A 51,393-nucleotide genomic window follows, 5' to 3' on the forward strand; every position below is an offset into this window, starting at 1 on the left:
CCCAATTGCCGTTGCACAATCGGCTGAAAAAGCAGCTGGAATCGTCATCAGGGCGGCTCAGGTCGGATCTTTTCAGCATCGATTTTTTTCCAGGCGGCCGGAAACCGAAGGTGAAGGCGGAATTTTCAACACCCTGTTAGGGAGGATCAGTTCTCGCTGCATCCGCATTTGTGCCCGTTCGAGCTAGTCGGATGTGGGGGTTGCACTCCGTGACAATTGTCATGTGGCGATAAAGCGACCGTGGGAATCCGCGACGATCGTACTTCCAACCAAATTGCACACACGCGATGAAAATCTCGGGGGCTGGATGCGAAATGCCAAATGCGCTCCATAGCAGCATTCGTCGGGCGGCTGGAATCAGCAGAGCGTGCGGAGTTGGAAGCCGAATCGAAAGGCGACGGAGCGGGTTTCGGAAATCGAAGACACGAAAGGAGGGTCCCTTTTTCGACGAGTTAGCGCGACGTTGCCGTTCGAAGATCGCTGGGATCACGACCGCCTATGGATTTCGTGTGCGTGAAACCGCTCCTTCTTCCGCATTCGACGAATCATTGTCTCGGCCACAAATACCGTTCGAGTCCCGCCCTTCAACTTCGCTCAGGACAGTTTGTTGTCGCCACTGCCACCGCCCTTCGACAGGCTCAGGGCGAACGGCTACTCGGGCGATCGGATGTTCCGTCCAACGGCCATTCGGCCGGCCGAACGGTATTCAGGTCGAACGGCTGTTTTGGACGAATGCTTGTTCAGCGCGAACCGTCGTATTCGTTTGCCGAATTCAATAACCGTTGCAATCCACCACTCAGCAGCGCAAATACGTCCCGCACGTCTCCCGCACCGACCCCGTCGATTCCCACCCCGCCATTTCGGCGCAATCGAAATCGTCGTTTTCCACCGGGCGCCGGCCGAACGGTACACGCAGCAGGAACAGCACCGCGATGACGATCTCGGCGAGGGCGAACAGCAGCACGGCGGTGATGCCGGTCTCGGCGTAGGTTGCGAGGTGCGAGATCGCGATCAGCAGCAGCACGACCGACAGCAGCGCGGCGAACGTCGATTTGAGGGATTGCGACAGGCGCGAGCGTTTGATTGGGGGCATCGGGGTATCTCCTTCCGTCGTTCTTGTGGCGGGCGTCGTTCGAGCGAATTTGGTTGCTCGAACGGGCGCGGCTTCGACCGGTGGTGTTGGCGACGCGGAACGTTTCGTGGAGCTGTAACGAATTGCGTGGCAACGGACTTCATGTTGCGTCCGCCGTACGTCGGCGGCATCGGCTGATGCGCCTAATGGGGCTGATCGGGTTCGACTGGTGCGACCCGTGACAATTGTCACGCCTCGCGTCGTGTCGGCCGGAGCGCGGCGGCGTCGATCGCGGCGATCAACTCGGCGCCGGGAGCGGTCTTTGAAACGAAACCCGCCGCGCCGAGCCGCAGCGCGCGGAGACGCACGCGCGGGTCGGTCGCGCAGGTGAACACGACGATTGCGGCGTCGCAGAAGGTGCGGAGCGCGGAAATCAGGTCGAGGCCGTCGTCGTCCCCGAGTTGGGCGTCGAGGACGATGACGTTCGGGCGGGCGGTGCGCGCAATCACGAGCGCATCCGAGCTGCAGCGGGCCTGGCCGACGACGTGCATGCGGGGCGCTTCGCTGCCGACGAGCGCGGCGACGCCGGAGAGGATCGCGCGATGGTCGTCGACGAGCAGGATCCCGATCGGTGAAACCGAAACGCTCGACAAGTCACGTGCTCCCAATGCGGCGCCGGCCGCGATGAGCCAAAGATACCGGGGTCCCATTAGCCTGCCCATGGGAGAACATGCCCGAAGCGGACGTGACAACCCGACCGGTGAGGCGGCGCCGACGGCGTGTCGGCAGGTTCAGAACGTGGATGCGATCATTGCGCACACGCGACGCCGCCGCCCGTGGCACGCCGCTTCGAGGTCGGTAAAACGGAACCCGGAAATCCCGGTCGGGGGGAGGCGATTCGTCGGCGGGGCAGCGTGAGCCCGGAGAAGACGCCCGCTGCGGCTATGACAATTCGACCACGGGGCAGTCGGGAATGGAGGGGCTTTTCGCCCGGATTCGAGGAGATGGGCGCTAATTGGTCGTTCGTGCCGGGTGCGGGAGAGGAATTCGGCCGCTCCGGTCCCATGACCATTGTCACGTGCCGCCGCGCGGTTTTGACCATGGTCCGCGCCGCGCGGCGGCGGTACGTTCGCGTCTGTCATTGTCTACGCGCCTGAAATATGCGGGCGCGTTTCCCGCATACAGGCACGGAGAACAATAAATGAAACGGGTTTTCGCCCTTCTGATCCCGGCGGCGCTGACCGTCGGCTGCGCGTCGCCGGTCCCGGTCGCAGAGAATTTCGCGCTTTCTCACCAGAAGGTCGCGCGTACCGCGCATCACTGGGATGTCGTCGCGGATGACGTGGTCGAGCAGACGATGAACGCGATCGAGGACAACGAGAGCCTCCAGAAGAGGCCGCTTTATGTTTCGGCACCCGAGCGGCATTCGGCTTTTAATCGGGCCTTCCGTGAATTTCTCATCACCCGGTTTGTTGCCAGTGGAGCAGACGTCGACGTCTGCAAGGCTGAGCCGCCGAAGAAAGCGGGCTTTGCTGCAGACGGAGCACAGATCCAAGTCACGTACGACACCCAGGTGGTGAACCACGGGTTGGACTTTCCGGACTACGAGCCGCGCCGATTCACTTGGCTCGCCGCCGGCGTCATCGTCTTGCGCCGTCTTTCGGAGGTCCATCTTGACACCGCTCAGTCCGGCGCTGCGGCGCTGGGAGCCGGTGCATTTGCCGACTGGTGGCTGGGACGTGAATCACAACCGACGCGGACAGAAATCCTTGTTACGACGACTATTGCCGAGAACAACCGGTTCGTCATGCGTCGAAGCGACATCTATTACGTGCCCGATGCCGATGCGGACCTCTTCGTGCGCTGGGGTGGAAAGCGGAAATCGGAATGTTCCGAGCAGTCGCAGAGCGCATCTTCCGGTCGAGCGTCACTCGCGCCGCCTGACGAGGCGGAAGTCGAGAACAGCCGCAGAGAACTGGTTGCGCGGGGAATGCGGCGTATCAACCCGGACTGGCGGAAGTCGTCCTTCTCTTACTGAGTGTTCGTTTCGACTGGGAAGGCGGGCGTTTGCGTCGCAGGCGGAATGCCTTGCGAGGGAAGGGCGCTTTCCCCTTGTGAATCGAACAATCGGCGTTGCTGTCGCCGGAGCGCGGGATGGAACGCCAGCCGGACGAAACGATGGAGCTTCACGGCTTGAAAGTGGACGATTACGGCCGCGAGCGCGCGCCTGCCCTTTGATGGACTCGCCCCCGGAGCACGTGGGCTGAAATCAAACTTGTGCGGCTTGCGTAGGCTGCCCTTCGGAATGCACGTCCGTCAGGACTTCGCCGGCCCGATCCCGTGTTCCTTCGCGTACACGTACAGTTCGAGCCGGCCGCGCAGTTCGAGCTTGTGGTAGATCACCGTGAGGTGGTTGCGCAGCGTGTGTTCGCTGATGCCGAGGCTCTCGGCGAGGACCAGACTCTTCGCGCCCTTGTGGCGGACCACCGACGCGATGACTTCGAGTTCCTTCGGCGTCAGGCTCGAGATCTTCGCGGTGTGCTCGTCCACGGGCGGATGCCCGCCCTTGAGCATGTCCATGATGTCGCCGATCAGCGCGCGGTTCACCCAGACGTCGCCCTCGTGGACTTTTTCGATCGCGCGCAGCAGCACGTCGACGGCCTCTTCCTTCTTGACGACGCCGCGCGCGCCGGCGAGTACCGCGCGACGGTGCGCGTCGGCGTCGCGGGCGCCGGTGAGCACGAGGATGCGGGCGCGCAGTGTCCGCTGCAGGGTCGCGAGCGACGTGCTCGAATCGGTGCCGCCGAGGTCGAGGTCGAGCACGAGGACGTCGGCGTCGCGGCTGTCGGGGGACTCGAGCAGTTCCTCGATGCTGGTGGCGCTGCCGAGCAGCTGCATGCGGTCGCCGGCGCTTTCGATCAGCCGCTCGATGCCCCACAGCATCGTGCGGTGGTCATCGACAAGAAACACTCTGATCGGGCTTTCGGTCGTTATTATCATGGTCCGATTCTCTCGGCGTCCTGGGGATGGCGATCATTAGATCAGTGACCCCCGGGGTGCACAGGTCGACTACCGCACACCCGCCTATCGATTCCGCGCGCTCGACGATCGAGCGGGGGACGAAGGGCGCGGGCGGCGCCAACGGGTCGTGGCTGTTCGTGAAGTGGAGCACGTATTGCGCGCCGCATTCGCCGACGCAGATGTCGGCATGCGTCGCGGCGGTGTGGCGACGGATGTTGGTCAGCGCCTCACTTACCATCGGGTAGATTTCCGCCGCGAGCCGCCGGCCGACGTGCAGTTCGTCGTCGCAATGCACCGTGACGTCGAGGCCGAAAAGTTCACCAAAGCGCCGTGCCTGGCGACGCAGCGCGGGAACGAGTGCGTTGTCGGCGCCGCCGCCGTCGCAGCGCATCCCGCTGACGAGTTCGCGCAGTTGGTGCAGTTCGGCGACCGCGACCGCCTGCAGCGCGTGAATGTCACGATATAGGGGATTGTCCGGCGCGGCCTTGCGGGCGAGCGCTTCGATGCCGTATTTCAACCCCAGGTAGGGCTGGACCGCGCTGTCGTGGAGATCGCGGCCGATCCGTGCGCGCTCGGTCGCGACGGCTTCGTCGGCGAGGCGTTCGAGGAGCGCCGCGTTCTCGATCACCGGGCCGAGCTGCTCCATGACGCCTGCGAGCACTTCGGCGCTGCGCGGGCCGAAGCGCCGCCGGCCGGATTCGAACACGAGCCGGCACGGATGCGGCGAGCGGCGGCATAGCGGCACCGCGACGAGCGAGCGTGCGTCGAAGGCCTCCGCGAGCTCCTGCATGGCCTGCCGGCCGGCGTTCGTCGGCTGCTGTTTGCGGACATCGAAGCCGCTCCGATAGCGGACGGGAAAGCGGCCGAAGAGGTGCGCGACGTGGTGCACGCTCGCGGTGTCCGGCGGCAGGTTCGCGAGCGCGTCGCGGAGCGTCGTGCCGAGTGCTCCCGACAGCTCGCGCACGCGCCCCGCGGCGTCGCAGCGGAATACGCGAGGTTCGCCATCCGCAAGCCAGACGAGGAGCACCCCGAGTTCGGCGTCGTGATGCCGGGCCAGCGACTGCAGCAGGATCTCGGCGATGCGCCTGACGCCGAGCCGCGGGTCGGCCTGCTCGAGAAGTCGTTCGACGATTGCGTGCTGCTCGCCGCGCCGCGTGCCCGCGCGTGCTAGCCCCGCGACCAGCGGGCCGATCAGCAGGAGGGCCAGCGGATGCAGGATCGCGGGGTGGGACAGGGCGTCGAACGGCTCGCCGCGAATCAGCGCGAGCCCGCCCGCGGCGAGGGACGCGACGATCGAAACCTTGACGCCGGCGACGAAGCCGTACATCAGCGCGGCGAGCAGCACCGGGAAGAACAGCAGCAGCACGAAGAGGTTCGCCTGCGGTCCGGCGAGGGCGGCGAGGATCAGGATTGCCGCGACGTCGCCCCAGATCGGCATCCGGCCGCGTGCGACGGGACGGTTCGCGAGCTCCATCGCCCACAGGCCCACCGCGTACGTGGCGTATAAGAGCGCTGCGCCGATGACCAGCGGAACGGAAGAAAGCGGGCGGGACGCGGCTTCGGCCAGCGCGAGGAGGGCGACGAGAACGCGGAAGTTCGCGAGAACGCGACGCAGGTCTCCGCTGCCGTCGATCGGGGTGCGCGCGCGCTCCGGTCGAGACATGTAACGCGCGTCGACGTTTCGATTCATCTCCGTGAATTCCTCCCTGATGGGCGCGAGTTTGCTGCTCGTAGACCGCGTGTTGGCCACGTACTCGCTGCGGATGCCGGCTTTTTTAAACCGATCGTGCTATGTGGTCTTCATCTTAGCCTCAATGCTGCATTGGCACAAAGTTACATTTCGCACAATCCGGTTACTAATGCGCATGCCGGGAATCCTGCCGGAAACGCGCCGTCAAACGCGTCGTGTCCGGACCGAGGAGATGGCGATGAGCGCGACGCGTACCGAAACCGATTCGATGGGCCCGGTCGAGGTCGCCGCCGACCGTTACTGGGGCGCGCAGACCGAACGATCCGTCGCGAACTTCCCGATCGGCGTCGAGCGGTTCCGCTGGGGGCGGCCGATGATCCGTGCCCTCGGCATCCTGAAGAAGGCGGCCGCGCAGGCGAATGCCGAGCTGGGAGAGCTGCCGGTCGAAATCGCCGAGTTGATCGAGCGCGCAGCGGACGAAGTGATCGACGGCAGTCTCGACGCGCATTTCCCGCTCGTCGTGTTCCAGACCGGCTCGGGCACGCAGTCGAACATGAACGCGAACGAGGTGATCGCGAACCGCGCAATCGAGCTCGCGGGCGGCGAGCTCGGGTCGAAGCGGCCGGTGCATCCGAACGATCACGTCAATCGCGGCCAGTCGTCGAACGACACCTTCCCGACCGCGATGCACATCGCCGTCGTCGGCGAGTTGCAGCGCCGGCTGTTGCCCGCGGTCGGGCGACTGCGCGGCACGCTCGCGGACAAGGCGAAGGCGTTCGCCGACGTCGTCAAGACCGGCCGTACCCATCTGCAGGACGCGACGCCGGTGACGCTCGGTCAGGAGATCGGCGCCTGGGTCGCGCAGATCGACTTCGGCGTCGCGGCGGTCGAGGCGAGCCTGCCCGGGCTATTCGATCTCGCGATCGGCGGCACCGCCGTCGGCACCGGGCTGAATGCGCACGCGCGTTTCGGCGACCGCGCGGCGGAACGGATCTCCGCGCTCACCGGACAGCCTTTCCGCAGCGCGCCCGACCGCTTCTTCGCGCTCGCCGCGCACGACGCGCTGGTGCAGGCTTCCGCCGCGATGCGCACACTGGCGGGCGGGTTGATGAAGATGGCGAACGACGTGCGCTGGCTCGCGAGCGGCCCGCGCTGCGGTATCGGCGAACTGACGATCCCCGAGAACGAGCCGGGCTCGTCGATCATGCCCGGCAAGGTGAACCCCACGCAGTGCGAGGCGCTGACGATGGTCTGCGTGCAGGTGTTCGGCAACGACACCGCGGTCGCATTCGCCGGTACGCAGGGCAACTTCCAGCTGAACGTGTACAAACCCGTGATGGCGCACAACGTGCTGGAGAGCATCGCGCTCCTCGCCGATGCCTGCGACGCATTCGAGGCCCATTGCGCGCGCGGACTCCTGCCGAACCTGCCGCGCATCCGCGAGAACCTCGAGAAGAACCTCATGCTGGTGACTGCGCTGAACCGCCACATCGGCTACGACCACGCGGCCGAGATCGCGAAGAAGGCGCACAAGGAAGGCCTGTCGCTGCGCGAAGCCGCGCTGGCGTCCGGCTATGTCAGCGCCGACGAGTTCGAGCTGTGGGTGAACCCGGAGGCGATGACGCGGCCGGGAACGTAAGGTGGATGTGAAGCGGGCGATGCGGGACAGCGCTTCGATCAGTCCGAATTACGCGAGCGGTGCCGGTCTGTGGTAGGTCGGTCGGAGCCACAGGCGACGGCCGAGGCGAAACGTTTCGGAAGCCGTGGAACGTCGGACATCGCTTTGCTCGTCCGGCCTACCGGAGCTCGATCGGTTTTTCTGAACGAGGGTGAGGGCAGCCGAAAACCGATGCGGCGCGACGGGCCCGCGAGAATGCGGTTTCAGGCGGTCCTGCTCTTCGCCTTTGCGATTCTTGCCAACGCGGCGCGTCCACTGTTGATGTGCGCCCGCATCAGGAGTTCGGCGCGTTCCTCGTCGCGCGCGGCGAGGGCGGCGAGGAGTTCGCGGTGTTCGGCGAGCGACTGCTCGAGGCGGCCTTCACTGAACAGCGAGTGCTGACGGGACAGCTTGATCACCTTGCGCAGGTCCTCGATCACCTGTAGCAGCCAGCGATTGTCGGCGATCTCCTGGAGCACGTAGTGAAACGCCTGGTTGGCTTCGAAAAAGCCGTTCATGTCGTCGTCGGCCGCCGCCTTCTCGAGTTTCCCGTGAACCTCGCGCAGCCGCTGGAGGTCGGCGTCGGTGGCCTTGCGGGCGCTCAGCTTCGCGCACTGGCCTTCGAGCAGCGCCATGACGTTGAAGATTTCGTCGAGGTCGCGCTCGGAAATCTCGGTGACGTAGCAGCCACGCCGCGGCTTCAGCGTGACGAGTCCTTCGGCGGCGAGGACTTTCAGCGCTTCGCGCAGCGGGGTCCGCGAGATGCCGTAGTCGTCGGCGAGGGCCTGCTCGTCCACCCAGCTTCCGGGGGGAAGTTCGTGCGAGAAGATGCGCTCGCGCAACCTCTCTGCGACCTCCTGGTAGAGGGCGAGCGGGGCGATACGGGTGGGTGTCATGGGCGGTTTCGAGTTGAACGGAGCCGCTCGTCCGACGCGACTGTCGCTCGGAGTTGCGTCCATAATTATGGATAAAGTATTATTCCCTCGCTGCAACAAGTCAACTTCCGGTGCGCGGTGCGGAAGGGAGGTCGCGGGTCCGGGAAGCATTCGGGCCGGCGACGGTGGAGAGGGCGCCGCGTCGTGCGTCGGAGCGCCGGCGGCCGTCCGTGGCGATTGCTACGGGCGGCCTCGTCGTCGCAGAGAGTGTTTTTCGAACAGGTTTCAACCATCGTTCCGGGGCAGCGGCGGCTACGGCTCCGGGTGCGACCGAACATCGTTTTGCCGCTGCTGCGGCTCATGGATCAGAGAGGGTTTGTCATGTCGAACGCCAAGATGCCGGCGTACCCCCAGCCGGATTTGGACGCCTGGAAGAAGGCCGCGGCGAAGCACGCGCCCGGAGGCGATGTCGAGAAGCTGAACTGGAACACCCCGGAAGGGATCGCGGTGAAGCCGCTGTATACGAAGGCGGACGTCGCGGATCTGCAGCACGCCGACACGCTGCCCGGCTTCGAGCCCTTCCTGCGCGGCCCGCAGCCGACGATGTACGCGGTCAAGCCGTGGACGATTCGCCAGTACGCCGGCTTCTCGACCGCCGAGGCGTCGAACGCGTTCTACCGCAAGGCGCTCGCGGCCGGCGGCCAGGGCGTGTCGGTCGCGTTCGATCTCGCGACCCACCGCGGCTACGACTCCGACCACCCGCGCGTGACGGGCGATGTCGGCAAGGCGGGCGTCGCGATCGACTCCGTCGAGGACATGAAGATCCTCTTCGACAGCATCCCCCTGGACAAGGTGTCGGTGTCGATGACGATGAACGGCGCGGTGCTGCCGATCCTCGCCGGCTACATCGTCGCGGCCGAGGAGCAGGGCGTCAGCCAGGACAAGCTGTCCGGGACCATCCAGAACGACATCCTCAAGGAGTTCATGGTCCGCAACACCTACATCTATCCGCCGACGCCGTCGATGAAGATCATCGCGGACATCTTCCAGTACACGTCGGCGCACATGCCGAAGTTCAACAGCATCTCGATCTCCGGCTACCACATCCAGGAAGCCGGCGCGAACCAGGCGATCGAGCTCGCGTTCACGCTCGCCGACGGCATGGAATACGTGCGCACCGGCATCGCGTCGGGGATGGACGTCGATACCTTCGCCGGGCGGCTGTCGTTCTTCTGGGCGGTCGGGATGAACTTCTATCTCGAGATCGCGAAGATGCGCGCCGCGCGTCTGCTGTGGTGGCGGATCATGAAGCAGTTCGAGCCGAAGAGCGCGAAGTCGATGATGCTGCGCACGCACTCGCAGACGTCGGGCTGGTCGCTGACCGAGCAGGACCCGTACAACAACGTCGTGCGCACGACGATCGAGGCGATGGCCGCGGTGTTCGGCGGCACGCAGTCGCTGCACACCAACGCGCTCGACGAGGCGATCGCGCTGCCGACCGAGTTCTCGGCCCGCATCGCGCGCAACACGCAGATCATCATCCAGGAAGAGACGCACATCTGTAACGTCGTCGATCCGTGGGCGGGCTCCTACATGATGGAGAAGCTCACGCAGGACATGGCCGACCAGGCATGGGCGCTGATCGAGGAAATCGAGGCGATGGGCGGCATGACCAAGGCCGTCGAGTCGGGCTGGGCGAAGATGAAGGTCGAGGAATGCGCGGCCGAGAAGCAGGCGCGTATCGACTCGGGCAAGGACGTCATCGTCGGCGTGAACAAGTACAAGCTCGCGAAGGAAGACCCGATCGAGATCCTCGACATCGACAACCACGCGGTGCGGGAAGCCCAGATCGCGCGGTTGAACAAGATCCGTTCGACGCGTGACGCGGCCGCGGTGCAGGCGGCGCTCGACGCGCTGACGAAGTGCGCCGAGACGGGCGAAGGCAATCTGCTCGACCTGTCGGTGCAGGCGGTGCGCCTGCGCGCGACGGTCGGCGAAGTGTCGGATGCGCTCGAGAAGGTGTTCGGCCGCTTCCGCGCGAACCCGCAGGCGGTGTCGGGGGTGTACGGCGCCGTCGTCGAGAACGACGCGGACTGGAAGGCGCTGAAGGCCGACATCGACGCCTTCGTCGCCGAAGAAGGCCGCCGTCCGCGCGTAATGGTCGCGAAGCTCGGCCAGGACGGCCACGACCGCGGCGCCAAAGTCGTCGCGTCGGCGTTCGCCGACCTCGGCTTCGACATCGACATCGGCCCGCTCTTCCAGACGCCGGAAGAGGCGGCGCGCCACGCGGTCGAGAACGACGTCCACGCGATCGGTTGCTCGAGCCTCGCCGCCGGCCACAAGACACTCGTGCCGCAAATCATCGACGGCCTGAAGAAGCTCGGGGCCGACGACATCGTCGTTTTCGTCGGTGGCGTGATCCCGGCGCAGGACTACGATGCGCTATATGCGGCCGGCGCGAAGGGCATTTTCGGACCGGGGACGCCGATCCAGAACGCGGCGCGCGAAGTGCTCAAGCAGATCCGCGCGGCGAAGGCGGCGTAAGGAGCGACGACGAACAGGTCCGGACCCGCTGTCGATTGACGCAGGGCGGAAAACGAGGCCGCCAGAGGGTGGCCGATGTTTCGGCGTAGCCAAAAGGCTGCCTTCCGCCGACGGCTGCGATCGTTACGGATGCATGAACATGCGGCGGATTGCGCCTTTGGCTTATCCGTCCTACGAATTTCTTTGCGAGCCACGCAATCGACGTTTCGATGCCGATGAATCGACCTGAACGCCAGCGGGAATCCGCGCCCGAACTCGACGCCGTCGACCGCGCCCTCGTCGACGGCGTGCTCGCCGGCCAATTGCGGCCGCTCGCGAAGACGATCACGCTGATCGAATCAACGCGCGATGACCACCAGGTGCGCGCGCAGCACGTCATCCAGGCGCTGCTGCCGGCGACCGGCAATGCGATGCGGGTCGGCATTTCGGGCGTGCCCGGCGTCGGAAAATCGACCTTCATCGAGGCGCTCGGCCTGTACCTGATCGAACAGGGACACCGCGTCGCGGTGCTCGCGGTCGATCCGTCGTCGACGGTGACGGGCGGCTCGATCCTCGGCGACAAGACGCGGATGGAGATGCTGTCGCAGAACACCGCGGCCTTCATCCGTCCGAGCCCGTCGGCGGGATCGCTCGGCGGGGTCGCCGCGAAGACGCGTGAGACGATGCTCGTCTGCGAGGCCGCGGGCTTCGACGTCGTCATCGTCGAGACCGTCGGCGTCGGCCAGTCCGAGACCGCGGTGGCCGGCATGACCGACATCTTCTGCCTGCTGCAACTGCCGAACGCCGGCGACGATCTGCAGGCGATCAAGAAGGGGATCATGGAGATCGCCGATCTGATCGTCATCAACAAGGCCGACATCGATGCGCGCGCGGCGCAGCGGGCGCAGTCGCAGATGAAGAGCGCGCTGATGATGTTCCATCACGCGTCGCCGCACTGGACGCCGCCGGTGATGACCTTGTCGGCGCTGCAGAAGCAGGGCATTGCGGACTTCTGGGCCGAGGTGAAGCGTTATCGCGACGTGCTGAAGCCGACCGGCGAATTCGACGCGAAACGCCGTCATCAGGCGTTGGCGTGGATGTGGGAGATGATCGACAGCGGGCTGCGCAGCCGTTTCCGCGACAACCCCCGGGTGCGCGCCGAGCTCGCGCCGCTGCAGGCCGCGGTCGAGCAGGGCGTGACGACGCCGGCCGCCGCCGCCGCCCGCTTGCTCGCCCATTTGAACTGAACTCGATTCAACCGTGCCGGGACGCGCAGCGGTGCGCCCCGGCCATTTCGACTAGCCGGACCCATTTCCACTGCCGGGATGCTTCGCACGCGCGGCGGGATCAACAAGGAGGTTTTTCAATGCACAACATCATCCGCCAGCTGGACGAAAAGCGCGCGAAGGCCCGTCTCGGCGGCGGCCAGCGCCGCATCGACGCCCAGCATGCGAAGGGCAAGCTCACGGCGCGCGAGCGCATCGAACTGTTGCTCGACGAGGGCTCCTTCGAAGAGTGGGACATGTACAAGGAGCACCGCTGCACCGACTTCGGCATGGGCGCGGAAACCGTTCCGGGCGACGGCGTCGTCACCGGCTACGGCACGGTCAATGGTCGGCTGGTGTTCGTGTTCTCGCAGGACTTCACGGTGTTCGGCGGCTCGCTGTCGGAGACGCACGCGCAGAAGATCTGCAAGGTGATGGACCATGCGCTGAAGGTCGGCGCGCCGGTGATCGGCCTGAATGACTCGGGCGGCGCGCGCATCCAGGAAGGTGTCGATTCGCTCGGTGGCTACGCCGACGTCTTCCAGCGCAACGTCATCGCGTCGGGCGTCGTTCCGCAGATCTCGATGATCATGGGCCCGTGCGCGGGCGGCGCGGTGTACTCGCCGTCGATGACCGACTTCATCTTCATGGTGAAGGATTCGTCCTACATGTTCGTGACCGGCCCGGAAGTCGTGAAGACCGTCACGCACGAGGAAGTGACCGCCGAGGAGCTCGGCGGCGCAATCACGCACACGACGAAGTCCGGCGTCGCCGACCTCGCGTTCGAGGACGACGTCGAAGCGCTCGCGATGTTGCGCCACTTCATCGACTTCCTGCCGCTGTCGAACCGCGAGAAGCCGCCGGTCAAGCCGACGCTCGATCCCGCGGACCGGCTCGACGAGTCGCTCGACACGCTGGTGCCGGCGAACGCGAACCAGCCGTACGACATGAAGGAGCTGATCACGAAGGTCGTCGATGAGGGCGATTTCTTCGAGCTGCAGCCCGACTACGCGAAGAACATCCTGATCGGCTTCGGCCGCATGGAAGGCCAGACGGTGGGCATCGTCGCCAACCAGCCGCTGGTGCTCGCCGGCTGCCTCGACATCAAGAGCTCGATCAAGGCGGCGCGCTTCGTGCGCTTCTGCGACGCGTTCAATATCCCGGTCGTGACCTTCGTCGACGTGCCGGGTTTCATGCCGGGCACCAGCCAGGAATACGGCGGCATCATCAAGCACGGCGCGAAGCTGCTCTACGCGTACGCCGAATGCACCGTGCCGAAAGTCACCGTGATCACCCGCAAGGCCTACGGCGGCGCCTACGACGTCATGTCGTCCAAGCACCTGCGCGGCGACGTGAACCTCGCGTGGCCCTCGGCCGAAATCGCGGTGATGGGCCCGAAGGGCGCGGTCGAGATCATCTTCCGCGACGAGAAGAACGACCCCGAGAAGATCGCCGCGCGCGAAGCCGAATACAAGGAGAAGTTCGCGAACCCCTTCGTTGCCGCCCACCGCGGCTTCATCGACGACGTGATCATGCCGCACAACACGCGCAAGCGGATCTGCCGCTCGCTGGCGATGCTGCGCGACAAGCAACTCGACAATCCGTGGCGCAAGCACGGGAACATCCCGCTCTGATCGCATGCGACCGATCCTCGACTCGGTCCTTACGTGCCCGCGCTGCGGTCATCGCAAGTCCGAGCGGATGCCGACCGATGCGTGCCAGTACTTCTACGAGTGCGAGGGGTGCGGCACCTTGCTGAAGCCGCTGCCCGGCGACTGCTGCGTGTTCTGTTCATACGGCAGCGTGCCGTGTCCGCCGATTCAGCTTCGGCGGCCGTGCGGTTGCTGAAGCCAAATTAGGAATTTGTTCATGTTCAAAAAGATACTGATCGCAAACCGCGGTGAAATCGCCTGCCGGGTGATCAAGACCGCCCGCCAGATGGGCATTCAGACCGTCGCCGTGTATTCCGAAGCCGACAAGGAAGCGCGGCACGTCGACCTCGCCGACGAGGCCGTCTGCATCGGGCCGGCGGCGTCGAAGGAATCGTACCTGGTGATGGACAAGATCATCGCCGCATGCAAGCAGACCGGCGCCGAAGCCGTGCATCCGGGCTACGGCTTCCTGTCGGAGAACGCCGAGTTCTCGCGTCGCCTCGAAGAAGAAGGCATCAAGTTCATCGGGCCGAAGCACTATTCGGTCGCGAAGATGGGCGACAAGATCGAGTCGAAGAAGCTCGCGATCGAAGCCGGGGTGAACACCATTCCCGGCTACAACGACGCGATCGCGGGGCCGGAAGAGGCGGTCGAGATCGCGAAGAAGATCGGCTATCCGGTGATGATCAAGGCCTCGGCCGGCGGTGGCGGCAAGGGGCTGCGCGTCGCGTACAACGACCAGGAAGCGTTCGAAGGCTTCTCGTCGTGCGTCAACGAGGCACGCAACTCCTTCGGCGACGATCGCGTCTTCATCGAGAAGTACGTGCTCGAACCGCGCCACATCGAAATTCAGGTGCTGGGCGATTCGCACGGCAACTACGTGTACTTGAACGAGCGCGAGTGCTCGATCCAGCGGCGTCACCAGAAGGTCATCGAGGAGGCGCCGAGCCCCTTCCTCGACGCGGCAACGCGCAAGGCGATGGGCGAACAGGCGGTCGCACTCGCCCGTGCGGTGAACTACGAGTCGGCCGGCACGGTCGAGTTCGTCGTCAGCGGCGCGACGAAGGAGTTCTACTTCCTCGAGATGAACACCCGCCTGCAGGTCGAGCACCCCGTTACCGAACTCATCACCGGGCTCGACCTCGTCGAGCAGATGATCCGCATCGCGTACGGGGAGAAGCTGCCGATCGCGCAGGCCGACGTCAAGATCAACGGTTGGTCGATGGAGTGCCGCATCAACGCCGAAGACCCGTTCCGCGGCTTCCTGCCGTCGACCGGCCGGCTCGTGAAGTTCCAGCCGCCCGCCGAAGTGCCGGGGCAGGTGCGTGTCGACACCGGCGTCTATGAAGGCGGCGAGATCTCGATGTATTACGACTCGATGATCGCGAAGCTGATCACGCACGGCGCGACTCGCGACCAGGCGATCGAGCGGATGCGCGAGGCGCTCAACGCGTTCGTGATCCGCGGCATCAACTCGAACATCCCGTTCCAAGCCGCGCTGATGCAGCATCCGCGCTTCGCCTCCGGCAACTTCAACACCGGCTTCATCGCCGACGAGTACCCGAAGGGTTTCGACGCGTCGATGGTGCCGCACGACGACCCGGCGCTCTTCATCGCGGTCGCCGCGGCGCTGCACCGCAGCTTCGAAGACCGCGACTCGCAGATCTCCGGCCAGATGCCGGGGCACGAGCGTATCGTCGATGACGACTACACGGTGATCCGTGGCGACGAGCGCAGCCTCGTCGAGGTGCTGCCGGCCAACGGCGGCTATGACGTGAAGCTCGCCGGCGAAACCTTCGCGCTTCGCACCGACTGGCAGTTCGGCGAGGCGCTGATGAACGGCAGCCTGAACGGCAAGCCGTTCACGGTCCAGGTTGCGCGCGTCGGTCTGCGCTATCGCCTGTCGCACAACGGTACGCAGGCGGCGTTGCTGGTGATGAGCGCACGCTGGGCGGAGCTGCAGTCGCTGATGCCGACGAAGCTGCCGCCGGATCTGTCGCGCTTCCTGCTGTCGCCGATGCCTGGCCTGCTGCGCGAGATCGCGGTCACCGTGGGCCAGGAAGTGAAAGCGGGCGAAAAGCTCGCCGTCATCGAGGCGATGAAGATGGAAAACGTCCTGAAGGCCGAACAGGACGGCACGGTCAAGAAGATCGTGGCGACCGCCGGCGCGAGCCTCGCGGTCGACGAGGTGATCGTCGAGTTCGAGTAAGGCCGGCAGCCGGTAAGGCCGGCAGCCGGTCGGACGGGCGTGCAATGCGCCCGTTCCGACGCAAGGGGCTCGCGAAAGCGGGCCTTTTTTCTGCGCACGGGGCAGCGATGGGGCCCACGCGTGGGAGCGGCTCTTGCGGTCCCGTTATCAGCCCGAAATTAGCTACGTCCGTTCGTCCCGAACTTGGCCAAGGGCCGCGCCAGGCGCAAACGCGTGTTGGAGCTCGTTACGACCCGCAGCCGCAGCGGTTATCGACCTGTCCCGCGCGTGCCGGTCGCCGGACGGATCTCGCCGAATACGCCGCCCGCGTGATGCGACACGCGCAGCATTTTGCGCAGATACATTTGCGCCAATAGACTTCGTAAGATAATATACGGCCTCCAAACGGCCAACCGTCATGACGCACGGTTGGTCTCCTGACTGGCAGCACGTCGCATTTGTTTCCATCGCGACATCCGAATCGCTGTCACCGACCCGAAGTTCGAGCGGAACCCGTGATGGGCGTCCATTGCCCCGGACCGCGCTCGCCGCTCGGACGACAATTCAGGAGAATACGATGAACGCCAAAGTCCATCCGCTGACCCGCCCGCTCATCCTCGATGCGGCCTCCCGCTTCGTGCCGAAGCCTTTCAAGGTCTACACGCAGCGCGACCTCGACCAGATCGCGCCGCTCGCGAAGCTCTCCGACGAGCAACGCTTTGAGATGAAAGTCGTCTCGTCGGTGCTGCCGTTTCGCGTCAACCAGTATGTGATCGACCAACTGATCGATTGGAGCCGCGTGCCGGACGATCCGATCTTCCAGCTGACCTTCCCGCAGCGCGGCATGCTGTTGCCGGAGCACTACGAACGTGTCGCCGCGCTGCTCGCCGATGGTGCCGACAAGGCCGCGGTCGACGCGGCCATCGCCGACGTCCGCCTCGAACTGAACCCGCACCCGGCCGACCAGATGGAAATGAACATGCCGCGCGACGAGCACGGCAACCGTCTCGAAGGCATGCAGCACAAGTACCGCGAGACCGTGCTGTTCTTCCCGAGCCAGGGCCAGACCTGCCACAGCTATTGCAGCTTCTGCTTCCGCTGGGCGCAGTTCGTCGGCGACAAGGAGCTGAAGATCGCGTCGTCCGAGGCCGGCACGCTGCACGCATACCTGCGCGCGCACACGGAAGTCACCGACGTGCTATTCACCGGCGGCGACCCGATGGTGATGAAGACGCGGCACCTGCGCGAATATCTCGAGCCGCTGCTCACCCCCGAGTTCGAACATGTCCGCACCATCCGCATCGGCACGAAGGCGCTGAGCTTCTGGCCGTTCCGCTTCCTCGGGGCCGAGGATGCCGAGGAACTGATGATGCTGCTCGAGCGCCTCGTCGCCGCGGGCAAGCACGTCGCGCTGATGGCGCACTACAACCACTGGAAGGAGCTCGAAACCGGCCCGGCGCAGGCGGCCATCAAGCGGGTGCGCGCGACGGGCGTCGTCATCCGTGGTCAGGGCCCGCTGATCGCGCACATCAATGACGACCCGGAGGTCTGGGCGCGGCTGTGGCAGACGCAGGTGCGGCTGGGCATCGTGCCGTATTACATGTTCGTTGAGCGCGACACCGGCGCGCGCAACTATTTCGAAGTCCCGCTCGTGCGCGCGTGGGAGATCTACCGCGAGGCGATGCAGCGGGTGTCGGGGCTCGGACGGACCGCGCGCGGGCCGAGCATGAGCGCGAGTCCGGGCAAGGTCGAGATCCAGGGCGTCACCGAAGTCGCCGGCGAGAAGGTGATCGCGCTGCGCTTCATCCAGGGGCGCAACCCCGACTGGGTACAGCGGCCGTTCTTCGCGAAGTACGACGAGCAGGCGACGTGGCTCAACCATCTGAAGCCGGCTTTCGGCGACGAAAAGTGGTTCTGGGAGGACGAGTACGCTGCGATGCGCGACGGCTGAGATCGTGGCGTAGCGCAGGCGCCGGGATCCGCACGCATTGGCGCACTCGCAGCCGGGCCGGAGCGGAACTTGCAACGGATGGCTCGTCGCGCGTCGTCCGTCCCGGTGAACGCGCGAGGAGCGCGAAACTCAGGTTCACGACCTGGGTCGCTTTCGTTTAGGCTCCCGGCTGGAATGACGGCCGCCAACGGGAAGCTTTCGGGAGAGCGACATGCGATTCGATAATCACCGCGAAAGCGAGAACGTCGAGGATCGGCGCGGCGAGGCCGGACCTCGCTTCAGGCTTGGCGGACGCGGCGGGAAGATCGGCATCGGCACGATCGTGCTCGCGCTCGTCGCGATGTATTTCGGCATCGACCCCAGCGTCGTGCTCGACACCGCCAGCGTCGTCCAGTCACCTGCGCCCGAATCGTCCGCGCCGCGCTCGGCGGCCGAAAACGAGCTCGCCCGCTTCGCATCGATGGTGCTCGCCGACACCGAGGATACCTGGGGCCCGATCTTCGAATCCGCGGGCGGGCAATACCGGGAGCCGGGGATGGTGCTGTTCACCGGTGCGACGCGCAGCGCCTGTGGCGTCGGCCAGGCCGAAATGGGGCCGTTCTACTGTCCGGCCGACCAGAAGGTGTATCTCGACCTCTCCTTCTTCGACGAGTTGCATAACCGCTTCTCGGCGCCCGGCGACTTCGCGCAGGCGTACGTGATCGCGCACGAAGTCGGCCACCACGTGCAGAACCTGCTCGGCATTTCGGACCGGATGCAGCAGGCGCGCGGCCGAATGTCCGAACGCGACGCGAACGCGCTATCGGTCCGGGTCGAACTGCAGGCCGACTGTTTCGCGGGCGTCTGGGGCCATCACGCGGACCGCACGCGACAGATCCTCGAAGCAGGCGACGTCGAGGAGGCGCTGGGCGCCGCGTCCGCGATCGGCGACGACCGGCTGCAGAAAGAGGTGCAGGGCCGAGTCGTCCCCGACAGCTTCACGCACGGCAGCTCGGCGCAGCGTACCCGCTGGTTCCGCACGGGGCTCGAGCGCGGTGATCTGCGCGCCTGCGACACGTTCGCCGCCGATGCGCTGTGAACGAGGCGTGAAATGTAGGCGTCGGCTCCGCGAAAGATCACGAGAGCGTCATCACCGTCTTTGGCTTCCTTGCAAACAGGATTCGCGCGAGCGACGTGCGCGAGCAATTGCCCGCGCTCGCCGGCGGCCGGGTTCAATTCGAACGGCAAATGATTCGCGTCGAGCCCGCACGGGCCGTTCAGCACCAGAATACCGAGCGGGTAACCGGCGATGAGCGCGTGAAGCTCTTCGATGCGCGTTTCGTCAAAGTGAGGCGGCGGGTACATACGATGGTCCGTTACGCATTCCCGGCATTCCCGTAATCCCGCTCGCGTCCTGTCACCGGCTCGCAGTCCGGTGTGCAATACGTGCCGGCGGCCGGACCTTCCGCGGCCGGTCGCCGGTAGTCCGGGAAGCGCAGTCCTCTGCCGCTCGTTCGCTGCGGACCGATCAGCCAGCCAGGCGCGCGAATGCGTCGACGACTTCCGGCGGCGCCTGGACCAGTTCGATGAGCACGCCTTCGCCGCCGATCGGGAACTGGTCGTTGCCCTTCGGATGCAGGAAGGTGATGTCGAAGCCGGCCGCGCCGCGGCGGATGCCCCCGGGAGCGAAGCGGACGCCCTGCGCGCTGAGCCACTCCACGGCGACCGGCAGGTTGTCGACCCAAAGCCCGACGTGGTTCAGCGGCGTCGCGTGCACCGCGGGCTTCTTGTCCGCGTCGAGCGGTTGCATCAGGTCGACCTCGACCTTGAACGGCCCGGTGCCCATCGCGCAGATGTCCTCGTCGACGTTCTCGCGCTCGCTGACAAAATTGCCGGTGACTTCCAGCCCGAGCATGTCGACCCACAAAGTCTTGAGCTTTTCCTTGCTCGGACCCCCGATCGCGATCTGCTGGATGCCGAGGATTTTGAACGGGCGCTGCATCGCCATGGGTCTCTCCGTTGTTAAGAATTCATAATTATGGCGGGCGAGGGGGATGGCGTCGAGAGCCGCCTAGAGCGGTCCCGTGCATGCGTGCGGGCTAAATCCGGCGGTTCGCGTAGAGATCAACACAGGGAACGGCCACAGATGACTCCGGAATTTCCGGATTTAGCGCATTGATTCGTTCGTCCGACCTGCGGTTCGTGTTTCCGCCGAGAGGATTCACGCACCTCGCCGTGAGCACGCGATGGTCGACGCGGAGGGCTCCGCAAGTCGGGGGCGCGGATATCGCTGCGCTGGGTTCGGCCCTCGCCGGGAAGTCGCCGCGGTTACCGCTGTGATACCGGTCCAGCGAAAGCAGCCCGCCCGTCTCACTCCCAGCTCACCTGCGCCGAGAACAGGTAGCCTGCGCCGTACACCGTCTTGATCAGCTTCGGACTGTGCGGATCGTCGTCGAGCTTGCGGCGCAGGCGCGAGATGCGCACGTCGATGCTGCGGTCGAACGGATCGACGTCCCGTTCGCCGAGCAGCTGCTCGCGGCTCAGGATCTTGTTCGGCCGGCGCAGCAGCGCGAGCAGCAGCACCGCTTCGGCGGCCGACAGGCCGACTTCGCCGCCGTCGGGGCCGATCAGCGTGTGGCGCGCGCTGTCGAAGCGCCAGGTGCCGAAGACGGCGACGTTGCGCTCCGGGGCTTCGGCTTCGGGTGCGGCCGCGCGCAGGTAGCGGCGCAGGATCGAGCGCACGCGCGCGACGAGCTCGCGCGGCTCGAAGGGTTTGACGATGTAGTCGTCGGCGCCGAGTTCGAGCCCCAGCACGCGGTCGGTGACGTCGTTGCGTCCGGTCAGGATCAGCACCGCGCACGGGCTGCCGTCCTGCAATTCGCGCACGACCTGCATCCCGTCCATGTCGGGCAGGCCGAGGTCGACGATCACGAGGTCCGGCGGCGACTGGCGCGCGCGGGCGAGCAGCTCGCGGCCGGTCGCGACGTGCTCGGCGTGGAAGCCGTAGCCGGCGAGGGCGCTGCAGATGAGTTTCGCGATGTCCGGCTCGTCCTCGAGCACGAGGATCTGCGGCGGCGGGAGCAGGGTGTCGGTCATCGGTCGGTCGGTGTTCCGGTTGTTGGCGGTGAATCGAGAATTTCCGCGAGCTGGGCGGCGAGCGCGTCCTGTTCGAACGGTTTGCGCAGGATCGGCACGTCGAGTTCGGCGCTGCCGGCGAGCGCATTGTCGCTCGCGTAGCCGGTGATCATCAGGATCGGCATGTCCGGCCGCAAGGCGCGCGCGCGGGCGACGAGCTCCCGCCCGCCGATGTCGCCCGGCATCACCGTGTCGGTGACGAGGATGGCGATGTCCGGAACCGCTTCGAGCAGCGTCCAGGCTTCGTCGCCGTCGCCCGCTTCGAGAACCGGATAGCCGAGGGCGGTGAGCTGCAGCCGGATGATGCGCCGCACTTCGGGTTCGTCCTCCACGAGCAGCACCGGTCCGGCTGGCGCAGGCGCTTTGCCGACGGCGGTCTTCGTGCTGCTCTCCGCCGCAGCCGCAGGAGGCGCCGCACGCGGCAGCACGAAGGTCACCGTCGTGCCGACGCCCTTCGCGCTGCGGATGCGGATATTGCCGCCCGACTGACGGACGAAGCCGTACACCATCGCGAGCCCGAGCCCGCTGCCATGGCCGAACGGCTTCGTCGTGAAGAACGGTTCGAACAGGCGCGACAGCAGTTCGGGGTCGATGCCGCCGCCGGTGTCCGCGACGTCGATCTGCACGTAGTCGGCAACCGGCAGTTCGGTGGCTGCGGACTGCGCGGCGGAAATACGGCGCTCGCGGATCGCGATCGTCAGTTCGCCGCCGTTCGGCATCGCGTCGCGTGCGTTCAGCGCGAGGTTCAGCAGCGCGTTCTCGAGCTGGTGCGGGTCGACGAAGGCGTACAGCGGCGACGGGGGCAGTTGCGTCGCGAGGCGGATGTTCCCGGTCAGCGACCGCGACAGCAGCTGCGCCATGTTCAGCACCAGTGCGCCGACTTCGACCGCGACCGGCTCCAGCCCCTGGCCGCGCGAGAACGTCAGCAGGCGCTTGATGAGGTCGGCGCCGCGGCGCGCGGCGTGCAGCGCCGGGTCGAGGTGTTCGGCGGTGCCGGCGTCGGGTGGCAGCTTTTGCTGCAGCGCCGACAGGTTGCCGATGATGATCGTCAGCAGGTTGTTGAAATCGTGCGCGAGCCCGCCGGTGAGCTGGCCGACCGCTTCCATCTTCTGCGCCTGCACCAGCGCGGCCTCGCTCGCCTTCTGTTCGGTGATGTCCGTCGACAGCACGAAGTAGCCGACGACCGCGCCCTGCTCGGACACTTCCGGCACGATCACGCTGCGCGCATGGACGCGGCGGCCGCTGTCGAGCTTGCGCGAGTATTCGTAGCTGACGCGTTCGCCGGTCACCGCGACCTTGAGCTGCTCGACGACGAGCGGATACAGTTCGGTACCGAACACTTCGACGATGCTGCGCCCGACGATTGTCTCCTTCGTCAGGCCGAACCATTCCGCGTAGCCGCGGTTTGCGAACTGGTAGATCTCGTCGCGGCCGACGTAAGCGATCAGCGCCGGAATCGAATCGATGATCAGCTTCAGCCGTTCCTCGCTTCGCCGCAGCGCGCCGGCGATCGCGTCGATTTCCGCGTTCGCGCTTTCGAGTTCGGCGGTGCGAGCGAGCACGCGTGCTTCGAGCTCGGCGTTCTGCTGCTGGATGACCGCCTCGTTGCGGCGCTGCTCGGTGATGTCGGTCCACAGCGACACGAAGCCGAGGTTCGGTATCGGCACGCCGCGGATCGCGAGGATCTTGCCGTTCGGGCGCTCGCGCTCGACGTAATGCGGCATGAACGCGCGCGCCGCTGCCATGCGCTCGGCGACGAGCTTCTCGACGTCGCCGTCGCCGTATTCGCCGCGCTCCGCGTTGAAGCGCGCGAAGTCCTCGAACGGCGTGCCGACGCGCACCATCTTCTCGGGGAAATCCAGCAGCCGCAGCATCGCCTTGTTCCACGTGACGAGCTTCGGCGTCGCGTCGAACACCGCGATCGCCTGGTCGAGCAGGTCCAGCCCGGCGAGCAGCAGGTCGTAACGGCGAAGCTCGTGGGACGACGGCTTCGGTGACGGCGGCGCAGATTTCGAAGGGGGCGGCGTCGGGGGGTTGCGCAGCATCGGGCGTGCGTTCTCCGGGGTTCAGCGCGGTCGTGGCGCCCGGCCATTCTAGCCACCTGCGCGGGCGCAGTTGCGCCGACTACCTCACGCGGCGGGAGGATGCCGGTGCGGGCGTCGGGACGGGGAAGTCCGCAGTGCCGACCTGGTTCAGCAACTGCTTCCGGAATCGCTCCGGCGACAGCCCGGTCCAGGCGACGACCGCGCGGTAGAACGCGGACGTGTCCGCATAGCCGAGTTCGACGCCGATCTGCGCGACCGGCTGCGCGGTCTTGGTCAGCCGCGCGAGCGCGATGTCGCGGCGCAGCGCGTCCTTGATCGTGCGAAAGCTCGAGCCTTCCTCCTCGAGCCGCCGGTGCAGCGTGCGCGGCGACAGGTGCAGGCGGAGGGAGACGGTCTCGAGCGACAGGTTGTCGGGCAGGGCGTCGCGCAACAGGTCGCGCACGCGATACACCATGTCGCGGTCGCGCCGGTACAGCATCGTGATCTTGCCTGGCGCACCGTCGAGGAACGCGGTGAGCGCGGCCTCGTCGCGGCGGACCGGCAGGTCGAGCAGGTTGTCGCGCAGCCTCGCGACGAGCGTGCCGGCATCGAAGAACGAATGCTCCGTATACACCAGCGCGTAATCGTCGGCGTGCGGCGGGCGCGGGTAGGGGAAATGCACCGAGTCGAGCGCAAGCTCGCGGCTGACGAGCCAGCACGACACCGAGTGGATCAGGCGCAGCAGCCACTCGAACGCGAACACGCGCGCCGGGTCGCCGCGCCGGTCCGCGAGGCGGCGCGTCTCGGTGATGCGCAGCTCCGCGCGCTCGTCGCCGCGACGTACGCCGACCGCGAGATCGGGCAGCACGATGCGCAGGAAGCGCGCGGCGCGATCGAGCGCCTCGCCGAGCGTCGCCGCGCCGAGCATGCCGCGGCACAGGAACTCGAAGCTGCCCGAGCGCATCGGCTGCGAGAACAGGCCGAAGCCCTCGTCGTCCATCTCATGCCCGATCCGGTTGTACAGCGCCGCGTAGCGGTCGATCGGAACGCGGCTGGCAGCGTCTGCAAGGTGGATCCCCGTTGCCGCGAGCAAGGGCCCCGGGTCGCGCCCCTGGCGAACCATCCCCGACAGCATGCCGGTGACGAAGCCCATCGCGACAGTCGCACGGCGGCTGGGGGCGGCGCGGGGCGCGGGGGCGGCGAACGCGTCATCGGGGGAAGAAAGGGGCATCCGCGTGCTCGGGCAGAAGAGGGCGTGCGTTCGATCGGAAGGTTGGCGGATTTTGCACGATCGGCGTCCGGCCGGACAGTGGCCCTCGCCGGGTCAGCCTCCTAAGATGCAGGACATCAGCGATCATCACGTGGGAAACGACATGACCAACCTCAGCGAAGCCAAGAAGCTCGTCAACTACAAGCCGAAGAACAAGGTCCGCTTCGTGACGGCCGCGGCGCTCTTCGACGGTCACGATGCGTCGATCAACATCATGCGCCGCATCCTCCAGTCGACCGGCTCCGAAGTCATCCACCTCGGGCACAACCGTTCGGTCGGCGAGATCGTCAACGCGGCGCTGCAGGAAGACGTGCAGGGCATCGCGATCACGTCCTACCAGGGCGGACACGTCGAGTTCTTCAAGTACATGATCGACCTGCTGAAGGCCAACGGCGGCGAGAACATCAAGGTGTTCGGCGGCGGCGGCGGCGTGATCGTTCCGTCCGAGATCCGCGAACTGCACGACTACGGCGTCACGCGCGTGTATTCGCCGGAAGACGGCGCGATGCTCGGCCTGCAGGGGATGATCAACGACGTCGTCGAGAAATCCGATTTCGACCTCACCGCGGTCGCACCGCAGTCGGCCGACGAGGTCGTCAAGCAGTTGACGACCGGCGAGCGCGCCGCGCGCCAGCGTGCGCTGTCGCGCATCATCACCGCGCTCGAGAACGGCGCCTACGGCGACGACGTCAAGAAGGCGCTCGTCGAGGCCGCGGCGAAGCTCAAGACGCCCGCGCTCGGCATCACCGGCACCGGCGGCGCGGGCAAGAGCTCGCTGACCGACGAGCTCGTGCGCCGCTTCCGGCTCGACCAGAACGACAAGCTCAAGCTCGCGATCGTGTCGATCGACCCGTCGAGGAAGCGCACCGGCGGTGCGCTGCTCGGCGACCGCATTCGCATGAACGCGATCGAGCACGAGAACATCTTCATGCGCTCGCTGGCCACGCGCGAGACCGGCTCCGAGATCTCCGCGGCGCTCCCCGAAGTCATCGCCGCGACGAAGCTCGTCGGCTTCGACCTCGTCATCGTCGAGACCTCCGGCATCGGCCAGGGCAACGCCGCGATCGTGCCCTTCGTCGATCTGTCGCTGTACGTGATGACGCCCGAATTCGGCGCGGCGAGCCAGCTCGAGAAGATCGACATGCTCGACTTCGCCGATTTCGTCGCGATCAACAAGTTCGACCGCAAGGGCGCGGACGACGCGCTGCGCGACGTGAGGAAGCAGTACCAGCGCAACCGCGAACTCTTCAGCCAGCCGACCGACGCGATGCCGGTGTTCGGCACGATGGCCGCGCGCTTCAACGATGACGGCGTCACCGCGCTGTACCAGGCGATGTTCCCGAAGCTCGTCGAGAAGGGCCTGAAGGCGAAGCTGGGCGCGCTGCCGGTCGTGACGACGAAGGCGTCCTCGCACGGCCGCGCGATCGTGCCGGCCGAGCGCACGCGCTACCTCGCGGAAATCGCCGACACCGTCCGCGATTACCACAAGCACATCGAGCAGCAGGCGAAAGTCGCGCGCGAGCGCCAGTCGCTGAAGATCGCGAAGGGGCTGTTCGAGCAGTGCGGCAAGGACGCGGGCTCTTTTGCCGAGCTGATCGACTGGAAGGACGGCGAGCTGACCCCGGCGGCGAAGAAGCTGCTCGAGATGTGGCCGCGTACCAAGGAGCTCTACGCGGCCGACGAGTACGTCGTGAAGATCCGCGACAAGGAGATCCGCACCAAGCTGACCACCGAATCGCTGTCGGGCAGCAAGATCCGCAAGGTCGCGCTGCCGAACTTCGACGACGACGGCGAGTCGCTGCGCTTCCTGATGAAGGAGAACGTCCCGGGTTCGTTCCCCTACACCGCCGGCGTGTTCGCGTTCAAGCGCGAAGGCGAGGATCCGACGCGGATGTTCGCCGGTGAAGGCGACGCGTTCCGCACCAACCGCCGCTTCAAGAAAGTCTCCGAAGGCATGCCGGCGCACCGCCTGTCGACCGCGTTCGACTCGGTGACGCTGTACGGCTGCGACCCGGACGTGCGCCCGGACATCTACGGCAAGATCGGCAACTCCGGCGTGTCGATCGCGACGCTCGACGACATGAAGGTGTTGTACGACGGCTTCGACCTGTGCGCGCCCTCGACCTCGGTGTCGATGACGATCAACGGCCCGGCCCCGATCATCCTCGCGTTCTTCTTCAACACCGCGATGGATCAGCAGGTCGCGAAGTTCCGCGCCGACAACGGCCGCGAGCCGACCGAGACCGAGTTCCAGAAGATCAAGGAATGGACGCTGTCCTCGGTGCGCGGCACCGTGCAGGCCGACATCCTGAAGGAAGACCAGGGCCAGAACACCTGCATCTTCTCGACCGAGTTCGCGCTGAAGATGATGGGCGACATCCAGGAATACTTCGTCCATCACAAGGTGCAGAACTTCTACTCGGTGTCGATCTCCGGCTACCACATCGCCGAAGCCGGCGCGAACCCGATCTCGCAGCTCGCCTTCACGCTGTCGAACGGCTTCACCTACGTCGAGTCGTATCTCGCGCGCGGCATGCACATCGACGACTTCGCGCCGAACCTGTCGTTCTTCTTCTCGAACGGCATGGATCCGGAATACTCGGTGATCGGCCGCGTCGCCCGTCGCATCTGGGCGGTCGCGATGAAGAACAAGTACGGCGCGAACGAGCGCAGCCAGAAGCTGAAGTACCACGTGCAGACCTCGGGCCGCTCGCTGCATGCGCAGGAGATGGACTTCAACGACATCCGCACGACGCTGCAGGCGTTGATCGCGATCTACGACAACTGCAACTCGCTGCACACCAACGCGTACGACGAGGCGATCACGACACCGACCGAGGAATCGGTGCGCCGCGCGATGGCGATCCAGCTGATCATCAACCGCGAATGGGGCCTCGCGAAGAACGAGAACCCGAACCAGGGCGCGTTCATCATCGACGAGCTGACCGATCTCGTCGAAGAAGCGGTGCTCAAGGAGTTCGAGGCGATCGCCTCGCGCGGCGGCGTGCTCGGCGCGATGGAAACCGGCTTCCAGCGCGGCAAGATCCAGGAGGAGTCGCTGTACTACGAGCACAAGAAGCACGACGGCTCGTACCCGATCATCGGCGTGAATACCTTCCTGAACCCGAAGGGCAGCGCGCAGCAGGAGATCGAGCTTGCGCGCTCGACCGACGAGGAGAAGCAGGGCCAGCTGAAGCGCCTCGCCGACTTCCAGGCTCGCCACGCCGCGGAAGCGCCGAAGTGGCTCGCGAAGCTGCGCCAGACGGTCATCGAGAACGGCAACGTGTTCGACGTGCTCGTCGATGCGGTGCGCTACTGCTCGCTCGGCCAGATCACCTCGACGCTGTACCAGGTCGGCGGCCAGTACCGGCGCAGCATGTAAGCCGGCCGGAGGAGGCTCGGCAATGAAAACGGCGCCCGCGGGCGCCGTTTTTCGTGGTCGAATGGTTCGATCAGGTCGCGACGGTCGTCGCGTCCGCGGGCGGCACGTCCCTGTGCCACGGCGAGTGGGCTTCCCAGTCGACGAACTGGTCGACCGGGATCGGGCGGCCGACGAAATGTCCCTGTGCGGTGTCGCAGCCGAGGGCGCGCAGGCCGTCCCAAAGTGCCTCGCTTTCGACGCCCTCGGCGATGACGCCGAGGCCGAGGTTGTGGCCGAGTTCGACCGTCGAGCGCACGATGACTGCCGAACCGGCGTTCGTCAGCATGGTTCCGACGAAGGACTGGTCAATCTTCAGCGCGTCGACGGGCAGTTTCTGCAGGTAGCTGAGACTCGAATAACCGGTGCCGTAATCGTCGATCGAGAGCTCGACGCCGAGCTCCTTGAGCCGGACGAGCGTTTCGAGTGCGCCGGCCGGGTCTTCCATCAACGCGCTCTCGGTCAGTTCGAACTGCACCATCTCCGGCGGCATCGCCCAGGTCGCGAACAGGCTCGCGATGCGATCGACGAGGCGCGGGTCGCGCAGATCCTGCGCCGACAGGTTGACCGACAGCGGCTGCCGGACGCCGCTTTCGTACCAGGTATGACTCTGCCGGAACGCCGTCTCGAGCACCCAGCGCGTCAGCGGCATGATCAGGCCGGCGTGCTCGGCGAGCGCGATGAATTCCCCGGTCGCAACCATTCCATGCTGCGGATGCCGCCAGCGCACGAGCGCTTCGGCGCCGCAGACCTTCCCGGTGGCGATGGAGACCTTGGGCTGGCAATAGAGCGACAGCTCGTGCTTGTCGATCGCAGTGCGCAAGTCGCTCATCAGCGAGAGGCGCCGCGTGCATTCCTGGTCGACCGTTCCCTTGTAGAGCGCGATCTTCCCGATCGTGTTGCGCGCCTGTCCGGCTGCGATCTTCGCGCGCCGCAGGATCGCGTCCGGCGTACTGCCGTGCCCCGGATACATCGCGATGCCGATGAAGGCGTGCGGATCGACGGTCAGGCTGCCGACCGGCACCGGGTCGCAGACCTCGCGCATCATCTTTTGCGCGAGACGGAGGGCAACCTCCGCGCTCGTGTCCGGCAGCACCAGCGCGAACTCATCGTCGCCGCCGCGCGCGATGGTCCGGCCGTCGCCGGCGAGCTGCGACAGCCGCTTCGACATCTCGAGCACGAGGAGGTCGGCTTCCTGATAGCCGAGCGTGTCGCCGATTTCCTGGAAGCGGCCGATCTTGATGATCATCATCGCCAGCGGGTTGTGCGCCGCCTGGACCGCTTCGATCGAATCGGCCAGTTCCTGCTGCAGCGACGTGCGGTTCGGCAGGCCGGTCGGCGTGTCGAAGTAGGCCATGCGGCGGATCGTCTCTTCGGCTGCGCGGTGCCTCGCGCGAACCCTCAGCGTGTCGATGCCGAACGCGAGATCGTCGGCCATTTCGGCGAGCAGCCTGACTTCGCGCTCGCCGAAAGCGTCGCGCTCGCGCGCGAAGATCGTCAGATTGCCGGCGACCTCGCCACGGACGATCAGCGGAAACGCTGCAACCGACCCGTAACCGCGCTCGATCGCCTCCGTCAGCGGCATCGGCAGATGCGGCGCGCTGACCGCGCTGACGTCCTGCGCGATGGAGTGCTTTCCGGTTCTGACCGCTTCCGCAGTCGGACCGCCTTCTTCGTCGGTCCAGTTGTATTTGCCGACTTCGAGAAAACCGGATTCGAACCCGTGGTGGGCGACGGGACGGATCGTCTTCTGCTCGTCATGCTCGGCACAGCCGACCCACGCCATGCGGTAGCCGCCGACTTCGACGATGACGCGACACATCTCGTGCAACAGGCTCTGTTCGTCCTCTGCCCGTAGCAGCGTGCGATTTCCCGCGCTCAGCGTGCGCAAGGCACGTTCCGCGTAATCCATCGTTCCCCCTGCTCCTCGTGCGTGGCCGGTTCGAGCCGGCTTCGCCGCGTCTGCTCGTGCCCCTACGGCACGATGTCTCGTTATCGTTCGCGTCGCCGGGTGAAAACCGTTGAAGAAAGGGGGACAGCGCGAACGGCGCCCTCCTTGAAGTCATCGTAGAGCCCCGGTGGAGGGGGCGCAACGAGGTGCCGCCGGGCGCTGCGGCCTGCTTCTCGCCTCAAGCGGTTGACCGCGATTTCCATGCTCCGATCCCGACCGGCACCAGGGACAGCACGATGATCCCGACGATGACGGCGGTGAGGTTCTGCTTGATCCACGGCATGTTGCCGAACCAGTAGCCCGCGAATGTCAGCGACACGACCCACGCGAGCGCGCCGACGACGTTGAACAGCGTGAAGCGCGTGTAGGTCATGCTGCCGATCCCGGCCACGAACGGCGCGAAGGTGCGGAACAGCGGCAGAAAGCGCGAGATGACGAGCGTCTTGCCGCCGTGTTTCTCGTAGAACGCGTGCGTTTTTTCGAGCGCCGAGCGGTTGAAGAAGCGCGAGTCCTTCCATTGGAAGACGCGCGGCCCGAAATAGCGGCCGACCGAATAGTTGACGGTGTTGCCGAGGACCGCCGCGATCGTCAGGACCGCGATCAGCGTCGCGATGTCCATGCGCCCGATCGCCGCCAGCGCGCCGGCGACGAACAGCAGCGAATCGCCCGGCAGGAACGGCGTCACGACAAACCCCGTCTCGCTGAAGATCACCATGAACAGGATCGCGTAGATCCAGATGCCGTACGACTGCACCAGCAATTCCAGATGCTTGTCGAGGTGCAGGACGATGTCGAGGAGGAGATTGATGAGTTCCATGGGCGAATGGCAGCGGGCGACGTCGGCAGGGAGCGCGATTTTACCCGACGCCGCCACGCGCCGGCTGCCGCGGCTGCGGCTGTCGCAACACTGTTACGAAGCGGCGTCCGGCGAGCGGGCCCGCGCAGCGTTCGAGCGGTGGGGAAGGTGGGGCGTTCGAGGACTCGCGTACGCGCCGGCCGCCGGCTGCGATGACGAACGGATCGAATCCGCGCGTGTTCCGCCGTCGCGCCGTGGCCGGAAGTGCGAATGCAACAATTGAGTACATTTCCCAAACAGTTGCGCAAACATGGGTTGCGACACTGCGTCCCGACAACAGCGCGGAACGGCCCACGGGCCGACCGACGCGGGGCGCCACGATGCGCCCGCTCCCGGCACCCGATAACGACTACACAAGGGCCGGGCCGAGACGACGGAATTGGACCAAAGGAGGAGGTGGGTATGTCCGACAGCTGGCAAACCTCGCAGGCGGCCGCGCTCGACACGTTTCCGCGGCTGCTGATGCACCACGCCGCGGTTCGCTCGACGCGCCCGGCGATGCGCGAGAAGGAATACGGCATCTGGCAGACGTACACCTGGGCCGAGGTCGCGCAGAACGTGCGCGCGATCGCCTGCGGCCTCGCGGAACTTGGCTTCAAGCGCGGCGACCGCCTCGCGATCATCGGCGACAACCGGCCGCGGCTGTACTGGTCGGTCGCCGCCTGCCAGTGTCTCGGCGGCATTCCGGTGATGCTGTACCAGGACGCGGTCGCGCAGGAAATGACCTACGTGCTGCAGGACGCCGAGATCCAGTTCGCGATCGTCGAGGACCAGGAGCAGGTCGACAAGCTGCTCGAAGTCCGGGCGGACGTGCCCTTCCTGCGCCACGTGATCTACGACGACGCGCGCGGCCTCCGCCATTACACGCAGACGTTGCTGATGGCGCTCGACGCGCTGCAGGAGATGGGGCGCATCCACGATCGCAACCACCCGGACTTTCTCGACGCCGAGATCGACAAGGGTGCGCCCGACGACGTGTCGGTGATGCTGTACACGTCGGGCACCACCGGCAAGCCGAAAGGCGTATGCCAGACGCACGGCGCGTTCATCGCCGCGGCGACCGGCGCGATGCAGGTCGACGGACTCACCGACCGCGAGGACATCCTGTCCTACCTGCCGATGGCTTGGGTCGGCGACCACCTGTTCTCGTTCGCGCAGGCGATGGTCGCGGGTTTCGCGATCAACTGCCCGGAGTCGGGCGAGACGGTGATGACGGACCTGCGCGAGATCGGCCCGACCTACTACTTCGCGCCGCCGCGCGTGTTCGAGAACCTGCTGACGCAGGTGATGATCCGCATGGAGGACGCCGGCGCCATCAAGCGCGCGCTGTTCCGCTATTTCATGGAGGTCGCGCGCCGCTGTGGCGCCGACCTCCTCGACGGCAAGCCTGTTTCGGCAGCGGACCGGCTGCTGTACCGGCTCGGCGACCTTTTCGTCTACGGTCCGCTGAAGAACGTGCTCGGCATGAGCCGCATCCGCGTCGCCTACACCGCGGGCGCTGCGATCGGGCCGGATCTCTTCCGCTTCTACCGCTCGATCGGTGTGAATCTCAAGCAGTTCTACGGCCAGACCGAGACCTGCGCGTACGTGTGCCTGCAGCCCGACGGCCAGATCAAGCTCGACTCGGTGGGCAAGCCGGCGCCCTTCGTCGAAGTGAAGCTCGCAGACAACGGCGAGATCCTCGTCAAGGGGCCGATGCTGCTGAAGGCGTACTACAAGCGGCCGGATGCGACCGCCGAGTCGATCGACGCCGACGGCTACTTCATGACCGGCGACGCCGGCTTCTTCGACGCCGACGGGCATCTGAAGATCATCGATCGCGCGAAGGACGTCGGCCGGCTCGAGGACGGCTCGATGTTCGCGCCGAACTACATCGAGAACAAGCTGAAGTTCTTCCAGCACATCAAGGAGGCGGTGACCTTCGGCAACGGGCGCGACTTCGTCACCGCGTTCATCAACATCGACCTCGAGGCCGTCGGCAACTGGGCCGAGCGCAGAGGCATGGCGTACTCGGGCTACACCGATCTCGCCGCGCAGCCGGCGGTGTACGAGCTGATCCGCGAATGCGTCGAAAAGGTCAATGCGGACCTCGCGACCGACCCGAGGATGAGCGGCTCGCAGATCCGGCGCTTCCTGATCCTGCACAAGGAACTCGACGCCGACGACGGCGAGCTCACGCGCACGAGGAAGGTGCGGCGCACCTTCATCGCCGAGCGCTACGTGGTGTTGATCGACGCGCTGTTCTCGGAGCGCACGAGCCAGCATATCGAGACGGTCGTGAAGTACGAGGACGGCCGCGAAGGCCGCGTCAGCGCCGACCTGCGCATCGAGGACGCAAAGACCTTCGCGCCGCAGGCCGCGAAGCGGGCGGCTTGAGGAGAGGAGCATGATGATGAACGACCTGGCCCCCGTGGCCCACCTCCAGCCAGCGCCGCCCGCCGCCGACCGCCGCATCGGCGACGTGATCCTCGACCTGCAGAACATCTCGCTGTCGTTCGGCGGCGTGAAGGCGCTGACGAACATCAGCTTCGACATCCGCGAGCACGAGATCCGCTCGATCATCGGCCCGAACGGCGCCGGCAAGAGCTCGATGCTCAACGTCATCAACGGTGTCTACCACCCGCAGGAAGGCCGCATCCTGTTCCGCGGCGAGCCGCGGCACAAGATGGAGCCGCACGTCGCCGCCGCACAGGGCATCGCGCGCACCTTCCAGAACATCGCGCTCTTCAAGGGCATGACCGTCATCGACAACATCATGACCGGGCGCAACCTGAAGATGAAATGCAACCTCTTCGAGCACGCGCTGTTCTGGGGGCGCGCGCAGCGCGAGGAGATCGAGCACCGGCGCAAGGTCGAGGAGGTCATCGACTTCCTCGAGATCCAGAGCATCCGCAAGACGCCGGTCGGGCGCCTGCCGTACGGCCTGCAGAAGCGCGTCGAGCTCGGCCGCGCGCTCGCCGCCGAACCGAGCCTGCTGCTGCTCGACGAGCCGATGGCCGGCATGAACGTCGAGGAGAAACAGGACATGTGCCGCTTCATCCTCGACGTGAACGACCAGTTCGGCACGACGATCGTGCTGATCGAGCACGACATGGGCGTCGTCATGGACATCTCCGACCGCGTCGTCGTGCTCGACTACGGCAAGAAGATCGGCGACGGCGCGCCGGACGACGTGAAGAACAACCCCGAAGTCATCGCTGCCTATCTGGGCACGTCGCACTAAACGACGCACGAATGACAGGGACGAGGAGACAAGGATGACGTTTTTCTTCGAAGTGCTGATTGGCGGCCTGCTGTCGGGCGTGCTGTATGCGCTGGTCGCGCTCGGCTTCGTGCTGATCTACAAGGCATCCGGTGTGTTCAATTTCGCGCAGGGCGCGATGGTGTTCTTCGCCGCGCTGACCTTCGTCGGCTTCCGCGAAGTGCTGCCGGGCTGGACCGGCATGGAGGCCGACGGCGCGGGCGTGTTCTGGATGGCGTTCGTGCTCGCGCTCGCGGCGATGATCGTGCTCGGCATCCTGACCGAGAAGGTCGTGCTGCGTCCGCTCGTGAACCAGCCGCCGATCACGCTCTTCATGGCGACGATCGGCCTGACTTTCCTCATCGAAGGCCTCGCGCAGGCGATGTGGGGCGCGAATGTGCGTGGGCTGTCGCTCGGTATTGCCGACGAGCCTGTCGAATGGATCATGGAGAGCGCCGACATCCTCGTGTCGAAATTCGACCTCTTCGCCGCGGCGCTCGCCGGTGCGTTGGTCGCGTCGCTCGCGCTGCTTTTCCAATACACGAAAGTCGGCCGCGCGCTGCGCGCGGTCGCCGACGACCACCAGGCGGCACTGTCGATCGGCATTCCGCTGCAGCACATCTGGGCCATCGTCTGGGCGGTCGCGGGCTTCGTCGCGCTCGTCGCCGGCCTGATCTGGGGCGCCCGCAGCGGCGTGCAGTTTGCGCTGACCTTCACCGCGCTGAAGGCCTTGCCGGTACTGATCCTCGGCGGCTTCACGTCGGTGCCCGGCGCGATCGTCGGCGGGTTGATCATCGGCGCATCCGAGAAGCTCGCCGAAGTCTATGTTGGGCCGATGGTCGGCGGCGGCATCGAAGGCTGGTTCCCGTACGTGCTCGCGCTCGGCTTCCTGCTGATCCGCCCCGAGGGGCTGTTCGGCGAGCGTCATATCGATCGGGTCTGACGCGCTTCGCGACCGCGACGGTACGTCGCGACTGAACCGGCAACTGAACACAAGCGTCCGCGCCAAGCCCGCCGAAGGGCCGGGACGTGGCTGCGACAAGCTAGGCCCGAACGGTCTTTGGTCGCCGCGTTAATCAAGAGAAAGACGGAGACAACGCATGCTTTACCGTGAAGCCGGCCAGTTCAAGGCCAGTTACCAGGCGGATCAGCAGATCTTCCCGATCCGCCAGGACAGACTCGGATTCCTCGCGATCCTCGGCGTCTTCTTCCTCGCCGTGCCGGCGCTCGCGAACGAGTACTGGCTGCAGGCGATCCTGATTCCGGTGCTGATTTTCTCGCTCGCCGCGATCGGGCTGAACATCCTGACCGGCTACGCCGGGCAGCTGTCGCTCGGCTCGGCAGCGTTCATGGCGGTCGGGGCGTTCGGCGCGTACAACTTCATGCTGCGCCTCGACGGCATTCCGTTCGTCGTCGCGTTGATGGGAGGCGGGCTGTGCGCGGCGGCGGTCGGCGTCGCGTTCGGCTTGCCGAGCCTGCGCATCAAGGGCTTCTATCTCGCGGTCGCGACGCTCGCGGCGCAGTTCTTCATCGTCTGGGCGCTGGTGAAGTTCCCGTGGTTCTCGAACCATTCGTCGTCGGGCGTCATCACTGCGCAGCAGGTCGAGATCCTCGGCTTCGTGTTCGACACGCCGGTGTCGAAGTACCTGCTGACGCTGTCGATCGTCGCGGTGCTCGCGCTCGTCGCGAAGAACCTCGTGCGCAGCACGACCGGGCGCAAATGGATGGCGGTGCGCGACATGGACGTCGCGGCCGAAGTCATCGGCATCCGCCCGATGCGCGCGAAGCTGTCGGCGTTCGCGGTGTCGTCGTTCTACTGCGGCGTCGCCGGCGCGCTGTACGCCTACACCTATCTCGGCACCGTCGAGCCGGAAGGCTTCAACCTCGACCTGTCGTTCCGCATCCTCTTCATGATCATCATCGGCGGCGTCGGCTCGATCATGGGGTCCTTCCTCGGCGCGGCCTTCATCGTGCTGCTGCCGATCTTCCTGAACGTCACGATGCACGCGCTGTTCGCCGGCTCGATGCCGGCCGGCCTCGCATCCAACCTCGAACTCATCATCTTCGGCGGACTGATCATCTTCTTCCTGATCGTCGAGCCGCACGGCCTCGCGCGGCTGTGGCAGATCGGCAAGGAGAAGCTGCGGCTGTGGCCGTTCCCGCACTGAGCACCAAACGCCGCGGTGTCCGCCGCGCGGCGGACACCGCGGAAGAACGCAGCACCATTAAATAAAAGAGGAGGCACCATGAAACTGAAGCGGACCGCACTCATCGGCACCACGATCGCCGGCTTGCTCGCGAGCGGCTACGCGCTCGCGCAGGAACAATTCATCGGCCTGCCGAGCTACCGCGTCGGCCCGTTCGGCTCGAATGGCGCGTCGCTGTACGGCGGCTGGATCGACTACATGTCGATGATCAACGCGCGCGACGGCGGCGTGAACGGCGTCAAGCTGACGTGGGAGGAGTGCGAGACCGAGTACAACAACGCGCGCGGCGTCGAGTGCTACGAGCGGCTGAAGGGCAAGGGGCCGACCGGCAACACGACCTTCCAGCCGTTGTCGACCGGCATCACGTATTCGGTGCTCGAGAAGGTCGCGCAGGACAAGATCCCGATGGTGACGATCGGCTACGGCCGCACCGACGCCGCGGACGGCCGCGTGTTCCCGTGGGTCTTCCCGATGATCTCGACGTACTGGACGCAGGCGTCCGCGATCATCAACTATCTCGGCCAGAAAGAGGGCGGGATGGACAAGCTCAAGGGCAAGAAGATCGGCCTGCTGTACCACGACTCGGCCTACGGCAAGGAGTCGCACGCGATCCTCGACAAGCTCGCGGCGAAGCACGGCTTCACGATCGAGAAGATCGCCGTCGCGAACCCGGGCAACGAGCAGCAGGCGCAGTGGCTGCAGATCCGCCAGATGAAGCCCGACTACGTGATCCTGTGGGGCTGGGGCGTGATGAACGCGACCGCGCTGCGCACCGCGCAGAAGACCGGCTATTCGCGCGACAAGATCGTCGGCGTGTGGTGGTCGGGGTCGGAGGAGGACACGATTCCGGCCGGCGACGCCGCGAAGGGCTACACGGCCGCAGGCTTCAACGTCGCCGGCGCGAACTACCCGGTCGTGCAGGACATCCAGAAGCACGTCTACGCGAAGGGCGCCGGCAACATGGCCGAGAAGGATCGCGTCGGCTCGGTGCTCTACAACCGCGGCGTCGTGCACGGAATCATCACCGTCGAGGCGATCCGCAAGGCGCAGGAAAAGTACGGCAAGGGCAAGCCGATGACCGGCGAGCAGATGCGCTGGGGCTTCGAGAACCTCAACATCGACAACGCGCGCCTCTCGCAACTCGGCGCCGCCGGCTTCATGCCCGACTTGAAGATCACCTGCGCCGACCACGAAGGCGCCGGCAAGGTGAAGTTCCAGCAGTGGGACGGCACGAAGTGGAAGGTCGTCACCGACTGGATCAGTGGCGACCAGTCGGTGGTGCGGCCGATGATCGAGGAGTCGGCCGCCGCGTACGCGAAGGAAAAGGGCATCACGCCGCGCGACTGTTTGAAGGAGAGCTGATCGCGAGCGGCGGAGCGCCCGCGTTCCGGTGCCGCTTCCCGCAAAAGGCCCGGCCGACCCATGCCGGCGGGGCCCTTCAGGGACAGCGCTGAAGGGCACCAGCACGACTTCGACGGGTGCGTCCTGAGCGAAGTCGAAGGGCTCGGCGCGAACGGATTCAGTGGCCGGGTTGAGAAGCCCGCGCGCCGAGAGGCGAAAACCAAGGCGAACACACAGCATGCAGACGAACACCGCGACCGCTGCCGCCACGTCGGCGGCCCAGCCTTACCTAAGTATCAACAATGTCGAGGTCATCTACGACCACGTGATCCTCGTGCTCAAGGGCGTGTCGCTCGACGTGCCAAAGGGCAAGATCGTCGCGCTGCTCGGCGCGAACGGCGCCGGGAAGTCGACGACGCTGAAATCGATCTCGAACCTGCTGCGCGCCGAGCGCGGCGACGTGACGAAAGGCAGCATCGAGTTCAAGGGCGCGCGCGTCGACCAGATGACGCCGAACGACCTCGTCAAGCGCGGCGTCATCCAGGTCATGGAAGGCCGCCATTGCTTCGGCCACCTGACGATCGAGGAAAACCTGCTGACGGGCGCCTACACGCGCTCGATCTCGCGCGGCGAGCTGAGGGACAACCTCGAGAAGGTCTATCACTACTTCCCGCGGCTGAAGACGCGCCGCACGTCGCAGGCGGGCTACACGTCGGGCGGCGAGCAGCAGATGTGCGCGATCGGCCGCGCGCTGATGGCCAAGCCGGAGATGATCCTGCTCGACGAGCCGTCGATGGGCCTCGCGCCGCAGATCGTCGAGGAGATCTTCGAGATCGTGAAGGACCTCAACGCGAAGGAGCAGGTCAGCTTCCTCCTCGCCGAGCAGAACACGATGGTCGCGCTGCGCTACGCCGACTACGGCTACATCATGGAAAACGGCCGCATCGTGATGGAAGGCGAAGCGAAGGGCCTCGCCGCGAACGAGGACGTCAAGGAGTTCTACCTCGGCCTGTCGGGCGAGGGGCGGAAGAGCTTCCGCGACGTGAAGCACTACCGCCGCCGCAAGCGCTGGCTCTCGTGACGACGGGAGATCGCGGCGCGATGCGGCGTTGCTCGCGAACTTGCGTGCAGCAGCACGCGGCGTCCGCTCGCGCCTTGCCTCGCACCGCGCTTTCCCGTCGTCGGTTGCCTTCGATGGGCGGGAGATAGTTGAGAAGCCAGCGTAGGTCGGCGTGAGCGAAGCGAAGGCCGACGCGGGGGGATGAAAGCGTGAATGTTGGACATCGCTTCGGCCAGACCTGCGGCGGCTCGTATCGCGCTGTCCCGTCGCCCGGTGCCTTCGATCGACGGGAGACCGCTCGGGCGCAGGCTGACGCCACGGCCGAAATGCATGTGTTTGCCACGGAACCCGATTCGGGCTCCCGTCCGCGCATCAAGGACTATTGAAATGGACTACTACGACGTCCGAGAAACCCGTGACCCGGTCGAGCGCGAGTGCGAGTTGATCGCGCGGCTGCCGACGCAGATCGCGTATGCGAAGGCGAATGCGCCCGCGTTCGCGAGCCTGTTCGCAGACGTCGATCCGGCGACGGTGACGAGCCGCGACGCGCTTGCGCGATTGCCGGTGACGCGCAAGTCCGAACTCCTCGAATACCAGAAGGCCGCGCGGCCGTTCGGCGGCTTCGCCGCGGCGCGATGGGGCGCCGGGGTGCGCCGCGTGTTCGCGTCGCCGGGGCCGCTCTACGAGCCTGAAGGCGCGCGGCCGGACTACTACCGTCTTGCCCGTGCACTGTTCGCCGCGGGTTTCCGCGAAGGCGACCTCGTCCATAACGCGTTCTCGTACCACATGACCCCCGCCGGATCGATGATGGAAACGGCGGCGCACGCGCTCGGCTGCACGGTGTTCCCCGCCGGCGTCGGGCAGACCGAGCAGCAGCTCGCGGCGATCGCGGACTTGCGGCCGAACGCGTACGTCGGCACGCCGTCGTTCCTGCGCATCCTGCTCGACAAGGCGGGGGAGGCCGGTGCCGGGACGAGCTTCACGAAAGCCTTCGTCTCCGGCGAAGCCTTCCCGCCGAGCCTGCGTGACGCGTTCGCCGCGGGTGGGATCGATGCCTTCCAGGCTTACGCGACGGCCGACATCGGCCTGATCGCGTACGAGACGCCCGCGCGCGACGGGCTCGTCGTCGACGAGGACCTCATCGTCGAGATCGTCCGCCCCGGCACCGGCGACCTCGTCGCCGAAGGCGAAGTCGGCGAAGTCGTCGTCACGACGTTCAACCCCGACTATCCGCTGATCCGCTTCGGCACCGGCGACCTCTCGGCGGTGATGCCGGGTCGGTCTGGCTGCGGCAGGACGAACGCCCGCGTCCGCGGCTGGATGGGGCGCGCGGACCAGACGACCAAGGTCAAGGGCATGTTCGTGCATCCCGGGCAGATCGCGGACGTCCTGCGGCGGCACCCCGAGGTGAAGCGCGCGCGCCTCGTCGTCGACAACCCGGATCACGTCGATCGCATGACGCTGCACTGCGAGTTGGGCGAGGGCGTTGGCGTGGGCGAAGGCGCAAGCGCGCTCGACGCGGCGATCGCGACCAGCATTCGCGAACTGACGAAGCTGCGCGGCGAAGTGATCCTTTGCGCGCCGGGGAGCCTCGCGAACGACGGCAAGGTCATCGACGACGTGCGCAAGTACGACTGACGGCGGCGCGTCAGCCCGGACGCGTCGCCTAGAATGTCGGCCCCGACACCGACGAAGCCAACAGCATGAGACAGAAACCCCTGCACGGCCTGCGCGTCCTCGACCTCACGCGTTTGCTGCCTGGGCCGCTCGCGACACAGCATCTCGCCGACTACGGCGCCGAGGTCATCAAGGTCGAAGACACCGGCGCCGGCGACTATGCGCGCACGATGGGCGCGATGAACGGCGACACGAGCTTTTTCTACCAGATCGTCAACCGCGGCAAGCAGAGCCTGCGCCTGGACCTCAAGCAGGACGCGGGCCGCGACCTCTTCCTGCGGCTCGTCGAGACGGCCGACGTCGTCGTCGAAGGCTTTCGTCCGGGCGTGATGGACAAGCTCGGCATCGGCTACGACGTGCTGCGCGCGAGGAATGCGAGGATCGTCCTGTGCAGCATTTCCGGTTACGGGCAGACCGGACCGTACGCGCAGCGTGCCGGGCACGACATCAATTACATCGGCTATGCGGGCGTCCTCGACCAGATCGGCGCGGCGGGCGGCGCGCCGGCGATCCCGAACTTGCAGATCGGCGATCTGCTCGGCGGCAGCATGTCGGCGCTGCTCGGCCTGCTCGTCGCGGTGATCGACGCCAAGGCCACTGGAAACGGCCGCCACGTCGACGTCGCGATGACCGATGCCGCGCTCGCCCACGCGATCTTCCCGCTCGCCGAAGTGCTCGCGCACGGGCGGGTGCGTCCGCGCGGCGAAGACCTGCTGACCGGTGGCGTGCCGTGCTACGGCGTATATGAGACCGCCGACGGGCGGCACATGGCGGTCGGCGCGCTCGAGGAGAAATTCTGGACCCTGATGTGCGACACGCTCGAGCGGCCCGACCTCAAGCCCGCGCATCTCGCGACCGGCGCCGATGGGGCGCAGGCCCGCGCCGAAGTCGCCGCGATCTTCCGCCGCCGCACGCAGGCCGAATGGGTGGCGATCTTCGACCGCGTCGATTGCTGCGTGACGCCGGTGCTGCGTCTCGAAGAAAGCCTCGACGACGCGCAGATCGCGGCGCGCGGGATGGTGCTCGACGTCGATGGTGTGCGGCAGTTCGCGCCCCCGGTGCGCCTGTCCGAGTTCGAACTCGGAGACGTCGCGCCGGCGCCTGCCGCGGGCGCCGATAGTGACGCGATCCTCTCCGGACTCGGGCTCGATGCCGCGGAAATCGCGCGCCTGCGCGCGGCCGGGGTCATCTGACGGCTCGCCGCCGCCGCGCGTGAAGCTGGTGCTGCTCGCTGACGACGGGTCCGCTTTTTGCCCTCGTCGCCCTGGTGAGGCAGCGGCCGCCGGCGCTTCACGTCGGGCGCTGCAGGGGGTGACACTTGCCACCGACGGTCGTTCTCGTGGTCCGCGGGCAACGAACCGGCGTTCGCGCCACGAGAACAGCCGCGATCGGAGCCATCGGTCGTTGCGGCGTCGTGCGCGGAAACCGGGCCCCCAGCGCATTCCGGTCGATCCGCAGTACTCCGAATCGCGGCGCGAGCGGGCGATCGGCTAAGCTCGCGGCATGCAAAGCCTGCTCCTCCTCCTCCCCGATTTTTCGCTGATTGTCCTCGGTGCGCTGCTGCGCCGCCAACTCGTCACCGACGCCGCGTTCTGGACCGGTGTCGAGAAGCTCGTCTATTTCATCCTGTTCCCCGCGCTGCTGTTCGCCGCGATGGCGACGGCGGAAGTCGACGCCGGCGGGGCGCTGCCGCTGTTCGTCGCCGGCCTGTCCGTGATGGCGTCCGGCTTCATCCTCGGATGGATCGGCCGGCCGCTGACGGGGCTGGATGCGATGGCGTTCGCGTCGCGCCTGCAGTGTGCCTATCGCTTCAACACCTATATCGGCATCGCGGTGGCCGGCAAGCTGCACGGGGCGGCGGGCGTCGCGCTGATGGGCGGGCTGTGCGGCGCGATGGTGCCGTTCGCGAACATCATGGCGGTCGGGATGATGGCGCGGCACGGCCAGGGCGGGATCGTGCGCGAGCTCGTGCGCAACCCGCTCGTCATCGCGACGATCGCGGGAATGGCGTTCAACATGTCGGGGCTCGATCTCGCGGCGCCGGTGCAGTTCTTCCTGAAGCGCCTCGGCGACGCCGCGGTTGCGCTCGGCCTGCTCGCGGTCGGCGCGGCGCTGCGCTGGGGCAAGGTCGGCGGACGCTGGGCGGGCTCGGCCTGGTTCGTCTCGGTGAAGCTGCTGCTGCTGCCGGCGATCGCGTGGATCGCGGGGCGGGCGCTCGGCCTCGAAGGCATCGCGTTCGACACGATCGTGCTGTTCGCGGCGCTGCCGTCGGCGAGCTCCGCGTACATCCTGGCGATGCGGATGGGGGGCGACGGTCCGGGCGTCGCGTGGCTGATTTCAGCGACGACCTTGCTTGCGGTGCTGTCGCTGACGTTCTGGCTGCAGTTGCTCTAACGGACGGCGGCCGCCGTTACTTCTTCTCGGCCGCCGGTTTGCTCGCCGGGCGAGCGGGCTTGGCCTCCGCCTTGGCTTCGGGCTTCTCCGGCGGCACTTCCGTGCCGTGCGGCGTGGCCATCAGGTTCCACGGCCACATCGCAGCGGCGGCGAAGAGATTCGTGTCGACTTGCGCGTCCGCCGCACCCGACTCGCGCGCATGCTGGCTCATCGCCTGCACCGCGGCGAGCGCGACGCGCTGCATTTCGAGTCCCTGCGTCGTCATCTGCAGCATGTTCAGGTTCATCTTGAGCCAGTTCTCGACTGCCTTCAGGTCCGCGATCCGTTTATCGAGCTCGTTGACGTCGAGGGTCGGCGTCACCATGCCGGGCAGCGAAAAACCCATGTTGTTCCACATGCCCCGCACGAACTCGAGCGGGTCGGCGGCTGGCGTCTCTTTCGACATGAAGTGCTCCCGGCGCTAAGTGGACAGGCGGCGATCTTACCCCACGCCGTCGAGCGCAGTCATGCCGCGTTAACCCCGCGTGGCCGCGGTTCGCGCGGATCAGTCCTTGCTCGGCAAGCGGTTCAGCAGCGCGCGCAGGCGTGCGGGCCGGACGGGCTTGTGCAGCAGCGGCAGGCCTTCTCGCTGCGCGAGGCCGAGGGTTTCGGGACCGGTGTCGCCGCTGATCAGCACTGCGGGCAGCTCGGCACCGAAACGGTCGCGCAGCGTGCGGATCACGTCGATGCCGGCCGCGCTGCCTTCGAGCCGATAGTCACTGATGATGAGCTGCGGAGCCGGCCGAGCGCCGCTTTCGAGCAGTTCGACGATCCCCTTCACGTCGTCCGCGGCGGTGACCTGGCAGCCCCAGGATTCGAGCAGACTGGTCATGCCCGCCTGCGCGAGCGGATCGTCGTCGATCAGCGCGACGTGGAACCCCCCGAGATTGCCGGGCGAGCGGCGCACATCACTGCCGCCGCGGTACTCGACGGGTGCGGCGATCGGCACTTCGATCGCGAACACCGAGCCCTTTCGCGGCTGCGAGCGGACCGACAGCCGGTGGCCGAGCAGGTCGGTGAGGCGGCGGACGATCGCGAGCCCGAGGCCGAGCCCCTTGTCGCGCGAACGCGCCGGGTTGTCGAGCTGCACGAACTCCTGAAAGATGATCGACTGCGCGTCGGCGGCGATGCCGACGCCGCTGTCGCGCACTTCGATGCGCAGCCGGTTGCCGCGCCGTCGGCACGCGACGAGAACGTGACCGTTGCGCGTATAGCGGACCGAGTTGCTGACGAGGTTGCTGAGGATGCGCTCGAACAACACCGGATCGCTTTCGATCCAGTACGTGGTCGGCCGGACTTTCAGCAGCAGCTCATGCATGACCGCGCGCGGCCGCTGTTCGAGGACGATACGCTCCAGCAGCGGCTGCAGCGCGAACGGGCAGACGTTCGGTTCGAGCACGCCGGCGTCGAGCTTGGAAATGTCGAGGAGACTGTCGAGCAGGTTCTCCATCGCCTCGGCCGAAGCCGCGATGCGCTCGACGAGACGCCGCGACTCGGGCGCGTGCGGCTGCTGCGACAGCTCGGCGATGAAGAGGCCGAGCGCGTGCATCGGCTGGCGCAGGTCGTGGCTCGCCGCGGCCAGGAAGCGTGATTTCGACAGCGTCGCCTGCTCCGCGTCTTCCTTGCGGGCGCGCAATTCCGCCGTTGCCTCGGCGATCTGCCGGTTCAGGTCGTCGTGCGCGCTCGCCAGTTTTTCCGCCATCTGATTCACGCCGATGGCGAGGGTCCGCAACGTGCCGCCTCCGATCTCCGGGAGGCGGATGAAGAAATCCCCGCGCCCGATCCGGTCGACCGCGGACGCGACGAGGCGGATCGGACCGCTGACGCCGCGGCTCATGTAGTTCGCGAGCGCCAGGCCGCCGATCAGCACGATGATGATCGCGCCGCTGCCGGTCAGGAGCAGCCGGTTCTGGCGCGCGTTGAGTTCGGCACGCGAGAAGTCGACGATCACCGTCGCCAGCGCGCGGGGCTCGGTGACGGACTTCCCCGCGCCGACCGCGGCCGGCGTGAAGGCGTCGTCGAGTTCGAGCCGGCTCGGCAGCACCGGCTGGATGACGCGCAAGGTGGCGCGGGCGTTGATGAGGTCCGCCGCGGGCCCGCGAGCGCTTACCGGCAGCGCGAGGTCGGGGTCGGGATGGCCGCTATAGGCGAGCGGCAGTCCGCTGCTGTCGATGATCATCACGCCGACGACGTCGCCTTCGGCGAGCATCGCGCTCGCCAGACGGTGCAGCGATTCCCGGTTTCCGGAGAACACCGCGTACTCGCTTGCCACCGCGAGTTGCCGGGCGAAGGCCTGGCTGCGTGCGAGGTGAGCTTCCTCCTGATCGGCGACGCGGGAGCCGGTGTAGAACGCCGTGAGGACGACCGCGAGCACGAGTGTCGGCAGAACCGCGACCAGCATCACGCGCGAGCGTACGCCCCACTTCGAGATCATGGCTTCGTTTCGCGGCGGATGATCCGCGCCGCGATCTCGGCAGCGGGTTCGAGGTGGATGCCGAGCGAGTGGGCGACGTTCTGGTTGATGCCGATCTCGAAGCGGCGCGATGCCTGCGGCGGCGGCAGACCGCCGCCGGCCAGCACCATGCGCACCGCCTCGGCGGCCTGGTCGCCGATCTGCGTGGGTGTCGAATACAGCCCGAGCAGCGCGCCGGCGCGGACGTAGGCGGGCGAAAACCCGATCAGCGGCGAGCGGTGGCGATAGCTCGTCAGCAGCACGTTCTGGATCGTGTAGCTGTTGAACACGGTGCTGTCGGGCAGCGCCAGCAGCACCGCGCGGTCGGCGAGCAGGCGCTGCAGCGCCGGATAGATGTCCCGCTCGCTCGAAATGTTCTCGATGTTCACGGTCAGTTGCTGTTCCTGCGCGGCTGCGGCGAGCTTGGTCGCCAGCGGCTGGCTGCGCGGACCGGCGAGCAGCGCGAGCCGGCGCCAGTCGGGCAGCGCCTCGGTGATCAGCGCGATTTGCCGCTGGACCGGCTGGTCGAGAAAAATCGCCGAGCTGCGGCCCGGTCCCGTCGCCGGTGGCAGGCGCTCGTAGGCGTCGCGCGGCAGCAGCGTGTGCAGGACCGGCTGGCGCGGCGACTGGCTCGTGACGACTTGGGCGGCTTCGGTGCCTATCGTGACGATGATGCGGCTGCCCGCGAGCGCACCGTTCTCGACTTGCGAAGGCTCGAGGATGCCGATCTCGGACGTGGGGATGCCCGGCACGAGCGCCGAGCGGATCGCGGTCAAGGTCTCCTCGTGGGCGCCGCTGCGCTCGCTCGTGACGAGCAGCACGCGTGCGGCCGCCGCATCGCCCGAGAACAAGCCGGTAGCGAGGACGAGCAGGAGCAGCAGTGCGGCGGGCAGTCCGCGCAGCGTCGGGCTCATGCTCCGGCGCATCGGCTCTGCATCGGTTCGACGACGGGTCGTGACGTCGGTGCCGTCAGGGGTTTCGGCGTCGGCGACGGTACGTGAGCGGGAAGGTCCGGCTCGTGCCGTGCACCCGGGCGGCGGCGCGCGTCGCTCGCCGGAGGGCGCGACGAGCGGACAGCACGGAGGGATTCGCGGTGAGCGTTCATGTCAGGGCAAAGCCGGATTCGGACCGAGTTACCCGCTGAAGTTCCATTCGACGGGTGACGGCATTCTATTCGCTCGGACCGAAGATGACAGCCGGGCGACAGCCGCTCGAGTCGCTCGAGCCGAAAATCGACCGGCCATTGAAGCGCCGCTTCGCGCGGCCCGCTATCCGCACTTTCCGAGTGGGCGCGGTAATGTCGGGGTGGCGGGAAGCCGGGATGGTCAAATGCCTTCTCCGCTGTTGGTCCAGGCTTCGCGCGTGTGGCCGGGATTTTCGCCCGATTCGGGGCTGCGCAGGCAGGCGATGCGAACGGAATCGGTGGGGGTGCGTGATATGCTCCACGCGTTTGTGCCCCGGAGCAAGCCGTGACCAGAATACTGATCGTCGAAGACCATGCGCTCGTGCGCGAAGCGATGGCCCAGACCCTCGCACGCCTCGAGGACGGGGTCGAATGCGTCGAAGCCAAGGGGTCCGAGGAGGCGCTGAAGAAGCTCGAGGAGAGCGCCGACTGGGACCTCGCCGTCATCGACCTGATGTTGCCGGACCTGAACGGCTTTTCGCTGCTTGCGGTACTCGCGCGGCGCTTCCCCGACGTTCCCGCGATCGTCGTCTCGGCTCTCGACGACTCGGCGACGATCCGGCGCGCGATGAAGGGCGGCGCGTCGGGCTTCGTGTCGAAGTCGAGTTCCGGAGAAGTGCTGCGCAGTGCCGTGCGTTGCGTGCTCGACGGCGGAATCTACGCACCCGACGTCGAGCCCGAGAACCCGGCCAAGCGCTCCGGGGCGCCGGTCAGCGAGCGATTCGGGCTGACCGCCGGGCAGACGCGCGTCATGGAACTGCTCGCGCAGGGCAAGACGAATCGCGAAATCGCGGACCTTCTCGGCTTGTCGGAAGGGACGGTCAAGGTGCATATGTCGGCGATTTTCCGCGCGCTCAACGTGACGAGCCGCGCGCAGGCCTTGATCGTCATCGCGCGCCACGGCCCGCGGCTGTAGGGTTCAATCCTCACCCTCGATCGGGCGCAGTGCCGACGGCTTGCACACGCGCGAGGTCCGTCCAGTCGAGTAAGCGGCGCCCCTGTTCCTTCCGAAGCTCCACGCGACGGCCGGGTCGTCAGTGCGAGCTGCGGGCGAAGCTCGAGCGCATCGGCATGTCTGCCGCCGACAGGCGCCCTCCGACGTGGTCGTCCTCGTCGCACGCGTCGATCACGTCGTCCTGCTGACCGATTTCCATGACCTGAAGCACCTGGCGTGCAAGCGCGCGGCAGGCGTTCGCGACCGGCGTCGGCAGCTGTTCGGGCATCTTCTTCTGCAGCAGCAGCTTCGACGCCGACAGCGCGGCGACGGGATGGAGGATGCGCTCGCGGTGAACCCCCATCAACTGCGCGACCGCGCGGTCCGCGGCGTCCCGCTGCCAGGCGTTCGTCGGCCACTGCGTCGGCACCGCGTAACCGCGCGGGAACAGGTCGAGGTCGCGCAGGACGGTCCGGATGTCCTCATGCGACTCGCGGAACGGCATCAGGACGAGATCCGACATCGCGTACAGCTTGCGGTCCATCTCGGTGCGGTTGCCGCTGCCGTCGATGACGCCGATCCAGTCGGGAAGCGTGCGCAGCTTGTCGACGACCTTCGTCAGCGCATCGCGCGTGCGCGCGTCCGCGGTGATGTAGCGGCGCCCGTCGGGGCTAAGGGGTTCGCGGGTCGTATCCGTCAGCACGCACGCCGCTCGCTGCCCAAGCAGGCCGAGGCCCTGGGCGAGCATGTGCGAAAGGGTGGTCTTGCCGGTTCCCCCCTTGTTGCCGATGACGCAAATGATTTCAGCCATGCGGTGTTCCTCGATCGCGGCCTTTCGCCGCACATCGTCATTATCGAGGTCGCGCGCGTCCCGCAAGCGGCGAAAAAGCGCGCGGAATCGGCCGCTATTTCGTCGTCGAACCCGTCTCCATGACGCGGTAGACGTAGAGGACCGTGCCCTGGGTATCACCGACTTCGACGGTCCGTTCGGGGACGGCGCCCGGCACCGGAAAGCTGTTGCTGATCAGGATTGCGCCGGCCGGCAGTTCGCGCCCCGCCTTCTCCCACACGCGGGCCATCGGCACCGGCGACAGGAATGCATAGACGACATCGAAACCGCGCCAGGACTGCGAGAAGAAATCCCCGCGCCGCAACCGCAGATTGGGCTGGGCGCGCGCGAGCAGCTTGCTGAGCAGCCACGGCGCCGGCGCGACTTCGATGCCCTCGAACACGCAGTCGGGACGGGCCTTGGCGAGCCGGCGAAGTACCGAGGCGGTCCCGCTGCCGACATCGAGCGCGCGCTGCAGGCGGCCCGTCGGCACCAAGGCCGCGACGGCATCAGCGGTCTTCCGGCTCGACAGGTACAGCGGTACCTGCGTCCGGAAGCTGCTCCAATAGACGGCGAGCAGCACCGCGAAGCCGAGGAGATACCAGCCGGGCGCGACATCGAGCTTGCCGGCGCCCACCAGCAACGGCACGAACCCGAGATGGATCGGCAGCCACCATCGGTCGCTTCGCAGCGCGGCAGCGACGACGGCGGCTCCGGCGGCTTGAGTCGCGGCGACCGGCCAGATACCCGCAGGCAGGAAACCGCCGCGTGCGATTGCAATCGCAATGATGGCGCCCGCCGACTGGGCGAGCAGCGCCTTCAGCGCAGGAGGCACGAATCGATTGCCGTCGCGGCGGCGCGCCGATCCTTCATGCGTCCGGAACGACCTTGCCGGGGTTCAGCAGATTCTCCGGGTCGAGCGCGCGCTTGACGAGACGCATCGCGTCGACCGCATCACGACCGTGCTCCGCGACGAGGAAGTCCTGTTTGCCGAAACCGATGCCGTGCTCGCCGGTGCAGGTGCCGTCCATCGCCAGCGCGCGTTCGACGATCTTGCGATTGAGCGCTTCGGCGCGCGCGATCTCGCTTGCGTCGCCCGGGTCGACGAGGACCACCGTGTGGAAGTTGCCGTCGCCGACGTGGCCGACGATCGGCGCGATCAGGCCGCTCGCGTCGATGTCCTCGCGCGCGCCTGCGATGCAGTCGGCGAGTCGCGAGATCGGCACGCAGACATCGGTCGTGATGCCACGGCAGCCCGGACGCAGGTTGATGCACGAGAAATAGACGTCATGGCGCGCGGCCCACAGGCGGCTGCGGTCCTCCGGACGGGTCGCCCACTCGAAATCCTGTCCGCCGTTGTCCCGCGCGAGTTCCTGCACTGTCTGCGCCTGCTCCTGGACCCCCGCTTCCGATCCGTGGAATTCGAAGAACAGCATCGGCGATTCGCGCAGCGACGTCTTGCTGTAGCGGTTGATCGCACGCACCGTGAGTTCGTCGAGCAGTTCGACGCGGGCAACCGGGATGCCGAGCTGGATCGTCTGGATCACGCAGCGCACCGCGCTGACGACGTCGGGAAACGCGCACACCGCCGCCGACACCGCTTCGGGGAGCGGGTGGAGGCGGACGGTGAGTTCGGTGATCAGCCCGAGCGTGCCTTCGGAGCCGATCATCAGCCGCGTCAGGTCGTAGCCGGCCGACGACTTCCGGGCGCGCCCGCCGGTGCGGATCACCCGTCCGTCCGCGAGGACGACTTCGAGGCCGAGCACGTTGTCGCGCATTGTCCCGTAGCGCACCGCGTTCGTCCCCGACGCCCGCGTTGCGGCCATCCCCCCGAGGCTTGCGTCCGCGCCCGGGTCGACCGGGAAGAAGAGTCCAGTCCCGTGCAGCACCGCGTTGATCTGCTTGCGCGTCAGTCCCGGTTGCACGACGGCGTCCATATCGTCGGCGTGGACCGCGATCAGTTTGTTCATTTCCGAGAAATCGACGCTGATCCCGCCGTGCAGCGGAAGGATGTGACCTTCGAGCGAACTCCCGGCACCGAAGGGCACAATCGGCACGCGATGGCGCCGACAGGCGTCGACGATCGCGACGACCTCGGCCGTGCTCTGCGGCCAGACGACCGCATCGGGCAGGATGTCCGGAAAATGCGATTCGTCGTGCCCATGGTGCGCGCGAACGGCTTCTGCAATCGAGAACCGGGGGCCGAAACGGGCGCCGAGTTCCTCGGCAAAGGCGGGCGGCAGCGGGCGGCGGGAGTGAGTGTCAGCGTGACGCATGGAGTGGTTCCGCGGGGTCGGAGCGATGCGCGCGATTATTGCCGCTCCGGACCGTTTCTTCCAATGCGGGCGAACGTCCGGCGAAAATAGGCGCCCCGTCCTGGAGCCGTGATTCATGAGCGATTCGATCGACCGCGTCGACCTGCATATCCTCGACCTGCTGCAGCGTGACGGTCGCCTGTCAAATGCGGAGCTCGCGCAACGCGTGTCGCTGTCGCCGTCGCCTTGCCTGCGGCGCGTGCGCGGCCTCGAGGACGCGGGCGTGATCCGCGGCTACGTTGCGCGCCTCGATCCGCGACGCGTCGGACTCGGCCTGCAGGCCTTCGTGACCGTCACGCTCGAGAAGCGACGTGAAGCGCAGATGCAGGCTTTCCATTCGGCGATGCAGTCGGCGCCGGAAGTGCTGTCCTGTTTCGCGCTGACCGGCGAGATGGATTACCTGGTCCACGTGGTCGCGGAAGATCTCGAGCATTTCTCGCGCTTTCTGATGGATCGACTGCTGAAACTCGACGGTGTCGCGAACGTGAAGTCGTCGTTCGTACTGCAGTCCGTCAAGGACTCGACCGCCTTGCCGCTCGCCCAGATCAGCCGAAGATGAAGGTGCTTCGAAGTCGTTTGAGGGGGAGTTTGAAAACTGTTTGACACTCCGTCCAACGGGTACTATAGTTCGGCGCTTCGCTTGGAGGGGTTCCCGAGCGGTCAAAGGGATCAGACTGTAAATCTGACGGCACTGCCTTCGAAGGTTCGAATCCTTCCCCCTCCACCAAGTTTATTTGCCGGGCTTCACTTTCAGTTGATGGCTGGCATCGGGTGTAAAGCGGTTCGTCTGCGTTGTATGCGGGTGTAGCTCAATGGTAGAGCAGAAGCCTTCCAAGCTTATGACGAGGGTTCGATTCCCTTCACCCGCTCCAGGTTCGGCGGCAAGTTGTTTTTCGGAGCCCATGTAGCTCAGTGGTAGAGCACTCCCTTGGTAAGGGAGAGGCCACGTGTTCAATCCACGTCATGGGCACCACAGCTTTCCGGTTCGTCTGGTGTGGTGGTCGATCTGTCATCGGTCCGGTTTTTCTGATTCTGAATATGAGGTGGCGACATGGCTAAGGGTAAGTTTGAGCGGACGAAACCGCACGTGAACGTTGGGACGATCGGCCACGTTGACCATGGCAAGACGACCCTGACGGCGGCGATCACGACGATTCTGTCGAGGAAGTTCGGTGGCGAGGCGAAGGCCTACGA

Annotated in this window: 40 protein-coding genes, 3 tRNA genes and 1 pseudogene; 26 read left to right on the forward strand and 18 right to left on the reverse strand. The window is 66.4% G+C overall.

The features are described 5' to 3' along the window. Positions 1-187: hypothetical protein (locus ROZ37_RS20270; protein ID WP_312662371.1), on the forward strand; the 187-nt coding region annotated here is incomplete at its 5' end. A gap of 609 nt (positions 188-796) precedes the next feature. Here ROZ37_RS20270 and ROZ37_RS20275 read toward each other — a convergent pair. Then, positions 797-1,093, reverse strand: coding sequence for a hypothetical protein (locus ROZ37_RS20275; protein WP_312662372.1), 297 nt, complete (start codon positions 1,091-1,093; stop codon positions 797-799). A gap of 227 nt (positions 1,094-1,320) precedes the next feature. Further along, entirely contained in the window at positions 1,321-1,725 is a 405-nt protein-coding gene (locus tag ROZ37_RS20280) for a response regulator transcription factor (RefSeq protein ID WP_312662374.1), read from the reverse strand. A 548-nt stretch (positions 1,726-2,273) separates the two neighbouring features. On the opposite strand from ROZ37_RS20280, the gene ROZ37_RS20285 reads away from it, so the two are divergent. After that, on the forward strand, positions 2,274-3,110 hold the full coding sequence (locus tag ROZ37_RS20285; RefSeq protein WP_312662376.1) for a hypothetical protein: 837 nt from the start codon (positions 2,274-2,276) through the stop codon (positions 3,108-3,110). Between the two features lie 278 nt (positions 3,111-3,388). Here ROZ37_RS20285 and ROZ37_RS20290 read toward each other — a convergent pair whose 3' ends face one another. Together ROZ37_RS20290 and ROZ37_RS20295 are read right to left on the reverse strand one after the other, a co-directional pair. Next, positions 3,389-4,042, reverse strand: a complete 654-nt coding sequence (locus tag ROZ37_RS20290; RefSeq protein ID WP_312662380.1) for a response regulator transcription factor — start codon at positions 4,040-4,042, stop codon at positions 3,389-3,391. After that, on the reverse strand, positions 4,026-5,783 hold the full coding sequence (locus tag ROZ37_RS20295) for a histidine kinase (RefSeq protein ID WP_312662382.1): 1,758 nt from the start codon (positions 5,781-5,783) through the stop codon (positions 4,026-4,028). Before ROZ37_RS20295 ends, ROZ37_RS20290 begins: the two co-directional genes overlap by 17 nt. 238 nt (positions 5,784-6,021) lie before the next feature. On the opposite strand from ROZ37_RS20295, the gene fumC reads away from it, so the two are divergent. Next, the gene (gene fumC, locus ROZ37_RS20300; protein ID WP_312662383.1) at positions 6,022-7,422 is read left to right on the forward strand and encodes a class II fumarate hydratase; all 1,401 of its coding nucleotides are present in this window, start codon (positions 6,022-6,024) and stop codon (positions 7,420-7,422) included. Positions 7,423-7,664: 242 nt separating this feature from the next. On the opposite strand, the gene ROZ37_RS20305 is transcribed toward fumC, so the two are convergent. Beyond that, on the reverse strand, positions 7,665-8,336 hold the full coding sequence (locus tag ROZ37_RS20305) for a GntR family transcriptional regulator (RefSeq protein WP_312662384.1): 672 nt from the start codon (positions 8,334-8,336) through the stop codon (positions 7,665-7,667). 360 nt (positions 8,337-8,696) lie between these two features. Here ROZ37_RS20305 and scpA point away from each other — a divergent pair, with 360 nt between their 5' ends. The 7 genes from scpA (at position 8,697) to ROZ37_RS20340 (ending at position 18,972) form a co-directional block, all read left to right on the forward strand. Beyond that, on the forward strand, positions 8,697-10,859 hold the full coding sequence (scpA, locus tag ROZ37_RS20310) for a methylmalonyl-CoA mutase (protein WP_312662385.1): 2,163 nt from the start codon (positions 8,697-8,699) through the stop codon (positions 10,857-10,859). A 209-nt stretch (positions 10,860-11,068) separates the two neighbouring features. Next, positions 11,069-12,085: a methylmalonyl Co-A mutase-associated GTPase MeaB gene (gene meaB / locus ROZ37_RS20315; protein WP_312662386.1), complete on the forward strand. Its 1,017-nt coding sequence runs from the start codon at positions 11,069-11,071 to the stop codon at positions 12,083-12,085. Positions 12,086-12,204: 119 nt separating this feature from the next. After that, positions 12,205-13,737: an acyl-CoA carboxylase subunit beta gene (locus tag ROZ37_RS20320; RefSeq protein ID WP_312662387.1), complete on the forward strand. Its 1,533-nt coding sequence runs from the start codon at positions 12,205-12,207 to the stop codon at positions 13,735-13,737. 4 nt (positions 13,738-13,741) lie between these two features. Next, positions 13,742-13,951 (forward strand): GDCCVxC domain-containing (seleno)protein, encoded by a 210-nt coding sequence (locus tag ROZ37_RS20325; RefSeq protein WP_312662388.1) that lies wholly within the window; start codon positions 13,742-13,744, stop codon positions 13,949-13,951. A gap of 21 nt (positions 13,952-13,972) precedes the next feature. Beyond that, positions 13,973-15,964 carry an acetyl-CoA carboxylase biotin carboxylase subunit gene (gene accC / locus ROZ37_RS20330; protein WP_312662389.1) on the forward strand — a complete coding sequence of 664 codons (1,992 nt, stop codon included), beginning with the start codon at positions 13,973-13,975 and terminating at the stop codon, positions 15,962-15,964. Positions 15,965-16,520: 556 nt separating this feature from the next. Continuing rightward, positions 16,521-17,894, forward strand: coding sequence for a lysine 2,3-aminomutase (locus tag ROZ37_RS20335; RefSeq protein WP_312662391.1), 1,374 nt, complete (start codon positions 16,521-16,523; stop codon positions 17,892-17,894). Positions 17,895-18,105: 211 nt separating this feature from the next. Further along, positions 18,106-18,972 carry a neutral zinc metallopeptidase gene (locus ROZ37_RS20340; protein WP_312662392.1) on the forward strand — a complete coding sequence of 289 codons (867 nt, stop codon included), beginning with the start codon at positions 18,106-18,108 and terminating at the stop codon, positions 18,970-18,972. Positions 18,973-19,037: 65 nt separating this feature from the next. Here ROZ37_RS20340 and ROZ37_RS22140 read toward each other — a convergent pair. The 5 genes and pseudogenes from ROZ37_RS22140 to ROZ37_RS20365 all read right to left on the reverse strand — a co-directional run. Next, positions 19,038-19,238, reverse strand: a pseudogene (locus ROZ37_RS22140) (FMN-binding negative transcriptional regulator); the annotation flags it as partial. Between the two features lie 163 nt (positions 19,239-19,401). Next, on the reverse strand, positions 19,402-19,881 hold the full coding sequence (locus ROZ37_RS20350; RefSeq protein ID WP_312662394.1) for a VOC family protein: 480 nt from the start codon (positions 19,879-19,881) through the stop codon (positions 19,402-19,404). A 362-nt stretch (positions 19,882-20,243) separates the two neighbouring features. Further along, positions 20,244-20,969: a response regulator transcription factor gene (locus ROZ37_RS20355; protein WP_312662395.1), complete on the reverse strand. Its 726-nt coding sequence runs from the start codon at positions 20,967-20,969 to the stop codon at positions 20,244-20,246. Continuing rightward, complete coding sequence (locus ROZ37_RS20360) at positions 20,966-23,053, reverse strand: PAS-domain containing protein (RefSeq protein WP_312662396.1); 2,088 nt, start codon at positions 23,051-23,053, stop codon at positions 20,966-20,968. The genes ROZ37_RS20355 and ROZ37_RS20360 overlap by 4 nt, the downstream gene beginning before the upstream one ends. Before the next feature lie 79 nt (positions 23,054-23,132). Further along, positions 23,133-24,185, reverse strand: coding sequence for an AraC family transcriptional regulator (locus ROZ37_RS20365; protein WP_312662431.1), 1,053 nt, complete (start codon positions 24,183-24,185; stop codon positions 23,133-23,135). A 220-nt stretch (positions 24,186-24,405) separates the two neighbouring features. On the opposite strand from ROZ37_RS20365, the gene icmF reads away from it, so the two are divergent. Next, positions 24,406-27,684 carry a fused isobutyryl-CoA mutase/GTPase IcmF gene (gene icmF, locus ROZ37_RS20370; protein WP_312662397.1) on the forward strand — a complete coding sequence of 1,093 codons (3,279 nt, stop codon included), beginning with the start codon at positions 24,406-24,408 and terminating at the stop codon, positions 27,682-27,684. A 70-nt stretch (positions 27,685-27,754) separates the two neighbouring features. Here the strand turns inward: icmF and ROZ37_RS20375 are convergent, their stop codons facing one another. Together ROZ37_RS20375 and ROZ37_RS20380 are read right to left on the reverse strand one after the other, a co-directional pair. Next, positions 27,755-29,632 (reverse strand): EAL domain-containing protein, encoded by a 1,878-nt coding sequence (locus ROZ37_RS20375; protein ID WP_312662398.1) that lies wholly within the window; start codon positions 29,630-29,632, stop codon positions 27,755-27,757. A 217-nt stretch (positions 29,633-29,849) separates the two neighbouring features. Next, positions 29,850-30,488: a DedA family protein gene (locus ROZ37_RS20380; protein WP_312662400.1), complete on the reverse strand. Its 639-nt coding sequence runs from the start codon at positions 30,486-30,488 to the stop codon at positions 29,850-29,852. Between the two features lie 441 nt (positions 30,489-30,929). Between ROZ37_RS20380 and ROZ37_RS20385 the strand changes: the two genes are divergently transcribed. From ROZ37_RS20385 to ROZ37_RS20425, 9 genes are all read left to right on the forward strand, one after another. Further along, a complete protein-coding gene (locus ROZ37_RS20385) occupies positions 30,930-32,903 on the forward strand; it encodes an AMP-binding protein (RefSeq protein ID WP_312662401.1) in 1,974 nt (657 codons plus the stop codon). Positions 32,904-32,913: 10 nt separating this feature from the next. After that, complete coding sequence (locus ROZ37_RS20390) at positions 32,914-33,750, forward strand: ABC transporter ATP-binding protein (RefSeq protein ID WP_312662403.1); 837 nt, start codon at positions 32,914-32,916, stop codon at positions 33,748-33,750. A 34-nt stretch (positions 33,751-33,784) separates the two neighbouring features. Further along, entirely contained in the window at positions 33,785-34,711 is a 927-nt protein-coding gene (locus tag ROZ37_RS20395; protein WP_312662405.1) for a branched-chain amino acid ABC transporter permease, read from the forward strand. Between the two features lie 157 nt (positions 34,712-34,868). Then, positions 34,869-35,936, forward strand: coding sequence for a branched-chain amino acid ABC transporter permease (locus ROZ37_RS20400; RefSeq protein WP_312662407.1), 1,068 nt, complete (start codon positions 34,869-34,871; stop codon positions 35,934-35,936). 78 nt (positions 35,937-36,014) lie between these two features. Next, complete coding sequence (locus tag ROZ37_RS20405) at positions 36,015-37,337, forward strand: ABC transporter substrate-binding protein (RefSeq protein WP_312662408.1); 1,323 nt, start codon at positions 36,015-36,017, stop codon at positions 37,335-37,337. A gap of 217 nt (positions 37,338-37,554) precedes the next feature. Further along, positions 37,555-38,397, forward strand: coding sequence for an ABC transporter ATP-binding protein (locus ROZ37_RS20410; RefSeq protein ID WP_312662409.1), 843 nt, complete (start codon positions 37,555-37,557; stop codon positions 38,395-38,397). A gap of 366 nt (positions 38,398-38,763) precedes the next feature. After that, positions 38,764-40,014 (forward strand): AMP-binding protein, encoded by a 1,251-nt coding sequence (locus ROZ37_RS20415; RefSeq protein ID WP_312662411.1) that lies wholly within the window; start codon positions 38,764-38,766, stop codon positions 40,012-40,014. Between the two features lie 65 nt (positions 40,015-40,079). Then, positions 40,080-41,246 (forward strand): CaiB/BaiF CoA-transferase family protein, encoded by a 1,167-nt coding sequence (locus tag ROZ37_RS20420; RefSeq protein WP_312662412.1) that lies wholly within the window; start codon positions 40,080-40,082, stop codon positions 41,244-41,246. A gap of 310 nt (positions 41,247-41,556) precedes the next feature. Continuing rightward, positions 41,557-42,447, forward strand: a complete 891-nt coding sequence (locus ROZ37_RS20425; protein ID WP_312662414.1) for an AEC family transporter — start codon at positions 41,557-41,559, stop codon at positions 42,445-42,447. A gap of 16 nt (positions 42,448-42,463) precedes the next feature. Here ROZ37_RS20425 and ROZ37_RS20430 read toward each other — a convergent pair whose 3' ends face one another. The 3 genes from ROZ37_RS20430 to ROZ37_RS20440 form a co-directional block, all read right to left on the reverse strand. After that, the gene (locus tag ROZ37_RS20430) at positions 42,464-42,892 is read right to left on the reverse strand and encodes a PhaM family polyhydroxyalkanoate granule multifunctional regulatory protein (RefSeq protein ID WP_312662416.1); all 429 of its coding nucleotides are present in this window, start codon (positions 42,890-42,892) and stop codon (positions 42,464-42,466) included. Between the two features lie 99 nt (positions 42,893-42,991). Continuing rightward, complete coding sequence (locus ROZ37_RS20435) at positions 42,992-44,920, reverse strand: ATP-binding protein (RefSeq protein ID WP_312662417.1); 1,929 nt, start codon at positions 44,918-44,920, stop codon at positions 42,992-42,994. After that, complete coding sequence (locus ROZ37_RS20440; RefSeq protein ID WP_312662419.1) at positions 44,917-45,852, reverse strand: ABC transporter substrate binding protein; 936 nt, start codon at positions 45,850-45,852, stop codon at positions 44,917-44,919. Before ROZ37_RS20440 ends, ROZ37_RS20435 begins: the two co-directional genes overlap by 4 nt. 555 nt (positions 45,853-46,407) lie before the next feature. Here ROZ37_RS20440 and ROZ37_RS20445 point away from each other — a divergent pair. Then, positions 46,408-47,037, forward strand: a complete 630-nt coding sequence (locus ROZ37_RS20445; RefSeq protein ID WP_312662421.1) for a response regulator transcription factor — start codon at positions 46,408-46,410, stop codon at positions 47,035-47,037. A gap of 118 nt (positions 47,038-47,155) precedes the next feature. Here the strand turns inward: ROZ37_RS20445 and ROZ37_RS20450 are convergent, their stop codons facing one another. The 3 genes from ROZ37_RS20450 to ROZ37_RS20460 form a co-directional block, all read right to left on the reverse strand. Further along, positions 47,156-47,866 (reverse strand): hypothetical protein, encoded by a 711-nt coding sequence (locus ROZ37_RS20450; protein WP_312662422.1) that lies wholly within the window; start codon positions 47,864-47,866, stop codon positions 47,156-47,158. A gap of 94 nt (positions 47,867-47,960) precedes the next feature. Continuing rightward, positions 47,961-48,719, reverse strand: a complete 759-nt coding sequence (locus ROZ37_RS20455; protein WP_312662423.1) for a class I SAM-dependent methyltransferase — start codon at positions 48,717-48,719, stop codon at positions 47,961-47,963. 34 nt (positions 48,720-48,753) lie between these two features. After that, on the reverse strand, positions 48,754-50,160 hold the full coding sequence (locus ROZ37_RS20460) for an FAD-linked oxidase C-terminal domain-containing protein (RefSeq protein WP_312662425.1): 1,407 nt from the start codon (positions 50,158-50,160) through the stop codon (positions 48,754-48,756). A gap of 115 nt (positions 50,161-50,275) precedes the next feature. Between ROZ37_RS20460 and ROZ37_RS20465 the strand changes: the two genes are divergently transcribed. From ROZ37_RS20465 to ROZ37_RS20485, 5 genes are all read left to right on the forward strand, one after another. After that, the gene (locus tag ROZ37_RS20465; RefSeq protein WP_312662428.1) at positions 50,276-50,758 is read left to right on the forward strand and encodes an Lrp/AsnC family transcriptional regulator; all 483 of its coding nucleotides are present in this window, start codon (positions 50,276-50,278) and stop codon (positions 50,756-50,758) included. Between the two features lie 83 nt (positions 50,759-50,841). Continuing rightward, a tRNA-Tyr gene (locus ROZ37_RS20470) sits at positions 50,842-50,926 on the forward strand. Positions 50,927-50,997: 71 nt separating this feature from the next. Then, positions 50,998-51,071 (forward strand) — tRNA-Gly (locus tag ROZ37_RS20475). Positions 51,072-51,097: 26 nt separating this feature from the next. After that, positions 51,098-51,172: transfer RNA gene (locus ROZ37_RS20480), tRNA-Thr, on the forward strand. Between the two features lie 78 nt (positions 51,173-51,250). Continuing rightward, positions 51,251-51,393 (forward strand): GTP-binding protein (locus ROZ37_RS20485; protein ID WP_312662433.1); only part of this gene is annotated, 143 nt, incomplete at its 3' end.

Origin of the sequence: Aromatoleum sp., from assembly GCF_032027225.1 — a bacterium.
Taxonomy (GTDB): domain Bacteria; phylum Pseudomonadota; class Gammaproteobacteria; order Burkholderiales; family Rhodocyclaceae; genus Aromatoleum.

Excerpts from the sequence above, each read along its gene's own strand:
- ROZ37_RS20295 (WP_312662382.1), bottom strand. The coding sequence starts at position 5,783 with ATGAATCGAAACGTCGACGCGCGTTACATGTCTCGACCGGAGCGCGCG.
- ROZ37_RS20375 (WP_312662398.1), bottom strand. The coding sequence starts at position 29,632 with ATGGATTACGCGGAACGTGCCTTGCGCACGCTGAGCGCGGGAAATCGC.
- accC (WP_312662389.1), top strand. The coding sequence starts at position 13,973 with ATGTTCAAAAAGATACTGATCGCAAACCGCGGTGAAATCGCCTGCCGG.
- ROZ37_RS20380 (WP_312662400.1), bottom strand. The coding sequence starts at position 30,488 with ATGGAACTCATCAATCTCCTCCTCGACATCGTCCTGCACCTCGACAAG.
- ROZ37_RS20400 (WP_312662407.1), top strand. The coding sequence starts at position 34,869 with ATGCTTTACCGTGAAGCCGGCCAGTTCAAGGCCAGTTACCAGGCGGAT.
- ROZ37_RS20425 (WP_312662414.1), top strand. The coding sequence starts at position 41,557 with ATGCAAAGCCTGCTCCTCCTCCTCCCCGATTTTTCGCTGATTGTCCTC.
- ROZ37_RS20340 (WP_312662392.1), top strand. The coding sequence starts at position 18,106 with ATGCGATTCGATAATCACCGCGAAAGCGAGAACGTCGAGGATCGGCGC.
- ROZ37_RS20365 (WP_312662431.1), bottom strand. The coding sequence starts at position 24,185 with ATGGGCTTCGTCACCGGCATGCTGTCGGGGATGGTTCGCCAGGGGCGC.
- ROZ37_RS20440 (WP_312662419.1), bottom strand. The coding sequence starts at position 45,852 with ATGAGCCCGACGCTGCGCGGACTGCCCGCCGCACTGCTGCTCCTGCTC.
- ROZ37_RS20325 (WP_312662388.1), top strand. The coding sequence starts at position 13,742 with ATGCGACCGATCCTCGACTCGGTCCTTACGTGCCCGCGCTGCGGTCAT.
- ROZ37_RS20285 (WP_312662376.1), top strand. The coding sequence starts at position 2,274 with ATGAAACGGGTTTTCGCCCTTCTGATCCCGGCGGCGCTGACCGTCGGC.
- ROZ37_RS20450 (WP_312662422.1), bottom strand. The coding sequence starts at position 47,866 with ATGGCTGAAATCATTTGCGTCATCGGCAACAAGGGGGGAACCGGCAAG.
- ROZ37_RS20305 (WP_312662384.1), bottom strand. The coding sequence starts at position 8,336 with ATGACACCCACCCGTATCGCCCCGCTCGCCCTCTACCAGGAGGTCGCA.
- ROZ37_RS20410 (WP_312662409.1), top strand. The coding sequence starts at position 37,555 with ATGCAGACGAACACCGCGACCGCTGCCGCCACGTCGGCGGCCCAGCCT.
- ROZ37_RS20385 (WP_312662401.1), top strand. The coding sequence starts at position 30,930 with ATGTCCGACAGCTGGCAAACCTCGCAGGCGGCCGCGCTCGACACGTTT.
- ROZ37_RS20395 (WP_312662405.1), top strand. The coding sequence starts at position 33,785 with ATGACGTTTTTCTTCGAAGTGCTGATTGGCGGCCTGCTGTCGGGCGTG.
- ROZ37_RS20275 (WP_312662372.1), bottom strand. The coding sequence starts at position 1,093 with ATGCCCCCAATCAAACGCTCGCGCCTGTCGCAATCCCTCAAATCGACG.
- ROZ37_RS20430 (WP_312662416.1), bottom strand. The coding sequence starts at position 42,892 with ATGTCGAAAGAGACGCCAGCCGCCGACCCGCTCGAGTTCGTGCGGGGC.
- ROZ37_RS20390 (WP_312662403.1), top strand. The coding sequence starts at position 32,914 with ATGATGATGAACGACCTGGCCCCCGTGGCCCACCTCCAGCCAGCGCCG.
- icmF (WP_312662397.1), top strand. The coding sequence starts at position 24,406 with ATGACCAACCTCAGCGAAGCCAAGAAGCTCGTCAACTACAAGCCGAAG.
- meaB (WP_312662386.1), top strand. The coding sequence starts at position 11,069 with ATGCCGATGAATCGACCTGAACGCCAGCGGGAATCCGCGCCCGAACTC.
- ROZ37_RS20420 (WP_312662412.1), top strand. The coding sequence starts at position 40,080 with ATGAGACAGAAACCCCTGCACGGCCTGCGCGTCCTCGACCTCACGCGT.
- fumC (WP_312662383.1), top strand. The coding sequence starts at position 6,022 with ATGAGCGCGACGCGTACCGAAACCGATTCGATGGGCCCGGTCGAGGTC.
- ROZ37_RS20435 (WP_312662417.1), bottom strand. The coding sequence starts at position 44,920 with ATGATCTCGAAGTGGGGCGTACGCTCGCGCGTGATGCTGGTCGCGGTT.
- ROZ37_RS20415 (WP_312662411.1), top strand. The coding sequence starts at position 38,764 with ATGGACTACTACGACGTCCGAGAAACCCGTGACCCGGTCGAGCGCGAG.
- ROZ37_RS20350 (WP_312662394.1), bottom strand. The coding sequence starts at position 19,881 with ATGGCGATGCAGCGCCCGTTCAAAATCCTCGGCATCCAGCAGATCGCG.
- ROZ37_RS20405 (WP_312662408.1), top strand. The coding sequence starts at position 36,015 with ATGAAACTGAAGCGGACCGCACTCATCGGCACCACGATCGCCGGCTTG.
- ROZ37_RS20460 (WP_312662425.1), bottom strand. The coding sequence starts at position 50,160 with ATGCGTCACGCTGACACTCACTCCCGCCGCCCGCTGCCGCCCGCCTTT.
- ROZ37_RS20320 (WP_312662387.1), top strand. The coding sequence starts at position 12,205 with ATGCACAACATCATCCGCCAGCTGGACGAAAAGCGCGCGAAGGCCCGT.
- ROZ37_RS20465 (WP_312662428.1), top strand. The coding sequence starts at position 50,276 with ATGAGCGATTCGATCGACCGCGTCGACCTGCATATCCTCGACCTGCTG.
- ROZ37_RS20360 (WP_312662396.1), bottom strand. The coding sequence starts at position 23,053 with ATGCTGCGCAACCCCCCGACGCCGCCCCCTTCGAAATCTGCGCCGCCG.
- ROZ37_RS20355 (WP_312662395.1), bottom strand. The coding sequence starts at position 20,969 with ATGACCGACACCCTGCTCCCGCCGCCGCAGATCCTCGTGCTCGAGGAC.
- scpA (WP_312662385.1), top strand. The coding sequence starts at position 8,697 with ATGTCGAACGCCAAGATGCCGGCGTACCCCCAGCCGGATTTGGACGCC.
- ROZ37_RS20335 (WP_312662391.1), top strand. The coding sequence starts at position 16,521 with ATGAACGCCAAAGTCCATCCGCTGACCCGCCCGCTCATCCTCGATGCG.